The following is a 54,868-nucleotide window of genomic DNA, read 5'->3' as shown; positions in this document are numbered from 1 at the left end:
ACAGCGCGACAGACGAGGCGGCACATCACCCCGCCTCGGCGCCGCTTGCCTGCCACTGCCGCACGACGGATTTCACCCATGCGTCCGAGCCCTTCAACAGATAGGTGAGCGTGCCGTTGCGCGTTCCCGGCAAAAAACACAAGGTGATCGAACTCACCGCGTTGTCCCACACGTAGACCGGCAGCACGCCCGGCGACGACACGCTTTGCGTCACCAGACGCGGCGCGCCATAGCGGTCGGCAAGCGCGTCGCGCAAGTCCTCGGCGGTGATCTCGTCGATCACAAAAGAAATCTCGTACAAACGCAGTGGGCTCTGGCCATCGACACGCGCAAAACGCAGCACGTGCTCCAGCGCCGGTGCGCCGTCGACGACGGCTTGCGACACTGCCCAGCCGTCGTCAGCGCGATGCGCCCAACGGCATGCAACGGTCAGACTCTCCTGCGATTTGAGCCGCATGCCGAGCGCGCCGGCCTGCACGTCCGTCTCGCAGACTGGTACGCTGCCAACCGGCGTGGCACGCACGGTCGAGCCGGCGCGAAATTCGTCGAGCGTGATGCCGAGCGAGATGCCGCGAAACGCAAACGGCATGTCCTGCGAGCGCCGGCGCGCCTCAGGCAAAGCGCTCTTCGACGCAGCACCGGCTGCGTTCGCGTCGCGCGCGACCGGTTGCGCCTCGGCGGCCACCGAAAACAGGCCGCCCAGCAACGCGAACGCAAAGGCAATCCGTTTGAGTGTCATGATTCAGTCGATGGCGGATGCACACATGTCGAACGGTGTGGCCGCGGCATGGCCGACGACCGGAATGATTTTCAGCGTGGCCGACGTCAGCCGGCACGGCAGCGCGGCAACGGCGCAGCCGCCGAGTGGCAGCAGCGCCGCGCCGAGCATCAACCACGCAGCGACACGAACGATGCGCTCAGGAATGCTTGAGGTCGACACACGGGCCTCGATGCGTCAGGCGGTCGTGTTGACGTGATGCCCGACGAGCCCGGACGGCAGCGAGGGCGGCGACGGCTGCGCCTCGCTAACGGACTCCGGTGCCTGCGGCGTCGCCGCCGCGGTGTTTGAAGTTGCGGGCTTTTCCGCCGCCGACATGGGGGCGAGCGAAGAAAAGCGGGTTGAACCGAGATGGCTGTGAATGGTCATGATGAGCCTCGCGTGGCGCTAGGTTTCGATTTCACGCCGCTTGCCGTGGGCCCAAGGCGTTAGGCTGTTTTCGACATGCGACGCAACGTACTGCACGACGAATCATCTCGCTGCACAGGCGGTGGCGATGCACGAAGGAACACGCGCTTTCCGACGGTTCTTACGACCCGTTGCGACCCATTGCCGGCGGTAGCAATTGGGGGCGGATTTGATCCTGTGGAGCCATTCAAGCCATATAAAACGACTGCCACACCGAGTTACACCCGGTCGGGGCATTACTCACCCATTACGCGCGCATTGCCAAATATGTGGCCGTGAAACAGGCGGTGAGCCTTTGGTGGCGGGACTGACGCCGGAATCTGCAAAGACGCTGCGAGTTTAGGTAAGCATTGGTAAGAAAACAGTCGGGCGTGCGTCGCGCGGGCCGGTCTAGAATTTCGCCATGAATCCACAGGTCCTTATCGTCGACGACGATCCGGTCGTACGCGATCTGCTTTGCAAGTTTCTGCAGACGAACGGCTTCGACGCGTCCGTGCTGCACGACGGCACCCATTTACAACGCCGGCTCGAACGCGAACGGCCGTCGGTCGTCGTGCTCGACATCATGATGCCGAACACCGACGGCTTACGCGCGCTCACCGCACTGCGCGCCGCCGGCGACGACATCCCGGTGATCTTCGTCACGGCGCGCGGCACGGTGGCCGACCGCATCGTCGGGCTATCGCTCGGCGCGGACGACTATCTGACCAAGCCGTTCGACCCTCGTGAGCTGCTCGCGCGCATCCACACAGTGTTACGCCGCCGCGGGCCGTCCACCACCAGTGCGCCGGAAGCCCGCAAGCCGTATCGCTTTGGCCCGTTCGAACTCGACTTCGCCACCCGCTCGCTGTCACGCGACGACACGAAGCTGCCGCTGCGCGACAGTGAATTCGCGCTGCTAAAGATTTTCATCAACAATCCGTACAAGGTGCTGTCGCGCGTGCTGATTCACGATCTCGTGCATCGCGACAACCTCGCGTTCCGCGACCGCAGCCTCGACGTGCCGATCTGGCGTCTGCGCCGCGTGATCGAGGACGATCCGTCCAACCCCTGCTACGTACAGACGGTGCGCGGCAAAGGCTACGTGTTCGTACCCGACGCCGACGGCACCCCATTCGCCGACGAGGCTGCCTCAAGCGCATGAGAAACCCGCTGAACACACTGTTCGGCAGAATGGCGTTGCTGTCGACAGCGGTGTTGTTCGCGATTCAGGCCGGCTGGTTCGTGCTGGTGGTGATGCAGCCGCCGCGTCACGAAATCGACGGCTTCGCGCGCGGCATTCTGCTGGTGCTGCAAGCCATCAACGGCGAGCCGATGAAGGGCGCCGCGCTGGCGCCCGCCATGCGCGTGCATCTCGTGCCCACCTGGAACATGCCGTCGAGCGTCCATCTGCACGCGCCCTCCGCCCATCCGCTGGTCGAACTGAGCCGGCATTTGCGCGAGAACCTGCCGCCCGGCACGCAGATCGCCGTCGACGACCTGCGTCCGCCACAGTTATGGGTACTGCTCCCCGGCAAGTCCAACTGGGTTGTCGTGCCGGTCGACGTCCCGCCGCGCCCGCGCTTCCTGATCGAATCCATCTCGATGCTGGCGGCCGCGCTGATCCTTTCGCTGTTCGCGGTCTGGCAGATGCAGCGGCCGTTGTCGCGCGTGGCCGATGCGGCCCGTGCGTTCGGTTCGGGCGGACGGCCAGAACCCGTGACCGTGCAAGGCCCGCGCGAGTTGCGCGATCTGATCGGTTCCTTCAACGACATGATGCGGCGCCTGAATGAGGCCGGCGACGACCAGGCGGTCATGCTGGCCGGCGTCGCCCACGATCTGAAAGCACCGCTGACGCGATTGAAGTTGCGCGCGAGCGTGCTGGTCGCGGAAAACGAGCGGGCCGGCCTGATCCGTGACGTCGACTCGCTGACCAACATCGTCCAGCAGTTTCTGGAGTTTGCGGGCCAGTCCGCCGATGCGGGGCCGCCGGTCGAAGTCGACGAATTTCTGCGGGAACAGTTTTCCGCCAGCGACAGTGCCGAGACACCGTTGTTCACGCTCGATCTGCGCGCCGGTTCGTCGTTCGCGCTGCCGCGCACCCTGCTCGACCGGCTGGTCACGAATCTTGTCGACAACGCGCTCGAGCACGGCTCACCGCCGGTGGACATCGCCACGGCGCGCAACGACCGGCATTGGATCATCAGCGTGCGCGACCACGGCCCGGGCATTCCCGACGACCGTGTCGCGGCGGCGATGAAACCGTTTGTGCGGCTCGATGCCGCGCGCGGCGGCGAAGGTCATTGCGGCCTGGGTCTCGCGATCGTCGCACGGCTTGCGCACGATCGCGGCGGGCGCTGCCAGGTAGGCAATCATGCGCAAGGCGGGCTGGAAGTACGAATCGAATTGCCGGTTGCGCCGGCACAGTCATGAGGAAGGTGGGGAAGGGCTGAGCAGGGTTCACAGGCACGAGCGCTTACGCGTCCTTACTGAACGGGTTTGCGCGGGCATTGCGGCCTTATAGTCGCCCCCGGCAACCTCGATGCCGCCCTTCTCTGTCCGCCCGGTTACATGGGGCGGACTTTTTTTCGTCTGTCCCGCCGGCGTGTTCCGCGCGACACCTGGCGCGGCCAGCGCAAATCACACGACGAGGCGGGCGTGCAACATGTCGATCGTCGCTTGCGAGAGGCCAAGGCCTTGCGTCAGATAGCTCGCCATCGTGCCGTAGCTAGCCTGCACCTGATCGAACCCTGCTTGCAGATAATTTTCCTGGACATTGAAGAGCGGCGACTCGATCGCTGCGACAGTGTCGCCATCCTGCGCCTGCAACGTGGCCGTCCGCGCCTGGATCGATTGAGCCAGATAGACGTTGCTCAGCAGATAGTCCTGCATGATGACGTCGAGCGGCACGTTGGCGATGCTGAGCAGGAGCGCCGCAACCCAGCCGGCGCGATCCTTACCCGCGCTAGAATGGAACAGTTGCGCGCCGGCGCCATTGGCGAGCCGCGTGAGGAGTTCACCATAGCCGACGCGCTGGGCCGCGCCGGTGACATAGGCGCGCGCCTCGCCCTCCATGAACGCGACGGCGGCCGCCGCCGTATCGAACGTCGGCGTAACGAAATCATTGACGCCCAGCACATCGAGCGTCTCCGATATCGCGCCGCTCGGCAAGACATCCGCCGTGCGTGCAATTTCGCCGGGCGTGCGCAGATCGTAGACCGAAGCAATGCCGAGTTTGTTGAGCGTGGCGGCATCGGCAGTACTGAGAGTCAGCGCGTTCGCGCGATAGAAGGCGCCACGGCGCATCTGCTTGCCGTCGACCGTGGGGTAGCCGGCGGCTGCGCCCGCTACGTCGCGAAAGTTACTCACCGAGGCGAGGCGCGGCGTGGCCGGCTGGTCGGTGTCCAGATTTCCGCCCCCACAAGCCGATAGCAGGGTGCTCCCCATCCCGGAAAGCAGCAGCGCACTTGCCGAAGATCTCAGGAACGCGCGGCGCGAGTAATCTGCCCGCAAAGGCGTGCTCGCGGGGCGGCGGAACGGCGAGCAGTTTTTTGCGGTTGCGGGCATTGGCAGTGACGAGCGCGGACGTGAGGAGGGTAGTCGCAGCTCGAGCGCTGCCGGCGCAGTTTAACGGCGGCCGATTATTTTTGGGTTACATAGTAGTAGTTGGTAAGGAACCGGAATGGAGTTCCTTACCTGTCCCTTAGCCGTCCCTCAGCCGTCCCTCAGCCGTCCTTTAGCCGTCCTTTAGCCGGCTGCCATTTTTGACCACAACTGGCCGCACCCGCCCCATCACCTTAGAATACAAAAAACCCACGATCACGCCGCCGCAAGGCAAAAACCACTTGGAGACAACAAAAAAACATGCCCTCTCTCCAATGGTTCACCGAACTGACACAGCGCGAACGCCGCACCCTCTATGCCGGCTTCGGCGGCTACGCAGTCGACGCCTTTGATTTCATGATCTATTCATTCCTCATTCCGACGCTGATCGCGACGTGGGGCATGACCAAAAGCGAAGCCGGCATGATCGCGACCAGTTCGCTGATTTCGTCGGCGATCGGCGGCTGGCTCGCCGGGATTCTCGCCGATCGCTACGGACGCGTGCGGGTCCTCCAGTGGACCATTGCCACCTTCGCGATCTTTACCTGCCTGTCGGGCTTCACCCACTCGTTCTGGCAACTGCTGACCACCCGCACGCTGCAAGGCATTGGCTTTGGCGGCGAATGGTCGGTCGTGACGATCATGATGGCCGAAACCATCCGCTCACCTCAGCATCGCGCGAAAGCCGTGGGCACCGTGCAGAGCAGCTGGTCATTCGGCTGGGCCGCGGCTGCCATCATCTATTGGGCGTTCTTCGCGCTGCTGCCGGAACAGTATGCATGGCGCGCCTGCTTCTGGATCGGCCTGCTGCCCGCGCTGTGGATCATCTACATCCGCCGCAATGTCAGCGATCCGGAAATCTTTCTCGAAACCCGCCGGGCTCGAGATAGCGGTTTCGACACCTCGCACTTCCTGCAGATCTTCGCCTTCCCTCACCTCAGAACGACCATCCTGGGCAGCGTGCTCTGCACCGGCATGCTCGGCGGCTATTACGCGATCACCACCTGGCTGCCGACCTATCTGAAGACCGTGCGCCACCTGTCAGTCTTCAACACGAGCGGCTATCTGATCGTGCTGATCGTCGGCTCGTTCACTGGCTATATCGTCGGCGCGATTCTGTGCGACAAGATCGGCCGCCGCGCTTCGTTCGTGCTGTTCGCGATTGGCTCGTTCGTGCTCGGCATGGTCTACACGATGCTGCCGATCACCGACGGCATGATGCTCGCCCTCGGCTTCCCGCTGGGTATCGTCGTGCAAGGGATTTTCGCGGGCGTGGGCGCCTACCTGTCGGAGCTTTATCCGAATTCGATCCGCGGCTCGGGGCAAGGCTTCTGCTATAACCTGGGCCGCGGTCTCGGCTCGTTCTTTCCGATCCTGGTCGGTACACTGTCACAAACCATGACGCTGGTGAAGGCGATGGGCATCATCGCCGGGTCGGGCTATCTGCTGGTGATCGTTGCCGCGGTGTGTCTGCCGGAAACCAAGGGCAAAGTGCTCGGCGCGACTCGTCCGAGCGCCTGAAACCGCCGTACAACCACATGAAAACGATTGTTCTTGGCGGCGGCGTGATCGGCGTCGCCACCGCGTTTTATCTGCGCCAGCAAGGCTGCGATGTCACCGTGATCGAGCGCGAGCCGGACGTCGCGCTCTCAACCAGCTTCGGCAACGCCGGTGTCATCGCGCCGGGCTATGTGACGCCGTGGGCCGCGCCCGGCATGCCGGCCAAGATCTTCAAGTATCTGTTCAAGCCGGCCTCGCCGCTGATCTTCCGCCCTACTCTCGACCCGGCTCAATGGCGCTGGATCATGCGCTGGCTACGCGAATGCGATCTTGAACGCTTTCGCGTCAACAAGCAGCGCATGCAACGCATCGCCTATTACAGCCGGGAGTGTCTGCACGAATTCCGCGCCCGTCATCCGTTCGACTATGGCCGCAGTCAGGGCTATCTGCAGTTATTCCGCAGCGAATACGATGTGGAGCTAGCGCAGCCGGCGTTGGCGGTGCTGCGCGACGCGGGCATCGCGTACCGTGAAGTCAGCGCCGCGCAGTGTGTCGAGATCGAACCGGGTCTGCGCTGGGCCCGCCAGACGCCGCTCTCCGGCCTCTATCTCCCCAACGACGAAGCCGGCGATTGCGCCCGCTTCACCCGTGAACTGCGGGCGATCTGCGAGCGCAACGGCGTGCGGTTTCGCTTCGATACCCGCGTGAGTTCGCTCGACGTGCGAGGCGGTGCGGTGCATGCGGTCAATCTCGAAAGCGAGCGCGGCAGTGAGACATTGCAAGCGGATGCCGTGGTGGTGACGCTGGGGGTCGACAGCGCGACGTTGCTCGCGCCGCTCGGCGTGAAGGTGCCGCTCTACCCGGTGAAAGGCTACTCGGCCACGCTGCCCATCACCGACGAAGAAAAAGCCCCGCTGGCGGCGCTGATGGACGAATCGTTGAAAACGGCGATCACGCGTTTTGGCAACAACCTGCGCGTGGCCGGCACGGCTGAGCTTGGCAATCGCCAGACAACCCTGCGCGAGCAAGCCTTGCAGACGCTGATGAAGGTACTCAGCGACTGGTTTCCGCACGCGGCCAATCCGACCTCCGCGCACTTCTGGGTCGGCCGCCGGCCCATGACGCCCGATGGCGCGCCGTTGCTCGGGCCGTCCGGCGTGGACAATCTCTGGCTGAACGTCGGACATGGGTCGACGGGTTGGGCGATGTCGATGGGCTCGGGCCGGGTGGTCGCGGATTTGATCACGCAGCGCAAGCCGGAGATCGACCTGGACGGGCTCACTTTGAACCGCTACCGCAAATAAAAGCGCGTCGCGAAGACGGAAAAGCCGGGTCACCCTCTCAGATGCCCGGCTTTGTTTTTTACCGCTTTGGGGGTACCGCTTATGTACCGCTTTGTCGTCTCCACCTCGTCCTGCAAGCATTAGCCGGTTTCCGCGTTATCACGCGGAAACCGGCAGCAATCGAGTTGCATGGGACCAAAGCAAGTGCTGAAGCACTAACTCTGGTCACAGAGACGTTAGCGCGGCAGTTCCGAATGCCCCATCAGGAATGCATCGACCGAACGTGCGCACTGACGGCCTTCGCGAATCGCCCACACCACCAGCGACTGGCCACGACGCATATCGCCCGCGGTGAAGACCTTGTCCACCGAGGTGTAGTACGCCTTGTCACCCTCGGTCGACGCACGCACGTTGCCGCGCGCATCCTTGTCCACACCGAACGCCTCAAGCACCGGCGACACCGGTTGCGTGAAGCCCATGGCCAACAGCACCAGATCCGCCTTCATTTCGAATTCCGAGTTCGGCACTTCCTGCATCTTGCCGTCCTTCCATTCGACGCGCGCGGCGATCAGCTTTTCGACCTTGCCGTTCTTGCCTTCGAGACGCTTGGTGGCGACCGCCCAGTCACGCGAGCAGCCTTCGTCATGCGAGGACGAGGTGCGCAGCTTGATCGGCCAGTACGGCCATACGAGCGGCTTGTTCTCTTCTTCCGGCGGTTGCGGCAGCAGTTCGAATTGCGTGACGCTCTTCGCGCCATGACGATTCGACGTGCCGACGCAGTCCGAACCCGTATCGCCGCCACCGATCACGACCACATGCTTGCCCTTGGCGAGCAACTGGTTCGCGACCTTGTCGCCGGCATTGACCTTGTTCTGCTGCGGCAGGAATTCCATCGCGTAGTGGATGCCTTCCAGCTCGCGGCCCGGCACCGGCAGATCGCGCGGCGTTTCCGAACCGCCCGCGATCACCACGGCGTCGAACTGTTCTTTCAGTTCGGCCGGCGTGATGGTTTCCTTCGCCGTGTTGCCGATATGCGCCGGCAACGAATCCGCCTTGCCGACGAACACGTTGGCGCGGAACGTCACGCCTTCAGCTTCCATCTGACGCATGCGGCGGTCGATCAGCCACTTTTCGAGCTTGAAGTCGGGGATGCCGTAACGCAGCAGGCCGCCAATCCGGTCGTTCTTTTCGAACACCGTGACATCGTGCCCCGCGCGCGCGAGTTGCTGCGCGACCGCCAAACCAGCGGGGCCGGACCCGACCACAGCGACCTTCTTACCGGTCTTGTGCTTCGGCGGCTGCGGCGCGACCCAGCCTTCAGCCCAGGCCTTGTCGATGATCGCGTGTTCGATCGACTTGATGCCGACCGGGTCGTTGTTGATGCCGAGCGTGCAGGCCGCTTCGCACGGCGCCGGGCAGATGCGGCCCGTGAACTCCGGGAAGTTATTGGTGGAGTGCAGCACTTCAATCGCGTTCTTCCAGTCCTGATGGAACACCAGGTCGTTGAAGTCCGGGATGATGTTGTTCACCGGGCAGCCGTTGTTGCAGAACGGGATGCCGCAGTCCATGCAACGCGCGCCCTGAATCTTGGCTTCTTCGTCAGTCAATGCCGCGACGAATTCCTTGTAGTGCTTCACACGCGTGAGCGGAGCTTCATACGCCTCGTGGCGGCGCTCATACTCGAGAAAACCGGTTGCCTTGCCCATGTGGTTCTCTTCTCTATCTGTATCAGGTGGGGTGATCTACACCCGCCGCGCGGACCGGGATGCGGCCGGCGCGGCGGGTACGGCTAGTTGTGACTGTGACGTCTGCGGTGGCAGGATCAGGCGGCGAGCACTTCCTTGTTCGCCTTCTTCGCGGCCATCTCGCCCAGCGCGCGCTTGTATTCGGTCGGGAATACCTTCACGAACTGACGGCGCGACGCGTCCCAGTTTTCGAGCAGCGCCTTTGCACGCGGCGAACCCGTGAACTGGAAGTGACGTTCGATGAGCCCCTTGAGCAGCGCTTCGTCGGTCGTGCCGCTGTGCCACAGGCCCTTGTCGACCGTGCGTTCCTGTTCGGCCTGCTGCAAGACCGGATCGAGCGCGACCATCGACTTGTTGCACTTGCCCGCGAACGTGTTGTCCGGATCGAACACGTAGGCAATACCGCCCGACATACCGGCCGCGAAGTTACGGCCCGTTTCGCCGAGCACGACCACCGTGCCGCCCGTCATGTATTCGCAACCGTGGTCGCCCGTGCCTTCGACGATCGCCGTCGCACCCGAGTTGCGCACGCAGAAACGCTCGCCGGCAACGCCGCGGAAGAACGCTTCGCCTTCGATCGCGCCGTACATCACCGTGTTGCCGCAGATGATGTTTTCTTCCGACTTGCCGCGGAAATCGTTGGTCGGACGGATGATGATGCGGCCACCCGACAGGCCCTTGCCGACGTAGTCGTTACCGTCGCCGACCAGATCCAGCGTGACGCCTCGTGCGAGGAACGCGCCGAAGCTCTGACCCGCGGTGCCCTTCAACTGGATGTGAATCGTGTCGTCAGGCAGACCGTCGTGGCCGTACTTCTTCGCGATCGTGCCGGACAGCATCGCGCCGACCGTACGGTTCACGTTGCGCACCGGCTGGATGAACGAGACGTGCTCGCCCTTCTCGATCGCGGCCTTCGATTTTTCGATCAGCACGTGATCCAGAGCGCGGTCGAGACCGTGGTCCTGCACGTCGACGTGCTTGCGCGCCACGTCCGCTGCGACTTGCGGCTGATAGAACACGCGCGAGAAATCGAGACCCTTCGCCTTCCAGTGCTCGATGCCCTTCTTCATGTCCAGCAGTTCGGCGTGGCCGATCAGGTCGTCGAATTTACGGATGCCCAGTTGCGCCATGATTTCGCGCGCTTCTTCCGCAACGAAGAAGAAGAAGTTGACGACGTGCTCCGGCTGGCCCTGGAACTTCGCGCGCAGCACCGGATCTTGCGTTGCGACGCCGACCGGGCACGTGTTCAAGTGGCACTTGCGCATCATGATGCAGCCTTCGACGACGAGCGGCGCCGTCGCGAAGCCGAATTCGTCCGCGCCGAGCAGCGCGCCGATCACGACGTCGCGGCCGGTCTTCATCTGACCGTCGGCCTGCACGCGGATACGGCCGCGCAACTGGTTGAGCACCAGCGTTTGCTGCGTTTCCGCCAGACCCAGTTCCCACGGCGTGCCGGCATGCTTCACCGACGACAGCGGCGATGCACCCGTGCCACCGTCATGGCCGGCGATCACGACGTGATCGGCCTTCGCCTTGGCGACACCCGCGGCCACCGTGCCGACGCCCGATTCCGACACCAGCTTCACCGACACGCTGGCCGCCGAGTTGGCGTTCTTCAGATCGTGAATCAGTTGCGCCAGATCTTCGATCGAATAGATGTCATGGTGCGGCGGCGGCGAAATCAGGCCGACGCCCGGCACCGAGTAACGCAGCTTGCCGATATATTCCGACACCTTGTGGCCCGGCAACTGACCGCCTTCGCCCGGCTTCGCGCCTTGCGCCATCTTGATCTGGATCTGATCGGCCGACGCGAGGTATTCCGCCGTCACGCCGAAACGGCCCGACGCCACCTGCTTGATCTTCGAGCGCAGCGAATCGCCTTCCTTCAGCGGAATATCGACGATCACTTCGTCGCCGATCACCGACTTCATGGTGTCGCCGTTCTTGATCGGAATGCCGCGCAGTTCGTTGCGATAACGGTTCACGTCCTCGCCGCCTTCGCCGGTGTTCGACTTGCCGCCGATGCGGTTCATCGCAACCGCCAGCGTGGCGTGGGCTTCAGTCGAGATCGAGCCCAGCGACATCGCGCCGGTGGCGAAACGCTTGACGATTTCCTTCGCCGGTTCGACTTCGTCGAGCGGGATGGCCTTGGCCGGGTCGAGCTTGAACTCGAACAGGCCGCGGAACGTCATATGGCGCTTAGTCTGATCGTTGATCAGATGCGCGTATTCCTTGTACGTCTGATACGAATTGCTGCGCGCCGAGTGTTGCAGCTTGGCAATCGCATCCGGCGTCCACATATGTTCTTCGCCGCGCACGCGATACGCGTACTCGCCGCCCGCGTCGAGCATGTTCGCAAGGATCGGGTTGTCGCCGAACGCATCGCGATGCAGACGGATCGCTTCTTCCGCGACGTCGAACAGGCCGATCCCGCCGACCTTCGACGAGGTGCCCTTGAAGTACTTCGACACCAGATCTTCCGCCAGACCCACCGCTTCGAAAATCTGTGCGCCGGTGTACGACATGTAGGTCGAAATGCCCATCTTCGACATGACCTTCTGCAGGCCCTTGCCGACTGCCTTGGTGAAGTTGTAGACCGCCTTTTCCGCCGACAGGTCGCCCTTCAGGCCGCTTGCCAACTGGGCCAGCGTTTCCATTGCGAGGTACGGGTGCACGGCTTCCGCGCCGTAGCCCGCGAGCAGCGCGAAGTGGTGCGTCTCACGCGCCGAGCCGGTTTCCACGACCAGACCCGCGCTGGTGCGCAGACCGTGTTGCACGAGATGCGTGTGGATCGCGGCCGTGGCGAGCAGCGCCGGGATCGCGACGTTGTCGCGGTCGGTCTTGCGGTCCGACACGATCAGCATGTTGTAGCCGGACTTCACCGCGTCCACGGCTTCCGCGCACAGCGACGCCAGACGGGCCTCGATGCCTTCCTTGCCCCATGCCACCGGATAGCAGATGTTCAGTTCGTACGAGCTGAACTTGCCGCCTGTGTACTGATCGATCGCGCGGATCTTGGCGATGTCCTTGAAGTCGAGCACCGGCTGCGACACTTCGAGACGCATCGGCGGGTTGATGTTGTTCGTGTCCAGCAGGTTCGGCTTCGGACCGACGAACGACACCAGCGACATCACCATGTTTTCACGGATCGGGTCGATCGGCGGGTTCGTGACTTGCGCGAACAGTTGCTTGAAGTAGTGATAGAGCGTCTTGTTCTTGTTGGACATGACCGCGAGCGGCGAGTCGTTGCCCATCGAACCGACCGCTTCTTCGCCGGCTTGCGCCATCGGCGCCATCAGGAACTTGAGGTCTTCCTGCGTGTAGCCGAACGCCTGCTGGCGATCCAGCAGCGCCGCGGCTTCGCGGCGTTCCGTCTGGACGTCTTCGGCCTTCGCCTCGATTTCGTCGAGCTTGATGCGCACGGCGTCAATCCAGCTTTTGTAGGGCTTGGCGTTGGCGAGGTTGTCCTTCAGTTCCTTGTCGTCGATGATGCGGCCGTGTTCCATGTCGATCAGGAACATCTTGCCCGGCTGCAGACGCCACTTCTTGACGATCTTCGACTCGGGGATCGGCAACGTGCCGGCTTCCGACGCCATGATGACCAGGTCGTCATCCGTAACGATGTAGCGCGCCGGGCGCAGGCCGTTACGGTCGAGCGTGGCGCCGATCTGACGGCCGTCGGTGAAGGCGATCGCGGCGGGGCCGTCCCACGGTTCCATCATCGCGGCGTGGTATTCGTAGAACGCGCGGCGGTTGTCGTCCATCAGCGTGTGCTGTTCCCACGCTTCCGGGATCATCATCATCACTGCGTGGACGAGCGGGTAGCCGGCCATCACCAGCAGTTCGAGACAGTTGTCGAACGAGGCGGTGTCCGATTGGCCCGGATAGATCAGCGGCCACAGCTTCGGCAGATCGTCGCCGAGCACGTGCGAGGCGATCGCGCCGGTGCGGGCGTTCAGCCAGTTGACGTTGCCCTTCACCGTGTTGATTTCGCCGTTGTGGGCGATCATGCGGTACGGGTGAGCCAGTTCCCATGCCGGGAACGTGTTGGTCGAGAAGCGTTGGTGCACCAGTGCCAGCGCCGACACCGTGCGTTCGTCCTGCAGGTCGCGGTAGTACACGCCGACCTGGCCGGCCAGCAACAGGCCCTTGTAGACCACCGTGCGCGCCGAGCACGACGGCACGAAGTATTCCTTGCCGTGCTTGAGCTTGAGCGCCTGAATGCGGTGGCTCGCCGTCTTGCGGATCACGTACAGCTTCCGCTCGAGCGCGTCGGTCACCATGATGTCCTTGCCGCGGCCGATGAAGATCTGGCGGATCAGCGGCTCGCTCGCCTTGACGGTGGGCGAAATCGGCATGGTGTGGTCGACCGGCACATCACGCCAGCCGAGCACCACCTGACCTTCTGCCTTCACCGTGCGTTCCAGTTCCTGTTCGCAGGCCAGACGCGAAGCGTGTTCCTTCGGCAGGAAGACCATGCCGACGCCATATTCACCGTGCGGCGGCAGCACAACGCCCTGCTTGGCCATTTCTTCACGATAGAAACCGTCCGGAATCTGGATCAGGATGCCCGCGCCGTCGCCCATCAGCGGATCGGCGCCGACGGCGCCCCGATGGTCGAGGTTCTCGAGAATCTTCAGGCCCTGCTCGATGATCTCGTGGCTTTTCTTGCCCTTGATGTGAGCGACGAAGCCGACGCCACAGGCGTCATGTTCGTTTTGCGGGTCGTACAGACCCTGCGCGGCGGGAACCGGGTGAGTCGGTTGCTGGTGGTCGTTCATGGGGACACCGTCTGTGAGGGGCCGGACAGGCCGTTAAACCGTTTTTCTATTGCCGCAGTTCGCACCGCAACCACGTCGGCGACTTCGTACGCTTGATCCCGCGCGTCTCGGAAAGTGCCGGAATTCGGAATATACGCGACGAATCAATGGAATAGCAAATAAAACATGATGATTAGACCCCAATTATCAGATTGGTGCATTGCGGCTATTTTTTATTGGTGCCACATCAAAAAGGTGCAAAAGAAAACGGCATGCGAAGATGCCGTTTCGATACAGCCCTTTGATGCGAAACGCTTTATTGCGTCTGCGGCGTTTCGCGGACCTTGCGCGGCCGCCCGCGCGGCAGCGGCGAAACGCGCCGGTTGGCAGCCCGCGCCGCCCATTCGCGATAGGTATCGCTGCCCAGAACCCAACCTTTCAAGGTGGCCTGCTGAAGCTGGCTGGCTTCGCGCTCGTCGAGCGGCTGCTCGCACAACTCACGGTAGGCCCGCTGTCGTTCGAACGGCGTGTTGCCGAGCGACCAGTACAGCGGATGGTCCGTAATCAGGCTGTCGAGCGTCAGGCCGATGTGGTGGCGGTAACTCGACCAGCGATAGTCCTCGGGTGCGCTGACGAGCCCGGTACGCACTGGGCACATCTCGACGACCCGGCTCGCGAGCAGGAAGTAGCGCTCGCCTTCGATCACCGTGGCGCGATAGCGTCCTTCCCAAAGGGTGCCGCGCCGCGCGTAACGCCGGTTGAAGTGAGCCACATAGCGGCGCCCCACCGCCTGCATCGCCTTCGGCAGGCTCGACTCTTCAGTCGGCGTGACGAGCAGTTGCACAGCGCCGGGCATCAACGCATACGCGTGGATGGACAAGTGATGGTCGCGCGAAGCCGCTTTCAGGCAGTCGATGAAAAGCTCGTAGTCCTGGTCGTCGACAAATGCGGGCTGCTGATCGAGTCCACGGAGGATGACGTGCTGCGGCTGGTCAGGAACATAAAGACGTGCAAGCCGTGCCATGCTGGAGTATCCAATAGTCGCGTTGGTACATACCCGAAGGTCCAAACAACCGCGCGCGCCCGGGGTTCGGCGCAGCGCGGCTAAGCCGGAAACCGCGCGGAGCCTAGGGAGAAAGCTCTAGCCGCCGCGTATGGTTTGTTTCAAACGTTGTAGTCATAATGAGCGGGCCTTTTCTGGAGGAGCACATATGAAATTAAAACAGGCCGTAACGGGGATCGCGGCGCTCGCCTGCATGACGGCAGCACACGCGCAATCGGCCGGAAGCTTTTACGTTACGACAGGCTGGTTCCATCTTGCGCCTCAATCAAGTAGCCAACCGTTGAGAGTAACGAGCATAGGCGGCAGTCCAACCAACATCACAGAACCCAACACCGGCGCATCACTCAGTTCAGCCGACACGCTCGGCTTCACAGCCGGCTACTTCGTCACTGATCACATCGCAACCGAATTCGTGATCGGGGTCCCGCCTTCGTTCGACCTGAACGGCACGGGCAGCCTCGAACAATTCGGCAAGATCGGTCAGGCGAAACAGTGGAGCCCGACTCTGCTGTTCAAGTACTACTTCAATGCTCCAACCGCTTCGTTCCGCCCGTATCTCGGCATTGGTGTGAGCCGTATCTGGTTCACCGACGAGAAGATCACCAACGGCGCATTCGAAGCAGGTGTTCTGCATGGTCCGACCAGCGTCTCCACGGATAGTTCGTGGGAGCCGGTGTTTAATGCGGGTTTCACCTATGCGTTCAACCAGCACTGGTTCGCGGGCGTGTCGATCTCGTACCTGCCGCTCAGCACGACCGCCAAGCTGAACACCGCCGCAAACACCCCGGTCGGTACGCTGAACGTGCAGTCGCAAACCAAGATCAAGCTGAACCCGATCGTTTCCTACGTCAACATCGGTTACCGTTTCTAACGCGTCAAGAAATTGGGGCCGTTGAGTTAGGGTAGTCGAATTTTCGTGGCTTGGACAACGCCGTCAAATATCCATTGGATCCAATGACGGCGTTTTTCGTGTTTCTCGCGCGCCAGGAGGCCGCCCGCGGTCTTATCGTCCGCTCGGCCAGGGCACCCGGCGAGTAGGCGTAAGCGTTTGTAAATTTGACCCGCTGTCCAGCCGGCTCGTGCAATATCTGCTGAGGAATAGGAGTCTGCGTCACGGTGCCTTCGGGGCCGCAGGTTAGGCACCGAAGTTGCGTACCTGTGGTTTTCCCCACATGGCAGCAACGTGTAAGTGCCGTGACAGCGCGGAACCCTTTCACCCTCATCGACGGAGCGACCATGACAGCACTTCCGAACACACGAGACGCCCTCGGCGAATCCTGGACCACCACCAGTCGCCGTGCGCGACGTATCGCCCGCCATAGCCGCCATGCGGCTGAAGACATCGCAGGCGAACTGCGCACGCTGATGTCGGAACTCGAATCCACCCTGGCAGACGGTACTCAGGCCGACGCCGTGGCGCTGCGCAGCAAACTGCGCAAACAACTCGACGCCGCGCGCGCCCGCCTGAACGACACCCGTGAGGCCGTGCGCGAGCGCGCCGAGGTCGCGATGGCCGACGCCGACGACTACGTGCGCGAAAACCCGTGGCAGACGATTGCGATCGTAGGCGGCGTTGCGTTGATCGCAGGGGCCCTGCTGGCGTCGCGACTGCGCTAGGCGGCTAGCACACAGGCAGGTCGCGACAAGCGGTGAGATCGGCCCCGGCCGATCAGTTGTCGTCGATCACGAACAGCCGCTGATACTCCTTTACCGCGTACCGATCTGTCATCCCCGCGATGTAGTGGGCGATCAGGCGCGGCTGCCGAGACGCGTCCGCGGACTGATAGCCCGGCGGCAACAGCCGGGGATCGTCCGTGAACGCGTCGAACAGGCCGGTCACCACGCGGCGCGCCTTGTTGGCCATGCGCATGACGCGATAATGCCGGTACAGGTTTTTGAACAGGAAGCGCTTGAGCGCTGAAGCCTGCGCGGCGATTGCTTCGCTATGGGCGACCAGCGGCGGCGTTGCGCGCACCGCGTCCACCGAGTCGGGTGCGTACTTCGCAAGATTGAGCGAAGTCGTATCGATCAGATCGACGATCAGCGTATTGATAATGCGGCGCACAGTCTCGTGGATCAGCCTGCGCCCCTCGATCTGCGGGAAGTCGCCACGCGCCGCCACATAATGCGTTTGCCATAACTCCACTTCGGCAAGCTGCTCCACCGTGAGCAGGCCTGAGCGCAAGCCATCGTCGACATCGTGATTGTTGTAGGCGATTTCGTCGGCGACATTGGCGATCTGTGCCTCGATGGAAGGCTGCCGCCCTTCCAGAAAGCGCTCGCCCAGCGCGCCGAGCCGCCGAGCGTTCTCGCGGGAGCAGTGCTTGAGAATACCTTCCCGGGTTTCGAAGCAGAGGTTCAGCCCGTTGAACGCGCCGTAATGCTCCTCCAGATCGTCGACCACCGCGAGGCTTTGCAGGTTGTGCTCGAAGCCGCCATGTTCGCGCATGCATTCGTTCAGCGCATCCTGCCCTGCGTGGCCGAACGGCGTGTGGCCAAGATCGTGCGCCAACGAAATGGCTTCGACGAGGTCCTCGTTGACGCGCAGATTGCGGGCAACCGAACGGGCGATCTGCGCGACTTCGAGACTGTGCGTGAGGCGCGTGCGAAACAGATCGCCCTCGTGATTCACGAACACCTGGGTTTTGTACTCGAGCCGGCGGAATGCCGTCGAGTGGACAATGCGGTCGCGATCGCGCTGGAATTCGGTGCGCGCGCTCGGCGCGGCTTCGGGATAACGGCGCCCGCGCGACTGGGCGGAATGCGCCGCATACGGCGCGAGATGCGCTTCGAGTGCTTCTGGCGATGGCACGCCGCTCACGGGCGTGCCTGCCGGGTCATGCTTTACATCGTCGCTGCGCCTGTCTGTCACCGGATTCTCCGAAACATGGGCGGCGCCTCGTGACGCTGGTGCCTATTGCCTTGCCTTGCTACCAGGCCCTCGCCGGATCGGTCTAGACGGCGGCGGCCAGCGTGGCGTGCACCTCGGCGTCGGGCGCCTGGGTGATGAGCGTCTCACCGAAACGCTTCAGCAGAATGAATTTGATCGCACCGGCTTCCGCCTTCTTGTCGACCCGCATGAGTTCGACGTACCGCGCATCGCCCAGCGCAGGCGCCCGGGTGGGCAAATGCGCCGCAACGATCACGTCGACCAGGCGCTTGCGCGCGGCTTCGTCGAGATAGCCCATGCGTACCGACAGGTCCGCCGCCATCACCATCCCGCAGCCGACCGCTTCTCCGTGCAGCCATTCGCCGTAGCCGAGCCCGGCTTCGATCGCATGACCAAACGTGTGACCGAAATTGAGGATTGCGCGCAGGCCGCCTTCACGCTCGTCCTGCGCCACGACCGACGCCTTGATCTCGCACGAGCGCTTGACCGCCTCGGCCAGCGCTTCGGGTTCGCAACGATTGAGCGCCTCGACGTTCGCCTCGATCCAGGTGAAAAAGCCGGCGTCGGCAATCGCGCCGGTCTTGATCACTTCGGCGACGCCGGCTGCCAGCTCGCGCGCCGGCAGCGTGCGCAGCGCGCCGATGTCGGCGATCACGGCCTGCGGCTGGTAGAACGCACCGATCATGTTCTTGCCAAGCGGATGGTTGATGCCGGTCTTGCCGCCTACCGACGAATCGACTTGCGACAGCAAGGTGGTCGGCACCTGGATGAACGGCACGCCGCGCATATAGCAAGCCGCGGCAAACCCCGTCATATCGCCAATCACGCCGCCGCCGAGAGCGATCAGCGTGGTCTTGCGATCGGCGCGTGAGCCCAGCAGCGCGTCGAAAATCAGGTTCAGCGTTTCGAGGTTCTTGTACGCCTCGCCGTCCGGCAAAACGACCGTGGACACCTGCTTGCCGAGCGGCGCGAGTGCCGCGCGCAGCGTGTCGCCATAGAGCGGGTCGACTGTGGTGTTCGTGACGATCGTGACCGAACTGCCGCCGATATGCGGCGCGAACAACGCGGTCTGGCCGATCAGATCGGCACCGATATGGATGGGGTAGGCACGCTCGCCCAGTTCGACATTGACGGTAATCATACGATCCATTATGACGCAGGATGTTTGGCGACGCCGGCCATCTCGAGCTGCATCAGAACCATGTTGACGAGTCCGTTGACTGAAGGCCGGCCGGTTTCGATCACAAAGTGCGCGCATTCCCGGTATAGCGGATCGCGCACTTCGTAGAGCGCTTCGAGGCGCGCTTTGGGGTCTTCGGTCTGCAAAAGCGGGCGATTCTTGTCGCGCCGGGTGCGCAGCCACAAATCGTGCGGATTGGCGCGCAAATAGATCACTACGCCCCGATTTTGCAGCGCTTCGCGGTTTTCCGGCCGCAGCACCGCGCCGCCGCCCGTAGCCAGCACGATGTTGTCGCGCCCGGTCAGCTCGGAAATCACGTGCGCCTCGCGGTCGCGAAAGCCCGCTTCGCCTTCCAGCTCGAAGATCACGGGGATGCGCGCGCCCGTGCGCGCTTCGATTTCATGATCGGAATCGAAGAACGGGCGATCGAGACGGCGCGCAATGGCCCGGCCCACGGTGGTTTTGCCCGCCCCCATGAGCCCTACAAAAAATACATTGGCGTGTGCGTCCCGCGCTTGCAACGGTGTCCTCTGGCTAATCCGGTATGGTTCGTGCCGCAGCTTACTGGCAAAGCGGCTGCCTTGTCGAGCCTGCGGGCTGCCGCTAAACAGCGGCGCCAGCGTGCCCCTAATTTGTCTGAACGACGCGCGGCGTGATGAAAATTGCCAGTTCACTGCGCTGGTCCCGATGGGCCCGATGGCGAAAAAGCGCCCCTAAAACGGGTATTTTGCCCAGGACCGGCACCCGCGTCACATCGTCCCGGTCGTCGGTCGCGTAAATTCCGCCGATCGACACCGTACCACCATCTTCGACTTCGACGCGCGTTTGTACGTGTTTGGTGTTGATCGCGGGCCCGGCGTCGGTCTGCTCGCCAACGCTGTCTTTGGCGACATCGAGGTCCAGCACCACTCTGCCGTCCGGCATGATTTGCGGCTCGACCTCCAGTTTGAGCGTGGCGCGGCGAAACTGCACACCCGACACGCCCTGCCCCACTTTCGCCTGATAGGGCAGCTCGGTGCCCTGCTCGACGACCGCTTTCATCCGGTCTGCCGTCACGACCCGGGGACTCGAAACGATTTCGCCACGCCCTTCGGCCTCCAGCGCGCTAAGTTCGATGTTCAGGAGCCGCGTCGCCCCCGCCGCGAACAAGGTCAGCCCGGCGGTGGCGGCGTCAAAACCCGAAATGGGCCGCGCCGACAGATCGTAAACGGTGCCGTCCGCGCCACCTGTCAAGCCTCGGGCGGTACCGTCGGCGTTGGTGGTCGCCATGGAAAGCCGCACGCCGAGGTTACGCGAAAAGCCATGCTCGCCCTCGACGATGCGCGCCTCGATCAACACTTGACGCGTCGGCCGGTCAACGGACGCAAGCAACGCACTGATTTGCGCAAGACGGCCTTCGAGGTCGGTGACGAACAGCAGGTTGGTGCGCGGATCGGCGGTCGCGGCGCCGCGTTTGGATAGCACGCGTTGATTTCCGGCGCCGGTCAGCAGGCGCCGCACGTCTTCGGCACGCGCGTAATGCAGCTCGAACGTGCGGCTCGCGAGAGGCTCAAGATCGGCGGCTCTTGCGTGTGCTTCGAAACGCTGCCTTTCACGCGCGGCCAGCTCCGCGATCGGCGCGACCCAGATCACGTTGCCACGGCGCTCCATTGCCAGCCCGTTGACATCGAGCAAGGTGTCGAACGCGGTGCGCCATGGCACCTTGTCGAGTCGCAACGAGACGGCGCCGCGCACCCTCTCGCTCGCGACGATGTTCAGCCCTGTGAACTGGGCAAACGCGTTGAGCACCGCGCCGAGTTCGGCGCGCTGAAAGTTAAGCGAGATCGGTTTGCCGTCGGCTGCGAGTTGGGTATCCGCGGGCGTTTTGGGTGCATCGCTCAGGCGCGCAAGTGGAGGCAGCGGCACCGGCGGCCCTTCGAGCGCCGTGGCTGCGCCGCCATCGGCCGCCGGCGACCCTTCTTGCCGTTGCGAAGACGCCGTGGCATTCGCGGCTCCGGTGAGGTCGTTGACAGATTCGATTCCGGTGCTTGCCGTTGCTCGCGATACGCCACCTTCATCGACAGGCTCGTCGCGAAACGGGTTGGCCACTTCAGCGCCGACGCCGCGCGGCAGCGGCGGTATTCCGTATCGGGCATCGGACGGCGCGATGGTGTCGTCGATCGGCATGTAGCCGGGCAGCGGCGGGAGCGAAGCGTGCGCATTACCGGCGCCTATCGCCATGCCGGCGACGAGGATGGCAAAGAGGCGGCAAGCGAGGTTGCGAGCGAGGTTGCGAACCGGCTTGCCACGCGGACTACAAAACGCGCGTCCACGCACCGATGCTGGCAAACTCAAGCGCACGCCAGAGCCAGCATGCACATGAACCGCAGCGCGCGAAACCCTCAGGCCGGGCGACTTTGTCAGCCTCATCAAGACGCCTCCGTGAGTGCCAGCGTGCGCGTCGCGCCGCCATTAGCCAAAGTGACGCCAAACATGTCGAGGTGCGTAACGCGTTCGGCTCCGAGTTGCTGGCCGAACACGGCCGTGGTTGCGCCCTCCGGCGTATCGAGCAGAGCGAGTCCGCGAATGCGATCGTGCATCAAGCCGACCAGGCGCAGTTCAGAAGCATCGACTTGCGGTTCGCCGGACGCGAGCATCTGCGCGAGCGCGAATGGGTCGAAGAACACGATGTCTTCTTCGTCATCCGAATCGAGACTCTCGTCGACCAACGCGTCTGTAGCGGTAGTTGACGGCACGGGCCTCAGCGCACTGAAGACATGCAGCGTTGCCTTCACCGTTAGCGAAACCGCATCGCGGTTGACCGTCACGTCGACGGGAACAATCAGTACCGGCAGGTCCGACAGGCCGCGCAGAAATGCCATCAGGTGAACGAAATCAGTGTGCGCGGTGAGTTGTACAGGACGCATGCTTTCGGCACCCGAGCCGTTGGCCGCCCCGGGTTCCAGCGAGAGCAACGAGACGCCGTTCTGCAGCGCGAGTTCGGACACGATTCGAACCTCGTCCGCCGAGCTCCACGATGCGGGCAACCGTGCGCTCATGCCGGCCGCGGCTTCCCGGCGCAACGCGGGCAATTGCGCCTGCGCGCGGCGCGCATCCGCGAGTTGCCGGGTGGCCGCGCCCAATGCCGCACGACTCGCCTCGAGCCCACCAAGATCGGCCACGATCCAGCCGTGGGCTCCCAGTCCAAATACCACCGCGGCAATCAGCAACGCGACCGTCCAACGGCGCCGCCGGCTCCAGACAGCGAGCGGCAAACGCACGCGCTTGATCCAATGGGACAAGGAGAACCGCGCGCTTGCCGCGCCGCCGAACCCGACAAAAGTCGCACTCATTTCGCACCTCGTGATTGTTCAGACTTCATGGGACGTTGCGCCGCCGTACCGGCCTGTTGGGTTGTTTTCGTCGGCGGACTGCCCCAGCGCAGATGCGCTCCAAATTCGATCGGGCCGCTCACACCGCCCGCGGCGACCGCACCAGTGCGCGGCGTCGAGCGATGCAGGTCGTTCACCTCCGCACCTTGCACGCCGCGGATTGCGCTCAGGCGTTTGAGCCACTCGGCCGACGCGATATGCCCGCGTGAGGTCGCCAGCAGTTCGGTCTCATGCTCGCGCTGGCGCAACTGCTGCAGCACGACGCCGTCGCCGGGTTCGAAACTCAATGCATCCAGCAGATCGCGCAAATGCGTAAGCGGCTCGGACAGGCTTACCGCGCGCGCCACGCCTTTACGCTGTTCGTCTTGCTCCCGCAGCAATCTGGCGTGCTCCGCGAGCGGCGCAGCCAGTTGCGCGAGTGCTTGATCGGTCGACGCGCGCTGCGCAACGAGTCGCGCCCTTTCGAATGCCTGCCACCCAATCAACGCGAGCACAGCCGCAAGACCGGCAAACGCCGCGGCGGCCCCTTCGAGCAGACGGCGCCGGTATGCGAGCCGCGTATTGCGTTGCCTGTACGGCAGCAGATTGAAGCCTCCGAGCCACAGCTGCGCGAAGCGGGCGCCGCGCCTCGAAGCCTGCATGTTTGGGCCAGCCGCATCCAAGGCGGGGCGCCGCAGAGCGCGCATCATTCGAGCACCCCGCGCACTGCAAGCCCGAATGCGACGGCCGCGGCAGGCTCGTGCAACAACGGATCGTGCAGTTCACGTGCGAGCCCGCCAAGCGCCGCGCATTCGAACGGCAGCACAGTGCAGCCCAGTACGTCGGCAATATCCGCAAGCGAGAAACCCACACCGTCGAGCAAATCGACCTCTCCGCTCAACAGCGCGCAGTCGATTGCGGGACCTTGAACGAGATCGCGCAACGCGTCGGCGAGATCCGCGTGCTCGGGTGCGGGGTAACGCATTTCACCCGCCACGCAGTCGTCGACTATGCGCCAGCCGTAGACGCCGTCTGTACCGATCCACAGCGCGACATAGGGCTCGTGCGGCTCGAGTTCGTGGCTCGCCGCATAGCGCATTGCGCGCAAGGCTGCATGCGGCTCGCCGTCTATCGCGGTGAGCGAGATACCGGCGCTCGCCGCGCATTCGATACGTGCTTCGAGATGCTGGCGAGCGGTGGCGGCGATCGTCACGCAACGCACCGGCGAAGGCGTCTCGTCGACGAACCAGTCGACGGCCAGCGCATGCCGCTCGAGGCCGGCGATGCGCTCGACTTCGCTCATCACCGCCGGCTCGAGTTCGGCCAGTTCATGGCCGCCGTCCTGCGAGCAACCGGCGAGTTCGGCGAGCCGTGTGAGCGGCACAGTGGCGGTCAAGGTGGCAGAGGCAGGCAACGCCATCGCGCAGCGCAAAGCGTGCGGCGCACACGCGCGTGGCAGACCCGCGAACGCATCACGCAACGCACGCGCCACTGCAAGGCGGTCGGCGATCTCGGTACCGGCCATCGCGCCCGCACCGAGCGGCACGGTGCTCGCATATTCGATATGCAGCGCGGCACCTGTGCGCGAATGCCGGCTCACCACGATCAGACGCACCGCCTGTGAACCTAGATCGATTCCCGCAGCAAACCGCTGCGCCCCGAGTCGCACATCTTGAAGCCACGAATTTTTGAACGTCATCACGCCCTCCCTGACACTCACGCGACGAACTATTCGAACGCGGGTAACGAGAAGGAATTGTGCGCAGCCGCGCCGCCGCGCGACACTCAGCCAAATGGCTAACGTTGCGCGACGCGTGCCCCGCGTGCGATCAAAGCGTCTACAGTGAAGTCATTCCTGCGCGGCGCAGCGACTTGTCAAGAACTGTCAGTAAGCCTGCCGAAAGCTGAAAAGCGGGGCGGCTATAATCGCGGGACTGTTTTTTGGTATCCATATGCAATCCACGTCTCCTACGTCCCCGCCGCCCGCGCCGCAGAAGCGCAAACGCCCCTTGTGGCTCAAGCTCATCATGGGCTTTGTGGGTCTGATCGTCGCCGGCATCCTGTGCGTGCTGCTGGTGCTGGGTTACGCGCTGGTCGTGGCAACGCCGAACCTGCCGTCGCTCGACGCGCTAACCGACTACCGGCCGAAGGTGCCCTTGCGCATCTATACGGCCGATCATGTGCTGATCGGCGAATTCGGCGAAGAGCGGCGCGATATCGTCCACATCCAGGACGTGCCCGACAGTCTGAAGAAAGCGGTGCTGGCAATCGAAGACGCGCGCTTCTACGATCACGGCGGCGTCGACCTCACAGGCATCGCGCGAGCCGGCTTCGTCGCGCTGACCAACGGTCATGCCACGCAAGGCGCCAGCACGATCACCATGCAGGTGGCGCGCAACTTCTTTCTTTCGAGCGAGAAAACCTACACGCGCAAGATCTACGAGATGCTGCTTGCCTACAAGATCGAATCGAAGCTGACGAAAGATCAGATTCTTGAGGTGTACATGAATCAGATCTATCTCGGTCAGCGCGCGTATGGCTTCGCGAGCGCGGCGCGCGTGTACTTCGGCAAGGATCTGAAGGATCTGACACTGGCGGAATCCGCCATGCTGGCGGGCCTGCCGAAGGCGCCGTCGGCGTATAACCCGGTGGTCAATCCGAAGCGCGCGAAGATCCGCCAGGAGTACATCCTGCAGCGTATGTACGAATTGCACTACATCACCCAGGAACAGTACGACGAGGCCAGCAAGCAGCCGCTAGTCGTCAAGGGTGCGGGCAAGGAGTTCAGCGTGCACGCGGAGTACGTCGCGGAAATGGTGCGGCAGATGATGTACGCGCAATATCGCGAGGAAGCGTACACGCGCGGGCTGAATGTCGTGACCACCATCGACTCGGCCGATCAGGACGTGGCTTACCGGGCGCTGCGCAAGGGTCTCATGGACTACGAGCGGCGTCACGGCTATCGCGGCCCGGAAGCATTCATCGATCTGCCGTCCGATGCGGATGACCGCGAACAGGCTATCGACGACGCGCTGCTCGAGCATCCCGACAACGGCGAAATCATCGCCGCGGTGGTGACCTCGGCGAGCCCGAAGCAGGTGCAGGCCACTTTCATCGACGGCAACGTCGCGACCATTCAGGGCGATGGCCTGCGCTTCGCGCAGTTCGCGCTCGGCCCGCGTGCGCAGCCGAATCAGCGCGTGCGGCCCGGCGCAATTGTTCGCCTTGTGAAGGACGACGACGGCAACTGGTCGATTACCCAGTTGCCGCAAGTGGAAGGCGCGTTCGTTTCGGTGGTGCCGCAAGATGGCGCGATTCGCGCGCTGGTCGGCGGGTTCGACTTCAACAAGAACAAGTTCAACCACGTCACTCAGGCGTGGCGTCAGCCGGGTTCGAGTTTCAAGCCGTTCATCTACTCGGCCTCGCTCGAAAAGGGGCTCGGACCGGCCACGGTGATCAATGACGCGCCGCTCTTTTTCAGCGCCGCGGAAACGGGTGGCCAGGCGTGGGAACCGAAGAACTATGGCGGTGGCTTTGACGGTCCTATGACCATGCGCACCGCGCTGCAGAAGTCGAAGAACCTCGTATCGATTCGCATCCTGAACCAGATCGGCACGAAGTACGCACAGCAATACATCACGCGTTTCGGCTTCGATGCGGACCGTCACCCGGCCTATCTGCCAATGGCGCTCGGCGCGGGTCTAGTCACGCCCTTGCAGATGGCCGGCGCGTTCTCGGTATTCGCGAACGGCGGCTATCGCGTCAACCCCTATCTGATCGCTGAAGTCACCGATCAGCGCGGTATCGTCGTGGCGCACGCGCAACCGCTGGTCGCCGAGCAGAGTGCGCCGCACGCGATCGAGCCGCGCAATGCGTACGTGATGAACAGCCTGCTGCAAAGCGTCGCGCAACGTGGCACGGGCGCGAAAACCAATGTGCTCAAGCGTACCGATCTCGGCGGCAAGACCGGCACGACCAACGATTCGCGCGATGCATGGTTCGCCGGCTATCAGCACACGCTTACCGCCATCGCCTGGATCGGCTACGACAACCCGCGCAGCCTCGGCGATCGGGAAACGGGTGGCGGCCTCGCGTTGCCGGTGTGGATCGACTACATGGCGCGCGCGCTCAAAGGCGTGCCGGAATACAAGATGCCGATGCCCGACGGCGTGACCGAATTGGGTTCGGAACTGTATTTCGACGACTTCACGCCGGGCCACGGCTTCATCGCCACCGTCGGCATCAGTCAGGCGGCACTGGATGCCGACGCGAGCGGCGCGTCAGCGGCGGCGCCCGAGCAGGTCGGCGAGCAGGAAAAGCAGGACATCATGAATCTGTTCCGCGGCCACTAAACGCTTGAGTGGCCAGAAAAAGAAAACCGCCGCGCTCGATGCGCGGCGGTTTCATTTGGGCGATCTATTCAGCACTCTTTCCGACGTTTATTTCCGCGCCGGTTCAGGTCGCCATTTCGACGATCCTTCTCGCACAACGCTTACGCCTGGAAGTGAACTGGTTCGCCGGCCTGCTGCGTCGCGTACTCCGACAGCGCGGCGAAAAACTCCGTGCCGCTGCGCGTATCGCGCCACTCGCCGTCGACGAAACGGAAGTGGAATCCACCCGCCTTTGCGGCGATCCAGATCTCGCTCATCGGCGGCTGCAGATTGACGATGATCTTCGAGCGGTTCTCGAATTCGAGGGTCAGGACATTGCCGCTGCGCTCGAGTTCGATGTCGGCTTCCGTGTCGTCGAGCGCGCGTTCGATGGCGGCTAGCGCGGCTTCCGCGCGGGTCAGGTAATCACTATCGGACATGCTAAACTCCATCGATTATTTATACAGGGACAGTCATGCGAGTCGTATCTCGGATGCGCGCGGCGGCGCCCGGCCGCGCGATTGTAGCGGGTTTAGCCATTCTCGCAGGTTGTGCACTTGCCGGCTGCGGACAACGCGGTTCGCTCTATTTGCCCACCGTGCCGCCGCTACCGGCCAAGCCGATCGATCGCACGCAACTGCCGCCGGCAGCAACATCGGGTGAAGTGAAACCGGGTGCGCAAAGCGCCTCCCCGACGGGTGAGATACCTGATACCTCCGGTGCGCCGCTCTCGTTGTCGCCGGATACCGAACTTGCCGCGCCGCCCGCGTCTGCCGCCTCCGCTGCTATGCCTGCGCAACCTGCCTCTGCCGCCACTCCCGTTCAATAAGACTTTCGCATGACTCGATCCGCATTTGACTACGTCGACGGCGTGCTGCACGCCGAGGGCGTGTCCGCCGTCTCACTCGCCGAGCAGTTCGGCACGCCGCTGTACGTCTATTCGCGCGCCGCGCTCACCGAAGCGTGGAATGCCTATGCAGGCGCTTGCGCCGGTCGCCGCGCGACGGTGCACGTCGCCGTCAAGGCCAATAGCAATCTCGCGGTGCTGAATGTGTTCGCGCGCCTCGGCGCCGGCTTTGACATCGTGTCGGCCGGCGAACTGGCACGCGTGCTGGCCGCGGGCGGCAAAGCGGAAAACACCGTATTTTCCGGCGTCGGCAAGCACGCGGACGAGATGCGCCAAGCTCTCGCGGCAGGCGTCAAATGCTTCAACGTCGAGTCGATTCCCGAACTCGATCGCCTGAATGCAGTCGCCGCGGAAATGGGCAAAAAAGCACCCGTTTCGTTGCGGGTGAATCCTGACGTCGACGCGAAAACGCATCCGTATATCTCCACCGGCCTGAAGTCGAACAAGTTCGGCGTCGCGTTCGACGAAGCACGCGCTACCTATCAAGCCGCTGCCGCGATGACGCATCTCGAGGTGGTCGGCATCGACTGCCATATCGGCTCGCAGATCACCGAGGTCGCGCCCTATCTGGATGCGGTCGACAAGGTTCTCGAACTGGTCGAACAGATCGAGCAGGACGGCGTGAAGATTCGCCACATCGACGTAGGTGGTGGGCTCGGCATCACGTACGACGACGAAACCCCGCCGGAGATCGGCGAGTTCGTGCGCACCGTACTGGATCGCATCGAAGCGCGTGGCCACGGGCATCGCGAGGTGTACTTCGAGCCGGGCCGCTCGCTGGTCGGCAATGCAGGTGTGCTGCTGACACGCGTCGAGTTTCTGAAGCCAGGCGCGGAAAAGAATTTCGCCATCGTCGACGCGGCGATGACCGATCTTGCCCGCCCTGCGATGTACGAGGCCTATCACGCGATCGATGCCGTCGTTAAGCGCGACGTGCCTGCGCATGTGTACGACGTGGTCGGCCCGGTTTGCGAAAGCGGCGACTGGTTGGGCCGCGAGCGTCTGCTCGCAGTCGAACCGGGCGATCTGCTGGCGATTCGCTCGGCTGGCGCATATGGCTTCGTGATGAGCTCGAACTACAACACCCGTCCGCGTGCGGCCGAGGTGATGGTTGATGGTACACAGGCGTATGTTGTTCGTGCTCGCGAAGAGGTCAAGCAACTGTTTGCGGGTGAAACGATTCTGCCGGCGTAAACGTCTGAATTCGCCAGAACGCGTCAGAATTTAAACAGCAGCATGAAAAAAAGGCGATGCCGAAATGGCATCGCCTTTTTCATTGGCACGCTCGGCACTTGGCGACGTTGGTCAGCGCGCCTTTAACCTTCGCTCGCGCAGCCATAGGATCAAACGCCATCCCAACAACGCAACCATGATCGCGCCGTAAATCTTCGGCAAAACCAGGTCATGCTTGCCCGCCTTCATCCACCAGAAGTGCAGGATCGCCAGCGCTCCGATCACATAGATTGCGCGATGCAAGGCCTGCCAGCGGCGTCCAAGTTTGCGCACCATCGCGCGCGGCGACGTAACGGCCAACGCGATCAGCAGCACGAACGCGGCAAAGCCTACGGTGATGAATGGACGTTTGCCGATATCCTTCAGAATCGCGGCAACATCGAACCACTTGTCGAACCAGAGGTACGTAGTGAAATGGAGCGTCGCGTAGAAGAACGCGTACAGGCCCAGCATCCGGCGAAAACGGACCAAAGCAGGGATACCGGTCAGGCGGCGCAACGGCGTCACAGATAACGTGATGCACAGAAAGACGAGCGTCCACAATCCCGTCGAGCGCGTGATGAACTCGATCGGATTCGCACCCAGCCGATCGGTCATGCCGAACAGCACGATGCGCGCGAGCGGATACCACGCCGCGATAAACACCGCGATTTTGGCCGGCACGATCCAGCGCGCGCCACTGGCAGGGCGCTTTGCCGCGACCGTAGCCGACGCCGACGTCGACGTCGCTCGCCGGCTCCCACGTTCGGTTGATGGCGTAACAGGTTGTGTTTCAGAAGCCATGCTCACACCGCTCAAAAGTTCTTTTTCAGGTCCATGCCCTGATACAGCGATGCGACCTGATCGCCGTAGCCGTTGAACATCAACGTCTTGCGCTTGGGCGTAAAGAAACCGTCTTCGCCGATGCGCCGCTCGGTAGCCTGACTCCAGCGCGGATGATCCACGTTCGGATTCACGTTCGAATAGAAACCGTACTCGTTTGACGCATACGTATTCCAGCTGGTCGGCGGCTGCTTGTCGAGAAAACGGATCTTCACCAACGACTTCGCGCTCTTGAAGCCGTATTTCCACGGCACCACTACCCGGATCGGCGCGCCATTCTGATTCGGCAGCACCTGTCCGTAGAGGCCCATGGTCAGCAGCGTCAGCGGATTCATCGCCTCGTCCATCCGCAGACCTTCGGAGTACGGCCAGTCGAGCACCGGCGTCGACAGACCGGGCATTTGCGACGGATCGGCAAGCGTGATGAATTGCACATACTTCGCATTGCCGGTCGGCTGCACACGCTTGATCAGCTCCGAGAGCGGCACACCGATCCACGGAATCACCATCGACCAGCCTTCGACACAACGAAGCCGGTACACACGCTCCTCGAGCGGCGCGAGCTTCAGCAATTCGTCGATGTCGTACACCTTCGGGTTCTTGATTTCGCCCTCGACGCTCACCTTCCACGGACGCGGCCGCAACGTACCGGCGTTCTGCGCCGGATCCGACTTGTCGGTGCCGAACTCGTAGTAGTTGTTATACGTGGTGATGTCCTTGTACGGCGTGATCTTGTCGAGCGCGACGAATTTCGCGTTGGTCTTCGCCGCGAGCTTCTGCGCCTTCGGATCCGGTGACGAATATGCCGCCAGCGCTTCACCGTTCACGCCGATCAGGCTGCCGAGCGCTAATGCACCCGCCGCACCGGCCGTCTGCAAAATACGCCGCCGATTCTCGAAGACCCGTTGCGGCGTGATTTCACTACGCGCGATGTCATCGCCGATAAGTTGCGTTCTGTCGCTTCGCTTGATCCACATCGTGCTGCTCCTTGCCGGCCCATCGCTTGTCTATCTTACGGGGCCATATTGATGATCGGCTCGTTCGGCCATTCGCCAGCATTCCCAGGTACTGCTGTAACGAACACCCTGGATGCAGAGAATATTCCGTTGCACATAAAAAAACCGCCGGTGCGAAACACGCGGCGGTTCTTAGTCGCTCCAGAACGGCGGATATTACAGCTTGCCGTAGCTATGCAGCCCCGACAGGAACATATTGACGCCGAGGAACGCGAAGGTCGTCACCAGCAGGCCGGTCAGCGCCCACCATGCCGCCACCGCGCCGCGCAGGCCCTTCATCAGGCGCATATGCAGCCACGCCGCGTAGTTCAACCAGACGATCAGCGCCCACGTTTCCTTCGGGTCCCAGCTCCAGTAACCGCCCCATGCCTCTGCGGCCCACAGCGCGCCGAGGATCGTCGCGATCGTGAAGAACGCGAAGCCGACGGCAATCGACTTGTACATCAGATCGTCGAGCACATCGAGCGGCGGCAGGCGGTCTGCCAGCATACCGCGCTCCTTCGCCAGATACGCGACGCCGACCATGGCCGACAGCGCGAAGCTGCCGTAACCGATGAAGTTAGCCGGCACGTGAATCTTCATCCACCAGCTCTGCAGCGCCGGCACGAGCGGTTGAATCTGCTGTGCGTCACGAGCGACCGAGTACCACATCAGGAAACCGACCGCCGCGCTGATCACCAGCAGCACGAATGCACCGAGCGCACGCGTGTTGTAGTGCTGCTCGTAGTACAGGTAGAACAATGCCGTGATCAGGCTGAACAGCACGAATACTTCGTACAGGTTCGAGATTGGAATATGACCGACATCCGCGCCGATCAGATACGACTCGTACCAGCGCACCATCAGGCCGACGAAGCCCATCACCACGGCAGCCCACGTCATTTTCGAACCGATCGCCGCACCGGTCGGCGAACGCGACAGCAAGCCGATCCAGTAGAAAACGGTCGCGAACACGAAGAGCGCGCTCATCCACAGAATCGCGGACTGGCTCGACAGGAAATACTTGAGGAAGAACTCGTTATCCGCGCGGCTGAGATCGCCGTGGTAGATCTGGATCGCCAGCAACGAGAGCGCGGCGATGCCCACCATCAGCGGACGGACGGGCTTCCAGCGCCAGCCCAGCACGATGAACACCGGCACGGCGCAGCACAGCACCAGTTTGTCGTAGTAATTCATGAACGGGTAATAGCGCGCCAACGCGAAGCCCGCGCCCGCGACCATCAACGCGGCGAACAGCCAGTCGACGACACCGAGCCGTTTCAGAAACGGCCGCTCGTCATACTGCGCGACGTTGAGCGCCTCGCTCGCGAACGCTTTCTGCGGCCGCGAGGCTGAAGAGGAGGAAGAGGAAACCTGAGTCAAGTCCATGATCTTACCGAGTCGAATCTTGTGAGCGTGCGGACGGCGCGCCGGCATTGCCGGGTTTGTCGGAAGCGCCGGCGGCGTCGGATGTTTCAACGAGTTTGGCACCCAACGCGGCGCCGACAGCGTCGCGCGTCTGGACGAACTCCTTTTCGAAATCGAGCGTTTTGCGCGCGCTCGACATCGCCATCACGACATTCGTGCCGTGATCAGTATCTTTGAGCCAGAACCACAGACGCCGTTCGCGGACGTAGAACATCGAAAAGATGCCCAACACGAGGAGCAGGCTGCCAAGATACACGACTTTTTTGCCCGGCGCGCGCGTCAACTGAAATACCGAAGCTTGCACCTGCTTGAATGAGTCAAGCTGTAAATAGACCGGCGATCCATACAAAAAGCTGTCAGATATCGCGTTGATCGAGCTCTGGATGAAGCGGCTGGCGTCTGCATTGGCCACGGCGTCCGGCTCGCCCAGTTGCTCACGCGACAGTTGCCACAGGTCCCACGTCGCGCCTTCCAGCATGCGCAGCAGCAGGCCGGCGGCCTTTTCCTGCTCGCCCTTCGGCACCGAATGGTCGATGAACCCGGCGACCGCCTGGAAGCCGCCGACCGTCTGGCCGTTCGGCATCTTGATGCTGTTGTCCGCCCCCGCAAACAGGGTCAGGACACGTAGCGCGCTTTCTTCCAGATGCTGCTGCAGTTCGGTATTTGAACCCGGCACGGAACGCAGTGCGAAACGGTGAGCAGCAGCGGCGCGCATGGCCGGATTTTCGAGCGTGGCGCGCAGGTTCATCCATTCCTTGACGGTACCGCCGGTGTCGGCGGGAATGCGCAGGTAGCGGAATGGGTCGTCCGGATTCAGGCGCATGCCGGCGAGGAACATCTTTTCGCCCGCAACGTCGACCGGCAGCATGTAGTTGTTGTACTCGCGCGCCTGACCGTCCTTGTCACGCACCTTGTACTGCACCGACGGGCCTACGTTATGCAGATCGAGTGGCTTCGAGGTCTTGGCGCCGGAGCCGAGGCGTTCGTCGAACGCCTCCTTCAGCGTGCGATGCGCGGCAACGCCACGGGCGTCGGTCTGGCCGCTGCCGTTCGATACATTTTCGACGTTGATTGCACGGAAATCGGTGAATTCGACGGTTTGCCCGTCGGCCAGCGGCGTGGCCGCGCTCAACGGCGCATTGCCGCCGATCGTGCCGCCGAACGGCGCGGTTTTCGCGCTCGCGCCGGACATCGGGTAAGCGGTCATCTGCATCTGCGAGCCGCCATCCTGGAAGCTCGACTGGTAAATCGACACGCCGTCGTAAGTGAACGGCTTGTTCACCTCGACACGCGCCGGCACGCGCGCGCCCGTCTTGTGGTCGACCACGACAATATCGCTCGCGAACAGCTTCGGCATGCCGGTGGAGTAATAGTCGACGATGAACTTGTTCAGTTCGATCGAAAACGGCAGGTCTTGAATCAGGGAGCCGTTCGGCTGGTTCAGAATCGCCGTGGACACATGCTGGCCTTCCGGCACCCACGCGTAACCGCGGAACGTCGGGTTCGATTGCGATAGACGGTGTTCCGGCGGGATATCGTTGATCACCGTGTTGGCGTTGATCGGCGACTTGTTGAACAGCCACATTTGCAGCTTGATCGGCAGATTGCTATCGAGCAGACCGCCCAGGCAGATCACCACGATCGCGATATGCGCGGAGATGTAACCGAACTTGGTCAGCGCGCCGCGCTTGGCCGCGATCAGCGTGGCACCGTCCGATTCACGCGTGACGAACTTGTAGCCGAGCTTGCCCGAGAGGCTGGCGAGCACCGCGGCGGTCTGCGCGCGCGAGCCGTGCACCGCGAACTCGCCCTTGTGATGGAACGCGCGCAGGCTGCCTTCGCGGACCTTGTCCTTCCAGCTCTTCGCGTCTGCGACCATCTTTGGGGCATTGCGGATCACGCACAGCGACACCGATACCATCAGGAAACCGAGAATCAGCATGAACCACCACGAGCTGTACACCGTGTACAGGCTCAGCGAGCGGAAGATGTCCGCCCAGAATGGGCCGAACTGATTAACGTAGTTGGGATAGGGATCGTCCTGCGTGAGGACGGTACCGATGATGCTGGCGATCGACAGAATCACAAGCAGCGCAATCGCGAAACGCATCGAACTCAAGACCTCGATGATGCTGCGCGCGATGCGATTGCCCGACTTCGACTGCAAACCCGACGTGGTGACGCTCATTCATACTCCGACTGAACAGCAAAAAAGGGTGAACGGCTGTCGTAGACACGACGCCCTCACCCTTTTCTTGTTTTGTACCGGCCTCGTCGGGCCGGTTGCACTTGCGTGCGGACTTCCTAGTGCAAGCCCGCGATGTAATCGGCTACAGCCTTGATTTCGCTGTCCGACAGACGCGACGCGACTGCATGCATCGCCTCATTGTTGTTACGTGCGCCCGGACCTTGAGTGAACGCCATCAACTGCGCCACCGTGTATTCGGCCCATTGCCCCGACAGCCGCGGATACTGCGACGGAATCCCCTGACCGGTCGGCCCGTGACAGCTCGCGCAGGCCGGCACGCCCTTATCCGCTATGCCACCGCGATAAATCTTCTGACCGAGCGGAACGGTATCTTTGTTATGCGCGTAACCTGGCTTCGGGGTCTGCGTCGAAAAATAGGCAGCCACGTTGACCATGTCCTGATCGGACAGCGCTGCAGCCATGCCCGCCATGATTGCATTGTTGCGCGCGGGCTGCTTGGCGCCAGGTTGTGTTTTGAAATCCTTCAACTGCTTGACGAGATACTCGGGATGTTGGCCCGCCAGCTTGGGATACGCACCGCCAGCACTGTTGCCGTCTGCACCGTGGCATGACGCGCAAACCTGCACCGCGATTGCCTGCCCCCGATTGACGTCCGGCTTTGCCGGATCTGCTGCTCGTGCCTGAATTGCCAAACCTGAAAGACCCGCTGCTACTTGAAGCACCATCAGACTCTTGCACAGTCGATTCATTCGCACACCCTGTCTCGTCTTGTGGGATTTTAGAGGTTTTGCAAGATACGACAGCGACTGAGTGACCGCTAAGAGCCGCCAAGGCACGCTGGCTGGCCCCCTCAGGTTTTCAGTAAACCATCGTATTGTACAATAACTCGCTAATCGCTAAGACGCCAGTCGGGCTTGACCCGTCCCCACTCCGGGTTCCCCGGCGTCTCGAATCCTGGCCTGATCATGTCCTTCCTGCTCCACCAATCCCGCTTTTTCACGACCGTCAATCACTTACGTGACCTGCCGGCCACCGCGCAGCCCGAGATCTGCTTTGCGGGACGCTCAAATGCGGGCAAATCCACGGCCATCAATATTCTGTGCAATCAGAAGCGCCTCGCGTTCGCCAGTAAGACCCCTGGGCGCACCCAGCACATCAATTATTTCTCGGTGGGCAAGGCGGACGAGCCGATCGCACACCTGGTCGACCTGCCGGGCTACGGTTACGCGGAGGTGCCGGGCGCGGCCAAAGCCCACTGGGAGGCGCTGCTCTCCACCTACCTGCAATCGCGCTCGCAACTGCGCGGCATGATCCTGATGATGGATTCGCGCCGCCCGTTGACGGATCTGGACCGGCGCATGATCGAGTGGTTCGCGCCGACCGGCAAGCCGATCCACACATTGCTGACGAAGTGCGACAAATTGACGCGCCAAGAAAGCATCAACGCGTTGCGCGCGACGCAGAAAGGTTTGGCTGAATATCGTACCGCCGGCTACCAGGGCGAATTGACCGCGCAACTCTTCTCGGCCCTCAAACGCGTCGGCATCGACGAAGCGCACGAACTGATCGAAAGTTGGCTAATCCCCAACGCAAAAGGCGAAGCGGACGCACAACAGTAAGCGCAACGGCCGTCCCGGCGCGCGAAAACACGCCTTTTCGGCCGCCCATAAAAAAACCCGCCGCTTTAACGGCGGGTCAAACAGCCTAATCGAAAAACGACAGGCACCCGCTCAGGGAGGAGAAGCGGGGAGGTCAGCGCAGGGCGCCTTGCTCGATCGGTATGATATACCATTGTCTCGAAAAGTTTCCGGCAGCGGAGGCAGGCGCTACTTGTCCACTCCACACATCCACGTTTCTTCGATTCGTTTATGAGCTTCTACCCGCACTGCCGTCCGCGCCGCATGCGCCGTGACGACTTCTCGCGCCGTCTGATGCGAGAAAATATCCTGACCACGAACGATCTGATCTATCCCGTGTTTGTCGTCGAAGGCACCAACGTGCGGCAAGCCGTACCGTCGATGCCGGGCGTCGAGCGCGTGTCGGTGGATCTGCTGATGGGTGTCGCCGAGCAATGCGTCGAGTTGGGCGTACCGGTGCTGTCGCTCTTTCCGGCAATCGAGCCTTCCCTGAAGACGCCCGATGGCCGCGAAGCGACGAATCCCGCCGGTTTGATCCCGCGCGCGGTTCGCGAACTGAAAAAGAACTTCCCTGAGCTCGGCGTGCTGACCGACGTCGCGCTCGATCCGTATACGAGCCACGGCCAGGATGGCGTGCTCGACGAAGCCGGCTATGTGATCAACGACGAAACCGTCGAAATCCTCGTAGACCAGGCGCGTGCGCAAGCTGAAGCGGGTGTCGATATCGTTGCGCCCTCGGACATGATGGACGGGCGCATAGGCGCGATCCGCGAAATGCTCGAGAGCGAGGACTATATCCACACGCGCATCATGGCTTATGCGGCTAAATTCGCTTCGGCGTTTTACGGCCCGTTCCGCGATGCCGTCGGTTCCGCGGCGAACCTCGGTAAGGGCAACAAGATGACTTACCAGATTGACCCGGCCAACTCGAACGAAGCGCTGCGCGAAGTGCAGGCAGACATCGAGGAAGGCGCGGACATGGTGATGGTCAAGCCCGGCATGCCGTATCTGGACATCGTGCGTCGCGTGAAGGACGAATTCAAGTTCCCGACTTACGTGTACCAGGTCAGCGGCGAATACGCGATGTTGAAAGCCGCCGCGCAGAACGGCTGGCTCGATCACGACAAGGCGATGATGGAATCGCTGCTGGCGTTCAAGCGGGCTGGCGCGGATGGCGTGCTGACCTACTTCGCACTGGATGCCGCGCGAATTTTGCGCGCACAGAAGTAATCTGATTCGATGACACGCCGGTCTCGCGGGCGGCGCTAATCTGAACGCTTGATAAGAAACGGAGGCGGACTTTTCAGTCCAGCCTCCGTTTCCTTATGCAGACCCGCGCGGTTGAACCGCGCCGCGGCGGCTAGGCGCCGGACGCACTCACGCGATCGAGACTGCGCAAGAACTTGTCCGCAGACTCGTATCCGACGACGCGCAGCACTTCCTTGCCGCCCTGATCGAAGAAGATGATGCCCGGCGGCCCGAAAAGGCTGAAACGCTTGAGCAGCGTCTGATCGTCGGCGTTATTCGCGGTGACGTCGGCGCGCAGCAGATTCATCTGCTTCAACTTCGCCTGGACACGCGAATCGCTAAACGTCAACTTCTCCATCTCCTTGCAGCTCACGCACCAGTCTGCGTAAAAATCAAGCATAGCGGGCTGTGCAGCCGTTTTGACGGCCTCGTCGAGTTCGGCCGAGGAACGAACCGGAGCGAACGTCAGATCGCTCTGTGAGCCCGCATTCGGGGCACCGGACACGCCTGCGGTGTTGCCTTGCCCACCGCCGCGCGCGGCAAGAACGGCGAGCGGACGCAACGGATCGGCCGAACCTGCCGCGAGGCCAACCAGCAACACCGCCGCCCAGATTGCCAGCGCCGCACCGATACCCCGGCCGAGCCGGCGCCACACGGACGCCCCCGCTACGGGTGCCGAGAAAAGACCAAGTCCGGCTGCGGCGATCAGCAGCCACAGCGCGCTCAACAGCATCGTCGCAGTCGCGCCGAGTACCGGCCAGACGATCCACAAAGCCGCGGCAAGCAGGACCACGCCGAAAAACACTTTGACCCCGTTCATCCACGCGCCTGCGCGCGGCAGCAACGTGCCGGCACCGAGACCGATGATCAACAGGGGCACACCGAGCCCAAGTCCCATCGAGAACAGGGCCGCTCCGCCGAGCAAAGCGTCGCCCGTATGCGCGATGAAGGCCAGTACCGCGAATAGCGGCGCGGTCATGCAGGCGCCGACCACTAGCGCGGACAGCGCGCCCATTACGGCCACCGCTGCAAACTTGCCGCCAGAACGTCCGCTCGATGCGCGCGAGACGCCGTCCTGCCAGCGCTGCGGCAAGGCGATGTCGAAGCCCGCGATCAGGGTCAGCGCGAAGACTGTCAGCAATACGCCGAACGTACCGAGTACCCAGGGGTTCTGCAGCCAGGCACCGAGGCTCTGTCCAACCAGCGCGGCGGCAATGCCGAGCGCTGTGTACACGAGCGCCATGCCGATCACATATGCCAGCGACAAAGCAAAACCGCGCGCCCGCGTCACTCTTGCGCCTTCGCCGATGATGATCGCGGACAGGATTGGAATCATCGGATACGAGCACGGCAGCAAACTAAGCACGACGCCGGCCACGAAATAGAGCCCGATGATTGCGAAAAAACCGCCGCCTTGCAGCAGCGATTGTGCATAGTCAGCGCTGGTGGCGCGCTCATACCATGACGCGCCGGCTGCCGCGGACGGCTGCGGGGAGGCTGCCGCCGCGCCGCTCCCGGACGGCTGCAACGCCTCGCCGCTCACGTGATACACACGCTCCATCGGCGGGTAGCAGATACCGGCATCGGCGCAGCCCTGCGACGTGACAGCGAGGTCGAACGGCCCTGCCGCCTGTTTCACCGGGATACGGATCGTCAGTTCGTTTCGATAGGTTTCAACGTTCTTGTTGAAAGTCTCATCGAACTTGACGTGGCCAGCCGGCAATTGCGGTTCGCCGATCGTCGCCGCGCCATTGCGGGTCGCGAAGGCGAAGCGCTCGCGGTACATGTAGTAACCGTCCGCAATCTTATAGGTGACGTCGACTTCACCGGGCTTCTCGGTCGCGCTGAACTTGAAGGCGACGGCGGGATCGAGGAAATCGTCTGCGGCGTGGGCAAGCGTGCCGAACTGCGTGAATATCAGACAGCCAAGCAGAACAAGGAACGTGCGCAGCGCATTGCGCGCAACTCGGGCGGAACCGTTAAACATGGAGAGGACGTTGAGTTTCGGCGGTGAGCCACTGGCCGTAAGCGGCCGATGCCGTAGCTTGCCACGAGAGGATTTCCGGCGTGTCGTAGGGATGGTGCGCCTGAATGTACTGCTCGAGTTCCAGCGCGCGTGCGTTGCTCGTCTTGAACAGCAACTGAATCTCCTGCGCCGCTTCGATCGAGCCCTGCCAGTGGTAACTGGACTGAACCGTCCCCAACTGCGTGACGCACGCGCACAAGCGTGCGGCCAGCACATCCGCGGCGAGCTTCTGAGCAACGGTGGCATCGGGTACCGTCGTCAGAATCAAGGTTACATTCACGCTCACAAAGGCTCCGGACAGGCACGATTCAGGTGCCGATATCGTATCACCTAGCCTTGCGATCCCGCAGACGCTCCCGCCGCAGGTATGCGGCATTTGGCCGCCGCAATCTACGGTTTGTGATGAAATTCGTCGCCACAAACAAAAAAGCCAGGCTTGGCGCCTGGCTTTTTTTTGATGCCAAGAAAGCTTACTCAGCTTCTTGCACTTCAACTTCTTCGACTTCCGGACGGTCCAGCAATTCGACCAGTGCCATCGGTGCGTTGTCGCCGACGCGGAAGCCAAACTTCAGGACGCGCAGGTAGCCGCCCGGACGGGTAGCGTAACGCGGGCCGAGGACTTCGAACAGCTTCGTGACCGAGTCACGATCGCGCAGGCGGTTGAACGCCAGACGACGATTTGCCAGCGACGGCTTCTTGCCGAGCGTGATCAGCGGCTCGACGACTTTACGGAGTTCTTTCGCCTTCGGCAGCGTCGTCTTGATGACTTCGTGCTCGATCAACGAGTTGGACATATTACGGAGCATTGCCAGACGGTGGCTGCTCGTGCGGTTCAGTTTCCGCAGACCATGACGGTGACGCATGTTAATTCCTTTGATTCAAAGTTTTGGTCCAGCTCTTCTATCGCGCTCGGCGAACCGGGAGGTTTGCGAGTGCACGGGCCGGTAGTGAAAAAAGACAAGACGCGGATTTTAAAGGAAAATCCGCGTCTTTGCCAGTGCAGCGACGGGTTCTATCCCGGGATGACTTCTCGACTTACTTGTCCAAACCTGCCGGCGGCCAGTTTTCGAGTTTCATGCCCAGCGTCAAACCACGCGACGCCAGTACTTCCTTGATTTCGTTCAACGACTTGCGACCCAGATTCGGGGTCTTGAGCAACTCGTTTTCCGTGCGCTGGATCAGGTCGCCGATGTAGTAAATGTTCTCGGCCTTCAGGCAGTTCGCGGAACGAACCGTCAGTTCGAGATCATCAACCGGACGCAGCAGGATCGGATCGATCTGCGGCGCACGCGACGGCGCTTCAGCCGTTGCTTCGGTACCTTCCAGTGCAGCGAACACCGACAGTTGATCAACCAGAATACGCGCCGATTGACGGATCGCTTCTTCCGGCGAGATCACGCCGTTGGTCTCGATGTTCATCACGAGCTTGTCGAGGTCGGTACGCTGTTCGACGCGAGCGCTTTCAACGGCGTAGCTCACGCGGCGAACCGGCGAGAACGACGCGTCCAGCACGATACGGCCGATGATCTTGGCCGATTCTTCGCCGTAACGACGCACATTGCCCGGCACATAACCACGGCCTTTTTCGACCTTGATCTGCACGTCGAGCTTGCCGCCCTTCGACAGGTGCGCAATCACGTGATCCGGGTTAATCACTTCGCAATCGTGCGCGAGTTCGATGTCCCCAGCGGTGACAACGCCTTCGCCTTCCTTGCGCAGCGTAACCGTCACTTCGTCACGGTTATGCAGCTTGAACACTACGCCCTTCAGGTTCAACAACAGGTTGACCACATCCTCTTGCACACCGTCGAGCGTCGAATACTCATGTACGACGCCTGCGATCGTCACTTCGGTAGGCGCGTAACCCACCATCGACGACAACAGCACGCGCCGAAGCGCGTTACCCAAGGTGTGGCCATAACCGCGTTCAAACGGTTCCATGACCACTTTCGCGTGGCTCTCACCAAGCGATTCAACTGCGATGATCTTGGGCTTCAACAAACTGGTTTGCATAGGTTTTCCTTTTCAATACCCTCGGCTCGTTACACCGATAAGGCTGACCGGTAACAACCTGAAAATAAACAGCCGAGACGCCCCCTTGCGCAACGCAATCGGGGTGCCCCGGCCGTTAATCCGATTACCGCGAATACAATTCGACGATCAGGCTTTCGTTGATATCGCCAGCGATGTCGCTGCGTTCCGGCTTCGACTTGAACGTGCCTTCAAATTTCTTCGAATCGACAGCGACCCAGCTCGGCAGACCGCCTTGCTCAGCCAACGACAGCGCTTCGACAATACGCGCCTGCTTCTTCTTTTGTTCGCGCACTGCGACCACGTCGCCTGCCTTAACTTGCATCGACGGGATGTTCGACACAACGCCATTCACCGTGATCGCCTTGTGGCTCACGAGTTGACGTGCTTCAGCGCGCGTCGAACCGAAGCCCATGCGATACACCACGTTGTCGAGACGCGATTCGAGCAATTGCAACAGGTTTTCACCCGTGTTGCCCTTCAGGCGGTCGGCTTCAGCGAAGTAACGGCGGAATTGGCGCTCGAGAACACCATAGATACGCTTCACTTTTTGCTTTTCGCGCAGCTGCGTACCGTAGTCGGACGTACGTGCACCCGACGTGCGGCCATGTTGGCCAGGCTTGCTGTCAAGCTTGCACTTGTCAGCGAGCGAACGACGGGCGCTCTTCAGGAAGAGGTCAGTGCCTTCACGGCGGGACAGCTTGGCCTTAGGGCCGATATAACGTGCCACGTTGATTCCTTCTGTGATTAATCACGCAAACTTGCGTTCGCGCTAGTCCGAACCCTTTGGGCCGAACGGTGGGCTTAGTCAATTCAATAACGCAAGCAGCCCGTCGTCGCCGGCACATAACCCGGCGGCAACAGGCGCTAGCGAAACAAGCGTCTTAGATACGACGACGCTTCGGCGGACGGCAGCCGTTGTGCGGGACCGGGGTCACGTCGGAGATCGCGGTGATCTTGATGCCAAGACCATGCAACGCGCGCACCGCCGACTCACGGCCAGGACCGGGGCCCTTGATCCGCACTTCGAGGTTCTTCACGCCGTATTCCATCGCCACGCGGCCAGCCGATTCGGCTGCCACCTGAGCTGCAAACGGGGTCGATTTACGCGAACCCTTGAAGCCCTGACCACCCGACGTTGCCCAAGCAAGTGCATTGCCTTGACGATCGGTGATCGTGATGATGGTGTTGTTGAACGACGCGTGAACGTGAACCACGCCCTCGGCGACGTTCTTCTTGACCTTCTTGCGAACGCGTTGCGCCGCGGAGTTGTTCGAAGCCTTAGCCATTACGTTTTCCTGTAACTGTCAGTTCCGCTTACTTCTTCAGCGATTGCGCTGCACGACGCGGACCCTTGCGCGTACGGGCATTCGTACGCGTGCGTTGGCCACGCAGGGGCAAGCCCTTACGATGACGCACGCCACGGTAGCAGCCGAGATCCATCAGGCGCTTGATGTTCATCGTCGTTTCACGGCGAAGATCGCCTTCAACGATGAACTTGCCGACTTCTTCACGCAGCTTTTCGAGGTCTGCGTCGTTCAGGTCCTTGACCTTCTTCGAAAATGCCACACCAGCAGCGACGCAAATGTCGCGCGAGCGCGTGCGGCCGATACCGTAAATTGCCGTCAGGCCGATTTCGGTATGCTGGTGATTCGGGATGTTAACCCCTGCGATACGAGCCATTGTTTTTCCTCAAACAAAAAGCGCAGCAAAAAGCGCGGCGTTCAGCCTTGACGCTGTTTGTGGCGCGGATCAGAGCTGCAAATCACGCGCACAACGCCTTTGCGCTTAATGATCTTGCAATTGCGGCAAATGCGCTTAACCGATGCCATCACTTTCATGATATTACCCTTTTTTCAAATCACTTCGCCCGGAACACGATCCGCGCACGCGACAGATCGTAAGGCGTCAATTCAACCGTCACCTTGTCGCCCGGCAGGATTCGGATGTAGTGCATCCGCATCTTGCCGGATATGTGTCCCAATACGACATGGCCGTTTTCCAGCTTCACCCTAAAGGTAGCGTTAGGCAGGTTTTCGATGACTTCACCCTGCATCTGGATAACATCGTCTTTGGCCATAAGTCCTTTCAACGCATCGGGACGCCGCCGCCTTTGAAGTTAGCTTTCTTCAGCAGCGATTCATACTGTTGCGACATAACGTACGACTGCACCTGCGCCATGAAATCCATTGTGACGACGACAATGATCAGCAGCGACGTTCCACCAAAATAAAACGGCACGTTCCAGCGCAGTACCAAAAATTCAGGCAGCAGACAAACAAACACGATGTAGATCGCACCAGCCAGCGTAAGACGCGTCAGGATACGGTCGATATATCGCGCTGTTTGATCGCCCGGGCGGATGCCTGGGACGAAAGCGCCACTCTTTTTCAGGTTGTCGGCCGTTTCCCTGCTGTTGAACACCAGTGCGGTGTAGAAAAAGCAGAAGAAGACGATCGCCAACGCGTACAGCAACACGTACACGGGTTGACCGGGCTTAAGGGCTTCGGCCACGTTGTGCAACGTGTCTGCGAACCAGCTGGTACGCGACCCCGAACTAAACCAGTTCAGGATAGTTGCCGGGAAGAGAATGATCGACGATGCAAAGATCGGCGGAATCACGCCCGACATATTCAACTTCAGCGGCAGATGCGAAGACTGTCCGCCGTAAATCTTGTTACCGACTTGCCGCTTGGCGTAGTTCACAAGAATCTTGCGCTGGCCACGTTCGATGAACACAACCAGATACGTCACTGCAGCAATCAGCGCGACCACGATAATCGCCGAGATGATGCTCATCGAGCCGGTTCGCACCAATTCGAAAAGACCACCGATTGCGTTCGGGAAGCCGGCCGCAATACCGCCGAAAATGATGATCGAAATACCGTTACCAAGCCCGCGTTCCGTGATCTGCTCACCCAGCCACATCAGGAACATCGTGCCGGTTACCAGCGTCACGACCGTCGTCAACCGAAACACCATCCCCGGATCAATCACCAGGCCCGGCTGATTTTCCAGTGCGACGGCAATGCCGAACGCCTGGAACGTCGCCAGCAGAACCGTAAAGACACGCGTGTACTGCGTAATCTTCCGTTGTCCAGCCTGCCCTTCCTTTTTCAGCGCTTCCAGCTGCGGCGAGACAATCGCTAGCAACTGCATGATGATCGACGCCGAAATGTACGGCATGATCCCCAGCGCAAAAATCGTGAACCGCGAAAGTGCACCACCCGAGAACATGTTGAACATGCCAAGGATGCCGCCCGACTGGCTTTGGAACAGCTTTGCCAGTTGGTCCGGGTCAATACCCGGCACCGGAATGTGCGCGCCGATACGGTAGACGATCAACGCCAGCAGCAGGAACACTGCACGCCGACGCAGATCGCCAAACTTCGCCGCGCTGCGACCGGGTTTTGCGAGACTCGGACTGTTAGCCAAGTACCTTCTCCGATGCAAATGCTAGTGACGGCAAATAACTTGCGCGTTACTCGGCAAAAGAGCCGCCGGCTGCTTCAATAGCAGCGCGCGCACCCTTCGTCGCACCCAGACCCTTCACAACGATCTTGCGCTTCAGCTCGCCCGTCGCGATGATCTTGGCGCTCTTGATCAGGTCACCAACCAGGCCGGCCTGCTTCAAAGCCAACAGATCGATTTCATCGACCGGCAGCTTTTCCAGATCAGAGAGACGCACTTCACCGACGAATTCCTTCGTCAGCGAGGTGAAGCCACGCTTCGGCAGGCGACGTTGCAGCGGCATTTGACCGCCTTCGAAGCCAACCTTGTGAAAGCCGCCCGAACGCGACTTCTGACCCTTGTGACCACGGCCAGCAGTCTTGCCCAGACCGGAGCCGATACCACGGCCGACGCGACGCTTAGCGTGCTTCGAGCCTTCAGCCGGCTTCAGGTTATTCAATTCCATTATCAACTCCTTGAGTCCTGGTCAGCCGCTTAGCCGATGACCTTAACGAGGTACGAAACCTTGTTGATCATGCCGCGCACAGCCGGCGTGTCCTGCAACTCGCTAACCGAATTGAGTCGGCGCAGACCCAGGCCACGCACCGTTGCACGGTGCGTTTCACGGGTGCCGATCAGGCTCTTGACGAGCTGGACCTTGACAGTTTTATCAGACATGGTGTCCACCTTAGCCCAGAATATCTTCGACGGACTTGCCGCGCTTCGCCGCGATATCACCCGGCGTCGACTGCTTGCGCAGACCGTCGAGCGTTGCACGAACGAGGTTGTACGGGTTCGTCGAACCGTGGCTCTTGGCCACAACGTTCTGCACGCCCATCACGTCGAACACTGCGCGCATCGGGCCGCCAGCGATCACACCGGTACCGTCCTTGGCCGGAGCCAGGAGGACCATCGATGCGCCGTGCTTACCGTGCACTTCGTGTTGCAGGGTACCGTTCTTAAGCGGCACCTTGAACATGTTGCGGCGAGCCTGTTCCATCGCCTTCTGAACAGCGACCGGCACTTCCTTCGCCTTGCCCTTGCCCATACCGACGCGGCCATCACCGTCGCCAACCACGGTCAGTGCGGCAAAACCGAGAATCCGGCCGCCCTTCACAACCTTGGTCACGCGGTTGACCGAAATCATCTTTTCGCGCAGGCCGTCGTCGCGTTCGTCAGCCTGAACTTTCGCTTGCATCTTTGCCATGACGAATTCTTCCCTTAGAACTTGAGTCCGGCTTCGCGCGCCGCATCAGCCAGCGCTTTCACGCGGCCGTGGTAACGGAAACCCGAACGGTCGAAGGCGACGGATTCGATGCCGGCAGCCTTAGCCTTTTCTGCGATGCGCTTACCGATCAGGGTCGCAGCAGCGACGTTGCCGCCCTTGCCCGTCTGATCAGCCAGTTGCGCACGCACTTCGGCTTCGAGCGTCGACGCGCTGGCGAGCACCTTGGTGCCGCACGGCGAGAACACTTGCGCATAGATGTGCGTGTTCGTGCGATGCACGGCGAGACGCGCGACCTGCAGCTCAGCGATCTTGATACGCGTCTGACGAGCGCGGCGCAGGCGAGATTGAGTCTTATCCATGATTGCGCACCCTTACTTCTTCTTCGTTTCTTTGAGGATCACAACCTCATTGGCGTAACGCACACCCTTGCCCTTGTAGGGCTCCGGCGGGCGATAGCCGCGCACTTCTGCAGCGACCTGGCCAACTTGTTGTTTATTGATCCCCTTGATCACGATTTCGGTTTGCGTCGGGGTTTCAGCCTTGACGCCTTCCGGCATCTGGTGCACCACGGGGTGCGAGAAACCCAGCGACAGGTTCAGCTTGTCGCCTTGCGCCTGTGCGCGATAACCAACGCCAACCAGCGTCAGCTTGCGCTCGAAACCCTTCGTCACGCCGTTCACCATGTTCGCAACCAGTGCGCGCATCGTGCCCGACATCGCATTCGCTTCGCGGCTTTCGTCCACCGGCTCGAACTTCAGCGTGCCGTTGTCGTTCACCACCTTCACAAGGCTGTTTGCAGCCTGCGAAATCGTACCCAGCGGGCCCTTGACGGTAATGCGTTCGTCGCTCAGGGCCACTTCTGCGCCTTGCAGCGCGATCGGGCTTTTACCTACTCGAGACATGTTTCTCTCCTTTCGGCCTTAAGCGACGTAGCAGATGACTTCGCCGCCAACGCCCGTTGCACGCGCCTTGCGGTCCGTCATCACGCCCTTCGGCGTCGACACGATTGCCACGCCGAGGCCATTCATGACCACGGGGATGTCGTTACGGCCGCGGTACACACGCAGACCAGGCTTCGAAACGCGTTCAATGCGCTCGATCACCGGACGGCCAGCGTAGTACTTCAACACGATGTTCAATTCAGACTTCGCACCTTCGGACTTCACTGCGAAATCATCGATATAGCCTTCGTCCTTCAGGACCTGCGCAATCGCAACCTTGACTTTCGACGAGGGCATTGTCACCGAAACCTTCTCAACCATCTGCGCATTGCGGATGCGAGTCAGCATATCGGCGATAGGATCACTCATGCTCATTTACGTTTCTCCTATTACCAGCTCGCCTTGGTCAGGCCAGGGATCTCGCCGCGGAACGCGATTTCGCGAATCTTGTTACGCGCCAGCCCGAATTTACGGAACGTGCCACGCGGGCGACCGGTAATTGCGCAACGATTGCGCTTACGGGTCGGGTTAGAGTTGCGCGGCAGTTGTTGCAGTTCCAGACGTGCTGCGTAATGCTCTTCGTCCGACTTGCTCATATCGCCGATGATCGCTTTCAGCTCAGCACGCTTGGGAGCGTACTTAGCGGCCAGGCGAGCACGCTTCTTTTCACGTTCGATCAGTGCCAGTTTAGCCACGGTAACCTCAGTTTCTGAACGGGAACTTGAAGCTGGCGAGCAGAGCCTTTGCTTCGTCGTCGGTCTTCGCAGTCGTCGTGATGCTGATGTTCAGCCCACGCAGTGCGTCGATCTTGTCGTAGTCGATTTCGGGGAAAATGATCTGCTCTTTCACACCGATGTTGTAGTTGCCGCGACCATCGAACGCACGACCCGACACGCCACGGAAGTCGCGCACACGGGGGAGCGCAACCGTCACGAAACGGTCCAGAAATTCGTACATTGCCTGACCACGCAACGTGACCATTGCACCGATCGGATAGCCCTGACGGATCTTGAAGCCAGCGATTGCCTTGCGTGCCTTCGTGATCACCGGCTTCTGGCCTGCGATCTTCGTGAGGTCGCCAACGGCGTTTTCGATGATCTTCTTGTCAGCAACCGCTTCGCCAAGGCCCATGTTCAGGGTGATCTTGGTGATACGCGGCACTTCCATCACGGACTTGTAACCGAACTTCTCGATGAGGCCGGGTACAACCTTCTCTTTGTAAAACTCTTGCAAACGAGCCATTTTTTTACTCCGCAGCGTCAGGCGCTCAGCACGGCACCGGTCGTCTTAAGGAAACGGACTTTCTTGTCTCCCTCGACCTTGATGCCTACACGCGACGCCTTGCCATTCGCGTCGACCAATGCGACGTTCGAAATTTGCAGCGGCATCGTCTTGGCTTCCACGCCACCCGTCGTACCCTTCATCGGGTTCGGCTTGACGTGCTTCTTGACGAGGTTGATACCCTCGACAATTACTTTGTCTTCGCCAACGGACAGCACGACGCCGCGCTTGCCTTTATCTTTGCCGGTGATGACGATAACTTCGTCACCTTTGCGAATCTTGTTCATCGCGACTCCTTACAGCACTTCAGGTGCCAGCGAAACGATCTTCATGAATCGCTCGCTGCGCAACTCGCGCGTAACAGGCCCGAAAATACGGGTGCCAATAGGTTCGAGCTTGGCATTCAACAGCACTGCTGCATTGCCGTCGAACTTGATCAGCGAGCCGTCTTGACGACGTACGCCCTTGGCGGTGCGAACCACCACGGCGTTGTAAATTTCGCCTTTCTTCACGCGCCCGCGCGGCGTTGCTTCTTTGACGGTCACCTTGATGATGTCGCCAATGCTGGCATAACGACGCTTCGAGCCGCCGAGAACCTTGATGCACATGACTTCACGCGCACCGGTGTTGTCGGCCACTTCAAGCCGAGTTTCGGTCTGGATCATGGTTTATCTTTCCCAACTTAATCCGGTCACACCACCATGGCGTACCCGGTCAGTCTTGGTCCCGTCAGCCAATCGGCTGCTTGGGTATGAACAGCAGCGACGGCAAACGAAACCCGCCATCGCAATCCGGTGAATCCTTCGGAACAGACTGGCGCCCGAACCGCTTCCCCCACCAACTTCGCCCGCGACGGGGCTCCCATAAAAGAGGGAAGACCGAGATTATAACAAATAATCTCGGTCTTGCAAGCGAAACTTACTGCGATTTCAATTACTTCTACAACTTCGCGGCGTCAGATGACGCGAGCAGCCTCGACCAGGCGAGCCACAACCCAAGCTTTCGTCTTCGAAATCGGACGCGTTTCCTGGATTTCAACGAGGTCACCCTCGTTGTACGTGTTCGCATCGTCGTGCGCGTGGTACTTCTTCGAACGCACAACGTACTTGCCGTAGATCGGGTGCTTCACGCGGTGCTCAACCAGCACGGTGACCGTCTTGTCCATCTTGTTGCTGACGACCTTGCCGACCAGCGTCCGCTTGAGCGAGGTTTTTACGCTATCGTTCATTTCTGGTTCGCCTTCTCAGTCAGGACGGTCCGCACACGTGCAATGTCGCGACGGACCTTCTTCAGCTGGCTCGTGTTCGTGAGCTGCTGGGTCGCGAGTTGCATGCGCAGGCCGAATTGCGCCTTCAACAGGTCCGACAGCTCCTTGTTGAGCGCGGCCTGATCTTTCTGGTGAAGTTCGGAAGCCTTCATCATTTGCTCCTTAGGCGCCGAGCTGACGCACGATAAACGTCGTCTTGAGCGGCAGCTTAGCTGCAGCCAGACGGAACGCTTCGCGTGCCAGCTCTTCGGTTACGCCGTCCATTTCGTACAGCATCTTGCCCGGTTGAATCTCTGCGACGTAGTACTCAGGGTTACCCTTACCGTTACCCATCCGTACTTCAGCCGGCTTATGCGAGATCGGCTTGTCCGGGAAAATGCGGATCCAGATGCGGCCACCACGCTTGATGTGACGCGTCATTGCACGACGTGCCGCTTCAATCTGGCGCGCGGTCAAACGACCACGACCGATAGCCTTCAGGCCGAACTCACCGAACGACACCGCGTTGCCGCGGGTAGCGATACCGGTGTTACGACCCTTCTGCTCTTTGCGATACTTTCTGCGTTTCGGTTGCAGCATCGTTATTCTCCAGTCTTCCCGTCGCCGCCGGCACCGCCAGCACGACGAGGAGCGCCACGGCGTGCACCTGCCGGGCCACCACCTTCACCATCACGACGCGGACGGCGATCGCCACCCGGACGTGCGTTGCGGCGCGGACGCTTTTCTTCGGCGACTTCTTCAACCACCGGTGCGTCATTGCGGCCAAGCGTGTCGCCCTTGTAGACCCACACCTTCACGCCGATGATGCCGTACGTCGTCTTCGCTTCCGAAGTTGCGTAGTCGATATCAGCACGCAGCGTATGAAGCGGCACGCGACCTTCGCGATACCATTCCGTACGAGCGATTTCGATACCGTTCAGGCGGCCAGCGCTCATGATCTTGATGCCTTGAGCACCCAGACGCATTGCGTTTTGCATCGCACGCTTCATCGCGCGGCGGAACATAATCCGGCGCTCGAGCTGTTGCGTGATCGAATCCGCGATCAGTTGCGCATCGGTTTCCGGCTTGCGGATTTCTTCGATGTTGACGTGGACCGGAACGCCCATGCGGCGTTGCAGTTCCGACTTCAGCAACTCGATATCCTCGCCCTTCTTACCGATGACCACACCCGGACGCGAGCTATAAATCGTGATGCGCGCGTTTTTTGCCGGACGCTCGATAACGACGCGACCAACCGAAGCGTTTTTCAGCTTCTTCTTCAGGTATTCACGAACACCGATGTCTTCCTGCAACATCGCCGCGAAATTGTTGTTGTTCGCGTACCAACGCGACGCCCAATTGCGGCTGACGGCCAAACGGAAGCCAGTCGGATGAATTTTCTGTCCCATCGTATGACCCCTTAATTCCCGACCGTCACAGTGATGTGACAGGATTGCTTCTCGATGCGGTTACCGCGGCCTTTAGCGCGCGCGGTGAAACGCTTGAGCGACGCAGCCTTGTCGATGTAGATGCTCGTGATCTTGAGCTCATCGATATCGGCGCCTTCGTTATGCTCCGCATTCGCGATCGCCGACAGCACGACCTTTTTCACGATTCCCGCAGCCTTCTTCGGCGAGAACGTCAGAACGTTCAGCGCCTTGTCGACCGGCAAACCGCGGATCTGGTCAGCCACAAGGCGCGTTTTCTGCGCCGAGATGCGGGCACCGCGATGAATTGCTTTCACTTCCATCATGAGCCCCTTATTTCTTAGCCTTCTTGTCGGCTGCGTGACCCTTGAACGTCCGGGTCAATGCAAACTCGCCAAGCTTGTGGCCGACCATGTTTTCCGAGATATACACCGGGACGTGTTGACGGCCGTTATGCACAGCAATCGTCAGACCGATGAAATCCGGCAGAATCGTCGAACGGCGCGACCAGGTTTTGATCGGCTTCTTATCCCGCGAAGCTGCAGCCGCCTCAACTTTCTTCAGCAAATGGGCGTCGCAGAACGGACCTTTTTTTACAGAACGTGCCATTGCCTACTCCTTAACGCTTGTGACGGCGCTGGACGATCATGCTCGTCGTGCGCTTGTTGCTGCGGGTGCGATAACCCTTAGCAGGCGTGCCCCACGGGCTCACCGGATCGCGACCTGCAGCCGTCTTGCCTTCACCACCACCGTGCGGGTGATCGACCGGGTTCATTGCAACGCCACGCACCGTCGGGCGGATACCGCGCCAGCGGTTTGCGCCAGCCTTACCGATTTGACGGAGGCTGTGCTCTTCGTTGCCAACTTCACCAATCGTCGCGCGGCATTCAACGTGAACGCGGCGGATTTCACCCGAGCGCAGGCGGACCTGTGCGTAGATGCCTTCACGAGCCAGCAGCATCGCCGACGTACCAGCCGAACGCGCCATTTGCGCGCCCTTGCCCGGCAGCATTTCGATGCAGTGAATCGTCGTACCGACCGGAATGTTGCGGATCGGCAGCGTGTTGCCTGCGCGGATCGGAGCTTCCGAACCCGACATCAGTTGCTGACCAACCGTCACACCCTTCGGAGCGATGATGTACTTGCGCTCGCCGTCTGCGTACAGAACCAGCGCGATGTTCGCGCTACGGTTCGGATCGTACTCAAGACGTTCGACCTTCGCCGGAATGCCGTCCTTGTTACGACGGAAATCGACGACGCGGTAATGATGCTTGTGACCACCACCCTTATGACGCGTAGTGATGTGGCCGTTGTTGTTACGGCCGGCGGTCGAGGATTGCGAGTCGAGCAGCGGTGCGTACGGCTTGCCCTTATGCAGATCCTTGTTGACCACCTTGACCATCGCACGGCGACCCGGCGAAGTCGGCTTAACTTTAACGATTGCCATGATTACTTGGCCTCCGCTTCAAAGTTGATTTCCTGGCCGGGCTTCAGGCAGACGTACGCCTTCTTCACGTCTTTACGCTTGCCCATGAAACGGCCAAAGCGCTTTGCTTTACCCTTCTGGACCAGCACGTTGACGGAATTGACTTCCACCTTGAACAGCAGCTCGACTGCAGCTTTCACTTCCTGCTTCGTGGCATCGGGCGCGACTTCGAACACAACTTGCTCGTTCTTGTCGGCCACCAGCGTCGCCTTTTCGGAGATCACCGGCGCGAGCAGGACCTGCATCAAACGATGATCGTTCTTGCGAATCTCGCTCATGACAGCAACTCCTCGATCTGGGCGACCGCAGCCTTCGTGATCAGGATCTTCTTGAAGTAGATCAGCGACAGCGGGTCGGCGTAACGCGGCTCGACAACCGCCACATGGGCGAGGTTGCGCGACGCGAGGTACAGGTTTTCGTCAACCGTGTCGGTAATCACCAGCACGGAGTCGAGACCCATCGCCTTGAATTTTTCGGCCAGCAGCTTCGTCTTCGGCGCTTCGAGCGTCAGCTCGTCGACCACCGAGATGCGGCCTTCGCGAGCCAGCTGCGAGAAGATCGAGCAGAGACCTGCGCGATGCATCTTCTTGTTGACCTTGTGCGAAAAGTTTTCTTCCGGCGAATTCGGGAAGATCCGGCCACCGCCGCGCCACAACGGGCTCGACGACATACCGGCACGGGCGCGGCCCGTACCCTTCTGGCGCCACGGCTTCTTGGTCGTGTGCTTGACTTGCTCACGGTCCTTCTGCGCGCGGTTACCGCTACGGGCATTCGCTTGATACGCCACCACGACCTGGTGAATCAGGGCTTCGTTGTAATCGCGACCGAACACTACGTCCGACGCGCTAACGCCTGCACCTTCCTGACCATTGGCATTCAGGAGCTTAAGTTCCATTATTTCGCTCCTTTCACGGCACGCGTCTTCACGGCCGGCGTAACGAATACCTTGCCACCCTTCGCACCCGGAACGGCGCCCTTGACCAGCAACAGCTTGCGGTCAGCGTCGATACGAGCGATTTCGAGGTTTTGCACGGTTACCGTATCGTCACCCATGTGACCGGTCATGCGCTTACCCGGGAAAACACGACCCGGATCCTGCGCCATACCGATCGAACCCGGCACGTTGTGCGAGCGCGAGTTACCGTGCGATGCACGGCCGGATGCGAAGTTGTAACGCTTGATGGTACCGGCGTAGCCCTTACCGATCGACACGCCTTGCACGTCGACCTTCTGGCCTACTTCGAACAGGTCGGGACCGACCACGGTGCCGTTCGACAACTCGGCAGCCTTGGCAGCATCGATCTGGAATTCTTTGAGGATTTCACCGGCTTGAACACCGGCTTTGGCGAGATGACCGGCCAACGGCTTCGTCACACGCGATGCACGGCGCGTACCGAATGCAACCTGCACGGCGGTATAGCCGTCGGTTTCAACAGTCTTGATCTGCGTCACGCGGTTGTCGGACACGTCCAGCACGGTAACGGGAATCGAATCCCCTTCTGCCGTGAAGATACGGGTCATGCCAACCTTGCGACCTACGAGTCCAAGGCTCATCGTTTTCTCCATTCCCGACTGCGATTGGTCGGGGCTAATTTACAAAATGCCGGTGCCGTTTCGGGCATGAATCCATGCTGCAGCACACCGACTTTTTTGCGCAAATGCGCGAAAAGCCCACTATTATAGCGAGGCTCTTCGTTTTCCGCAAGCAATCAATGACTTAGCGTTGCCCGGCATGCCAGGCAAGCGTTAGAAGCCTTATTGCAGCTTGATTTCCACGTCCACGCCAGCCGGAAGGTCCAGCTTCATCAGTGCGTCAACGGTCTTGTCCGTCGGATCGACGATGTCCATCAGACGCTGGTGCGTACGGATTTCGAGCTGATCGCGCGACGTCTTGTTGACGTGCGGCGAACGCAGGATGTCGAAACGTTGAATGCGGGTCGGCAGGGGCACCGGACCACGAACGATAGCGCCAGTCCGCTTTGCCGTGTCGACGATTTCAGCTGCCGATTGATCGATCAGGCGATAGTCGAAAGCCTTCAGGCGAATGCGGATTTTCTGGTTCTGCATGACAATTCCTTGGAAAGAGCGAGGCGGTATTGCGCCGCCAGATAGTAAAAGAACGTAGAGCCGGGCACCTGCTAAGGTGCTGGCGCCCGGCTCCGGGCACCACTTACTGCAAGTTCAATCCGCGATTTTACTCGAGAATCTTGGCAACCACACCAGCGCCGACCGTACGGCCGCCCTCGCGGATTGCGAAGCGCAGACCTTCTTCCATCGCGATCGGGTTGATCAGCTTCACCGTGATCGACACGTTGTCGCCCGGCATGACCATTTCTTTGTCCTTCGGCAACTCGATCGAGCCCG

Annotated in this window: 63 protein-coding genes; 11 read left to right on the top strand and 52 right to left on the bottom strand. The window is 61.2% G+C overall.

The genetic code is table 11. From position 1 onward, the window contains the following. Positions 1–25: 25 nt before the first annotated feature. The 3 genes from AC57B6_RS07250 to AC57B6_RS07240 are packed head-to-tail and all read right to left on the bottom strand — an operon-like array spanning position 26 to position 1,147. On the bottom strand, positions 26–739 hold the full coding sequence (locus AC57B6_RS07250; RefSeq protein WP_496420922.1) for a hypothetical protein: 714 nt from the start codon (positions 737–739) through the stop codon (positions 26–28). A 3-nt stretch (positions 740–742) separates the two neighbouring features. Then, positions 743–940, bottom strand: a complete 198-nt coding sequence (locus AC57B6_RS07245) for a DUF6726 family protein (RefSeq protein ID WP_028199618.1) — start codon at positions 938–940, stop codon at positions 743–745. A gap of 15 nt (positions 941–955) precedes the next feature. Beyond that, positions 956–1,147: a hypothetical protein gene (locus tag AC57B6_RS07240; protein ID WP_028199617.1), complete on the bottom strand. Its 192-nt coding sequence runs from the start codon at positions 1,145–1,147 to the stop codon at positions 956–958. 442 nt (positions 1,148–1,589) lie between these two features. Between AC57B6_RS07240 and AC57B6_RS07235 the strand changes: the two genes are divergently transcribed. Together AC57B6_RS07235 and AC57B6_RS07230 are read left to right on the top strand one after the other, a co-directional pair. Then, positions 1,590–2,330, top strand: coding sequence for a response regulator (locus AC57B6_RS07235; protein ID WP_028199616.1), 741 nt, complete (start codon positions 1,590–1,592; stop codon positions 2,328–2,330). After that, positions 2,327–3,598, top strand: a complete 1,272-nt coding sequence (locus AC57B6_RS07230; protein WP_028199615.1) for an ATP-binding protein — start codon at positions 2,327–2,329, stop codon at positions 3,596–3,598. The genes AC57B6_RS07235 and AC57B6_RS07230 overlap by 4 nt, the downstream gene beginning before the upstream one ends. A 207-nt stretch (positions 3,599–3,805) precedes the next feature. On the opposite strand, the gene AC57B6_RS07225 is transcribed toward AC57B6_RS07230, so the two are convergent. Beyond that, positions 3,806–4,732, bottom strand: a complete 927-nt coding sequence (locus AC57B6_RS07225) for a tyrosine-protein phosphatase (RefSeq protein ID WP_183803353.1) — start codon at positions 4,730–4,732, stop codon at positions 3,806–3,808. 297 nt (positions 4,733–5,029) lie between these two features. Here AC57B6_RS07225 and AC57B6_RS07220 point away from each other — a divergent pair, with 297 nt between their 5' ends. Then, complete coding sequence (locus AC57B6_RS07220) at positions 5,030–6,289, top strand: MFS transporter (protein WP_496420921.1); 1,260 nt, start codon at positions 5,030–5,032, stop codon at positions 6,287–6,289. Positions 6,290–6,306: 17 nt separating this feature from the next. Then, positions 6,307–7,572, top strand: a complete 1,266-nt coding sequence (locus AC57B6_RS07215) for a D-amino acid dehydrogenase (RefSeq protein WP_496420920.1) — start codon at positions 6,307–6,309, stop codon at positions 7,570–7,572. A gap of 215 nt (positions 7,573–7,787) precedes the next feature. Here AC57B6_RS07215 and AC57B6_RS07210 read toward each other — a convergent pair whose 3' ends face one another. The 3 genes from AC57B6_RS07210 to AC57B6_RS07200 form a co-directional block, all read right to left on the bottom strand. Then, positions 7,788–9,257, bottom strand: coding sequence for a glutamate synthase subunit beta (locus AC57B6_RS07210; RefSeq protein WP_028199611.1), 1,470 nt, complete (start codon positions 9,255–9,257; stop codon positions 7,788–7,790). A gap of 116 nt (positions 9,258–9,373) precedes the next feature. Beyond that, positions 9,374–14,077, bottom strand: a complete 4,704-nt coding sequence (locus AC57B6_RS07205) for a glutamate synthase-related protein (RefSeq protein ID WP_028199610.1) — start codon at positions 14,075–14,077, stop codon at positions 9,374–9,376. A 295-nt stretch (positions 14,078–14,372) separates the two neighbouring features. Further along, complete coding sequence (locus tag AC57B6_RS07200) at positions 14,373–15,080, bottom strand: transposase (protein WP_028199609.1); 708 nt, start codon at positions 15,078–15,080, stop codon at positions 14,373–14,375. A 187-nt stretch (positions 15,081–15,267) separates the two neighbouring features. On the opposite strand from AC57B6_RS07200, the gene AC57B6_RS07195 reads away from it, so the two are divergent. After that, positions 15,268–15,990 (top strand): OmpW/AlkL family protein, encoded by a 723-nt coding sequence (locus tag AC57B6_RS07195; RefSeq protein WP_028199608.1) that lies wholly within the window; start codon positions 15,268–15,270, stop codon positions 15,988–15,990. A 365-nt stretch (positions 15,991–16,355) separates the two neighbouring features. Continuing rightward, positions 16,356–16,736, top strand: coding sequence for an ElaB/YgaM/YqjD family protein (locus AC57B6_RS07190; protein WP_028199607.1), 381 nt, complete (start codon positions 16,356–16,358; stop codon positions 16,734–16,736). A 52-nt stretch (positions 16,737–16,788) separates the two neighbouring features. Here AC57B6_RS07190 and AC57B6_RS07185 read toward each other — a convergent pair whose 3' ends face one another. The 7 genes from AC57B6_RS07185 to pilM form a co-directional block, all read right to left on the bottom strand. Beyond that, complete coding sequence (locus AC57B6_RS07185; protein WP_030100659.1) at positions 16,789–17,991, bottom strand: deoxyguanosinetriphosphate triphosphohydrolase; 1,203 nt, start codon at positions 17,989–17,991, stop codon at positions 16,789–16,791. Between the two features lie 82 nt (positions 17,992–18,073). Beyond that, positions 18,074–19,150, bottom strand: a complete 1,077-nt coding sequence (gene aroB / locus AC57B6_RS07180) for a 3-dehydroquinate synthase (RefSeq protein ID WP_042276723.1) — start codon at positions 19,148–19,150, stop codon at positions 18,074–18,076. An 8-nt stretch (positions 19,151–19,158) separates the two neighbouring features. Continuing rightward, positions 19,159–19,710 carry a shikimate kinase gene (locus AC57B6_RS07175; protein WP_028199604.1) on the bottom strand — a complete coding sequence of 184 codons (552 nt, stop codon included), beginning with the start codon at positions 19,708–19,710 and terminating at the stop codon, positions 19,159–19,161. 106 nt (positions 19,711–19,816) lie between these two features. Beyond that, a complete protein-coding gene (locus AC57B6_RS07170) occupies positions 19,817–21,409 on the bottom strand; it encodes a type IV pilus secretin PilQ (protein ID WP_496420937.1) in 1,593 nt (530 codons plus the stop codon). A gap of 188 nt (positions 21,410–21,597) precedes the next feature. After that, positions 21,598–22,521 (bottom strand): hypothetical protein, encoded by a 924-nt coding sequence (locus tag AC57B6_RS07165; protein WP_496420919.1) that lies wholly within the window; start codon positions 22,519–22,521, stop codon positions 21,598–21,600. Beyond that, entirely contained in the window at positions 22,518–23,201 is a 684-nt protein-coding gene (locus tag AC57B6_RS07160; protein WP_046570101.1) for a hypothetical protein, read from the bottom strand. Before AC57B6_RS07160 ends, AC57B6_RS07165 begins: the two co-directional genes overlap by 4 nt. Before the next feature lie 44 nt (positions 23,202–23,245). Beyond that, a complete protein-coding gene (gene pilM / locus AC57B6_RS07155; protein WP_046567579.1) occupies positions 23,246–24,238 on the bottom strand; it encodes a type IV pilus biogenesis protein PilM in 993 nt (330 codons plus the stop codon). 253 nt (positions 24,239–24,491) lie between these two features. Here pilM and AC57B6_RS07150 point away from each other — a divergent pair, with 253 nt between their 5' ends. After that, positions 24,492–26,891: a penicillin-binding protein 1A gene (locus AC57B6_RS07150; RefSeq protein ID WP_028199599.1), complete on the top strand. Its 2,400-nt coding sequence runs from the start codon at positions 24,492–24,494 to the stop codon at positions 26,889–26,891. Between the two features lie 140 nt (positions 26,892–27,031). On the opposite strand, the gene cyaY is transcribed toward AC57B6_RS07150, so the two are convergent. Then, complete coding sequence (gene cyaY, locus AC57B6_RS07145; RefSeq protein ID WP_028199598.1) at positions 27,032–27,349, bottom strand: iron donor protein CyaY; 318 nt, start codon at positions 27,347–27,349, stop codon at positions 27,032–27,034. Positions 27,350–27,384: 35 nt separating this feature from the next. On the opposite strand from cyaY, the gene lptM reads away from it, so the two are divergent. Both lptM and lysA read left to right on the top strand, forming a co-directional pair. Then, positions 27,385–27,738, top strand: coding sequence for an LPS translocon maturation chaperone LptM (gene lptM, locus AC57B6_RS07140; protein ID WP_144193629.1), 354 nt, complete (start codon positions 27,385–27,387; stop codon positions 27,736–27,738). Between the two features lie 9 nt (positions 27,739–27,747). Further along, complete coding sequence (lysA, locus tag AC57B6_RS07135; RefSeq protein ID WP_030100651.1) at positions 27,748–29,010, top strand: diaminopimelate decarboxylase; 1,263 nt, start codon at positions 27,748–27,750, stop codon at positions 29,008–29,010. Positions 29,011–29,121: 111 nt separating this feature from the next. Here the strand turns inward: lysA and msrQ are convergent, their stop codons facing one another. The 5 genes from msrQ to AC57B6_RS07110 all read right to left on the bottom strand — a co-directional run bounded on the left by msrQ (position 29,122) and on the right by AC57B6_RS07110 (position 35,252). Then, positions 29,122–29,832, bottom strand: a complete 711-nt coding sequence (msrQ, locus tag AC57B6_RS07130) for a protein-methionine-sulfoxide reductase heme-binding subunit MsrQ (protein ID WP_028199595.1) — start codon at positions 29,830–29,832, stop codon at positions 29,122–29,124. Between the two features lie 11 nt (positions 29,833–29,843). Further along, on the bottom strand, positions 29,844–30,848 hold the full coding sequence (gene msrP / locus AC57B6_RS07125; RefSeq protein WP_216751906.1) for a protein-methionine-sulfoxide reductase catalytic subunit MsrP: 1,005 nt from the start codon (positions 30,846–30,848) through the stop codon (positions 29,844–29,846). Between the two features lie 195 nt (positions 30,849–31,043). Continuing rightward, positions 31,044–32,255, bottom strand: a complete 1,212-nt coding sequence (ccsB, locus tag AC57B6_RS07120; protein ID WP_028199593.1) for a c-type cytochrome biogenesis protein CcsB — start codon at positions 32,253–32,255, stop codon at positions 31,044–31,046. A gap of 4 nt (positions 32,256–32,259) precedes the next feature. Then, the gene (locus AC57B6_RS07115; RefSeq protein ID WP_496420918.1) at positions 32,260–34,482 is read right to left on the bottom strand and encodes a cytochrome c biogenesis protein ResB; all 2,223 of its coding nucleotides are present in this window, start codon (positions 34,480–34,482) and stop codon (positions 32,260–32,262) included. A 116-nt stretch (positions 34,483–34,598) separates the two neighbouring features. After that, on the bottom strand, positions 34,599–35,252 hold the full coding sequence (locus AC57B6_RS07110) for a c-type cytochrome (protein WP_028199580.1): 654 nt from the start codon (positions 35,250–35,252) through the stop codon (positions 34,599–34,601). Positions 35,253–35,468: 216 nt separating this feature from the next. On the opposite strand from AC57B6_RS07110, the gene yihA reads away from it, so the two are divergent. Together yihA and hemB are read left to right on the top strand one after the other, a co-directional pair. Continuing rightward, on the top strand, positions 35,469–36,122 hold the full coding sequence (gene yihA / locus AC57B6_RS07105) for a ribosome biogenesis GTP-binding protein YihA/YsxC (protein WP_496420917.1): 654 nt from the start codon (positions 35,469–35,471) through the stop codon (positions 36,120–36,122). Positions 36,123–36,371: 249 nt separating this feature from the next. Further along, positions 36,372–37,370, top strand: coding sequence for a porphobilinogen synthase (gene hemB / locus AC57B6_RS07100; RefSeq protein ID WP_496420916.1), 999 nt, complete (start codon positions 36,372–36,374; stop codon positions 37,368–37,370). A gap of 130 nt (positions 37,371–37,500) precedes the next feature. Here the strand turns inward: hemB and dsbD are convergent, their stop codons facing one another. The 32 genes from dsbD to AC57B6_RS06940 all read right to left on the bottom strand — a co-directional run. After that, positions 37,501–39,375: a protein-disulfide reductase DsbD gene (gene dsbD / locus AC57B6_RS07095; RefSeq protein ID WP_144193632.1), complete on the bottom strand. Its 1,875-nt coding sequence runs from the start codon at positions 39,373–39,375 to the stop codon at positions 37,501–37,503. Beyond that, complete coding sequence (gene cutA, locus AC57B6_RS07090; RefSeq protein ID WP_028199576.1) at positions 39,368–39,700, bottom strand: divalent-cation tolerance protein CutA; 333 nt, start codon at positions 39,698–39,700, stop codon at positions 39,368–39,370. Before cutA ends, dsbD begins: the two co-directional genes overlap by 8 nt. A gap of 184 nt (positions 39,701–39,884) precedes the next feature. Beyond that, positions 39,885–40,277 (bottom strand): 50S ribosomal protein L17, encoded by a 393-nt coding sequence (gene rplQ / locus AC57B6_RS07085; RefSeq protein ID WP_006052227.1) that lies wholly within the window; start codon positions 40,275–40,277, stop codon positions 39,885–39,887. Positions 40,278–40,449: 172 nt separating this feature from the next. Continuing rightward, a complete protein-coding gene (locus tag AC57B6_RS07080; RefSeq protein ID WP_028199575.1) occupies positions 40,450–41,427 on the bottom strand; it encodes a DNA-directed RNA polymerase subunit alpha in 978 nt (325 codons plus the stop codon). Positions 41,428–41,551: 124 nt separating this feature from the next. Then, complete coding sequence (gene rpsD / locus AC57B6_RS07075; RefSeq protein WP_028199574.1) at positions 41,552–42,175, bottom strand: 30S ribosomal protein S4; 624 nt, start codon at positions 42,173–42,175, stop codon at positions 41,552–41,554. 154 nt (positions 42,176–42,329) lie between these two features. Continuing rightward, complete coding sequence (gene rpsK / locus AC57B6_RS07070; RefSeq protein WP_006052224.1) at positions 42,330–42,734, bottom strand: 30S ribosomal protein S11; 405 nt, start codon at positions 42,732–42,734, stop codon at positions 42,330–42,332. 28 nt (positions 42,735–42,762) lie between these two features. Further along, the gene (gene rpsM / locus AC57B6_RS07065) at positions 42,763–43,128 is read right to left on the bottom strand and encodes a 30S ribosomal protein S13 (RefSeq protein ID WP_006052223.1); all 366 of its coding nucleotides are present in this window, start codon (positions 43,126–43,128) and stop codon (positions 42,763–42,765) included. Between the two features lie 41 nt (positions 43,129–43,169). Beyond that, positions 43,170–43,286 (bottom strand): 50S ribosomal protein L36, encoded by a 117-nt coding sequence (gene rpmJ, locus AC57B6_RS07060; protein ID WP_004199844.1) that lies wholly within the window; start codon positions 43,284–43,286, stop codon positions 43,170–43,172. A gap of 20 nt (positions 43,287–43,306) precedes the next feature. Continuing rightward, a complete protein-coding gene (gene infA / locus AC57B6_RS07055) occupies positions 43,307–43,525 on the bottom strand; it encodes a translation initiation factor IF-1 (RefSeq protein ID WP_004521905.1) in 219 nt (72 codons plus the stop codon). Between the two features lie 8 nt (positions 43,526–43,533). After that, positions 43,534–44,880, bottom strand: a complete 1,347-nt coding sequence (gene secY / locus AC57B6_RS07050; RefSeq protein ID WP_028199573.1) for a preprotein translocase subunit SecY — start codon at positions 44,878–44,880, stop codon at positions 43,534–43,536. 46 nt (positions 44,881–44,926) lie between these two features. Beyond that, complete coding sequence (gene rplO / locus AC57B6_RS07045; protein WP_028199572.1) at positions 44,927–45,361, bottom strand: 50S ribosomal protein L15; 435 nt, start codon at positions 45,359–45,361, stop codon at positions 44,927–44,929. Between the two features lie 29 nt (positions 45,362–45,390). Then, entirely contained in the window at positions 45,391–45,573 is a 183-nt protein-coding gene (gene rpmD, locus AC57B6_RS07040; RefSeq protein WP_028199571.1) for a 50S ribosomal protein L30, read from the bottom strand. A gap of 10 nt (positions 45,574–45,583) precedes the next feature. Further along, complete coding sequence (rpsE, locus tag AC57B6_RS07035) at positions 45,584–46,102, bottom strand: 30S ribosomal protein S5 (protein WP_006052219.1); 519 nt, start codon at positions 46,100–46,102, stop codon at positions 45,584–45,586. A 14-nt stretch (positions 46,103–46,116) separates the two neighbouring features. Next, on the bottom strand, positions 46,117–46,482 hold the full coding sequence (rplR, locus tag AC57B6_RS07030) for a 50S ribosomal protein L18 (protein WP_006052218.1): 366 nt from the start codon (positions 46,480–46,482) through the stop codon (positions 46,117–46,119). Between the two features lie 12 nt (positions 46,483–46,494). After that, entirely contained in the window at positions 46,495–47,025 is a 531-nt protein-coding gene (rplF, locus tag AC57B6_RS07025; RefSeq protein ID WP_028199570.1) for a 50S ribosomal protein L6, read from the bottom strand. Between the two features lie 18 nt (positions 47,026–47,043). Then, on the bottom strand, positions 47,044–47,439 hold the full coding sequence (rpsH, locus tag AC57B6_RS07020; protein ID WP_006052216.1) for a 30S ribosomal protein S8: 396 nt from the start codon (positions 47,437–47,439) through the stop codon (positions 47,044–47,046). A gap of 14 nt (positions 47,440–47,453) precedes the next feature. Beyond that, complete coding sequence (gene rpsN / locus AC57B6_RS07015; protein ID WP_006052215.1) at positions 47,454–47,759, bottom strand: 30S ribosomal protein S14; 306 nt, start codon at positions 47,757–47,759, stop codon at positions 47,454–47,456. 7 nt (positions 47,760–47,766) lie between these two features. Beyond that, complete coding sequence (gene rplE, locus AC57B6_RS07010; RefSeq protein WP_006052214.1) at positions 47,767–48,306, bottom strand: 50S ribosomal protein L5; 540 nt, start codon at positions 48,304–48,306, stop codon at positions 47,767–47,769. 17 nt (positions 48,307–48,323) lie between these two features. Next, complete coding sequence (gene rplX / locus AC57B6_RS07005; RefSeq protein WP_028199569.1) at positions 48,324–48,632, bottom strand: 50S ribosomal protein L24; 309 nt, start codon at positions 48,630–48,632, stop codon at positions 48,324–48,326. Between the two features lie 9 nt (positions 48,633–48,641). Then, on the bottom strand, positions 48,642–49,010 hold the full coding sequence (rplN, locus tag AC57B6_RS07000) for a 50S ribosomal protein L14 (RefSeq protein WP_006052212.1): 369 nt from the start codon (positions 49,008–49,010) through the stop codon (positions 48,642–48,644). 290 nt (positions 49,011–49,300) lie between these two features. Continuing rightward, on the bottom strand, positions 49,301–49,573 hold the full coding sequence (gene rpsQ, locus AC57B6_RS06995) for a 30S ribosomal protein S17 (RefSeq protein ID WP_007180129.1): 273 nt from the start codon (positions 49,571–49,573) through the stop codon (positions 49,301–49,303). Continuing rightward, on the bottom strand, positions 49,570–49,764 hold the full coding sequence (gene rpmC / locus AC57B6_RS06990; RefSeq protein WP_007180130.1) for a 50S ribosomal protein L29: 195 nt from the start codon (positions 49,762–49,764) through the stop codon (positions 49,570–49,572). The genes rpsQ and rpmC overlap by 4 nt, the downstream gene beginning before the upstream one ends. Before the next feature lie 10 nt (positions 49,765–49,774). After that, entirely contained in the window at positions 49,775–50,191 is a 417-nt protein-coding gene (gene rplP / locus AC57B6_RS06985) for a 50S ribosomal protein L16 (RefSeq protein ID WP_007180131.1), read from the bottom strand. A gap of 2 nt (positions 50,192–50,193) precedes the next feature. Then, positions 50,194–51,000 carry a 30S ribosomal protein S3 gene (gene rpsC, locus AC57B6_RS06980; protein WP_020070582.1) on the bottom strand — a complete coding sequence of 269 codons (807 nt, stop codon included), beginning with the start codon at positions 50,998–51,000 and terminating at the stop codon, positions 50,194–50,196. 11 nt (positions 51,001–51,011) lie between these two features. After that, positions 51,012–51,344 carry a 50S ribosomal protein L22 gene (gene rplV, locus AC57B6_RS06975; RefSeq protein WP_007180133.1) on the bottom strand — a complete coding sequence of 111 codons (333 nt, stop codon included), beginning with the start codon at positions 51,342–51,344 and terminating at the stop codon, positions 51,012–51,014. A 7-nt stretch (positions 51,345–51,351) separates the two neighbouring features. Further along, entirely contained in the window at positions 51,352–51,627 is a 276-nt protein-coding gene (rpsS, locus tag AC57B6_RS06970) for a 30S ribosomal protein S19 (RefSeq protein ID WP_004199273.1), read from the bottom strand. 10 nt (positions 51,628–51,637) lie between these two features. Beyond that, positions 51,638–52,465, bottom strand: a complete 828-nt coding sequence (rplB, locus tag AC57B6_RS06965; RefSeq protein ID WP_028199568.1) for a 50S ribosomal protein L2 — start codon at positions 52,463–52,465, stop codon at positions 51,638–51,640. Between the two features lie 2 nt (positions 52,466–52,467). After that, positions 52,468–52,782 carry a 50S ribosomal protein L23 gene (gene rplW / locus AC57B6_RS06960; protein WP_028199567.1) on the bottom strand — a complete coding sequence of 105 codons (315 nt, stop codon included), beginning with the start codon at positions 52,780–52,782 and terminating at the stop codon, positions 52,468–52,470. Then, on the bottom strand, positions 52,779–53,399 hold the full coding sequence (gene rplD, locus AC57B6_RS06955; RefSeq protein ID WP_007180136.1) for a 50S ribosomal protein L4: 621 nt from the start codon (positions 53,397–53,399) through the stop codon (positions 52,779–52,781). The genes rplW and rplD overlap by 4 nt, the downstream gene beginning before the upstream one ends. Beyond that, the gene (rplC, locus tag AC57B6_RS06950) at positions 53,399–54,058 is read right to left on the bottom strand and encodes a 50S ribosomal protein L3 (protein ID WP_007180137.1); all 660 of its coding nucleotides are present in this window, start codon (positions 54,056–54,058) and stop codon (positions 53,399–53,401) included. Before rplC ends, rplD begins: the two co-directional genes overlap by 1 nt. A 201-nt stretch (positions 54,059–54,259) precedes the next feature. Beyond that, a complete protein-coding gene (rpsJ, locus tag AC57B6_RS06945; RefSeq protein WP_006998489.1) occupies positions 54,260–54,571 on the bottom strand; it encodes a 30S ribosomal protein S10 in 312 nt (103 codons plus the stop codon). Positions 54,572–54,698: 127 nt separating this feature from the next. Continuing rightward, the coding region (locus tag AC57B6_RS06940; protein WP_462931644.1) for an EF-Tu C-terminal domain-related protein at positions 54,699–54,868 on the bottom strand (170 nt) is incomplete at its 5' end.

The sequence above is a fragment of the Paraburkholderia sp. BGA-UO-ETr-F12 genome, assembly GCF_059567945.1.
This window is presented reverse-complemented; position numbering and strand designations above follow the sequence as displayed.

What these genes read in the sequence shown, in the direction of transcription:
- AC57B6_RS07250 (WP_496420922.1), bottom strand. Translation starts at nt 739, where the DNA reads ATGACACTCAAACGGATTGCCTTTGCGTTCGCGTTGCTGGGCGGCCTG.
- AC57B6_RS07240 (WP_028199617.1), bottom strand. Translation starts at nt 1,147, where the DNA reads ATGACCATTCACAGCCATCTCGGTTCAACCCGCTTTTCTTCGCTCGCC.
- AC57B6_RS07235 (WP_028199616.1), top strand. Translation starts at nt 1,590, where the DNA reads ATGAATCCACAGGTCCTTATCGTCGACGACGATCCGGTCGTACGCGAT.
- AC57B6_RS07230 (WP_028199615.1), top strand. Translation starts at nt 2,327, where the DNA reads ATGAGAAACCCGCTGAACACACTGTTCGGCAGAATGGCGTTGCTGTCG.
- AC57B6_RS07225 (WP_183803353.1), bottom strand. Translation starts at nt 4,732, where the DNA reads ATGCCCGCAACCGCAAAAAACTGCTCGCCGTTCCGCCGCCCCGCGAGC.
- AC57B6_RS07220 (WP_496420921.1), top strand. Translation starts at nt 5,030, where the DNA reads ATGCCCTCTCTCCAATGGTTCACCGAACTGACACAGCGCGAACGCCGC.
- AC57B6_RS07215 (WP_496420920.1), top strand. Translation starts at nt 6,307, where the DNA reads ATGAAAACGATTGTTCTTGGCGGCGGCGTGATCGGCGTCGCCACCGCG.
- AC57B6_RS07210 (WP_028199611.1), bottom strand. Translation starts at nt 9,257, where the DNA reads ATGGGCAAGGCAACCGGTTTTCTCGAGTATGAGCGCCGCCACGAGGCG.
- AC57B6_RS07205 (WP_028199610.1), bottom strand. Translation starts at nt 14,077, where the DNA reads ATGAACGACCACCAGCAACCGACTCACCCGGTTCCCGCCGCGCAGGGT.
- AC57B6_RS07200 (WP_028199609.1), bottom strand. Translation starts at nt 15,080, where the DNA reads ATGGCACGGCTTGCACGTCTTTATGTTCCTGACCAGCCGCAGCACGTC.
- AC57B6_RS07195 (WP_028199608.1), top strand. Translation starts at nt 15,268, where the DNA reads ATGAAATTAAAACAGGCCGTAACGGGGATCGCGGCGCTCGCCTGCATG.
- AC57B6_RS07190 (WP_028199607.1), top strand. Translation starts at nt 16,356, where the DNA reads ATGACAGCACTTCCGAACACACGAGACGCCCTCGGCGAATCCTGGACC.
- aroB (WP_042276723.1), bottom strand. Translation starts at nt 19,150, where the DNA reads ATGATTACCGTCAATGTCGAACTGGGCGAGCGTGCCTACCCCATCCAT.
- AC57B6_RS07170 (WP_496420937.1), bottom strand. Translation starts at nt 21,409, where the DNA reads ATGGCGATAGGCGCCGGTAATGCGCACGCTTCGCTCCCGCCGCTGCCC.
- AC57B6_RS07165 (WP_496420919.1), bottom strand. Translation starts at nt 22,521, where the DNA reads ATGAGTGCGACTTTTGTCGGGTTCGGCGGCGCGGCAAGCGCGCGGTTC.
- AC57B6_RS07160 (WP_046570101.1), bottom strand. Translation starts at nt 23,201, where the DNA reads ATGCAGGCTTCGAGGCGCGGCGCCCGCTTCGCGCAGCTGTGGCTCGGA.
- pilM (WP_046567579.1), bottom strand. Translation starts at nt 24,238, where the DNA reads ATGACGTTCAAAAATTCGTGGCTTCAAGATGTGCGACTCGGGGCGCAG.
- AC57B6_RS07150 (WP_028199599.1), top strand. Translation starts at nt 24,492, where the DNA reads ATGCAATCCACGTCTCCTACGTCCCCGCCGCCCGCGCCGCAGAAGCGC.
- cyaY (WP_028199598.1), bottom strand. Translation starts at nt 27,349, where the DNA reads ATGTCCGATAGTGATTACCTGACCCGCGCGGAAGCCGCGCTAGCCGCC.
- lptM (WP_144193629.1), top strand. Translation starts at nt 27,385, where the DNA reads ATGCGAGTCGTATCTCGGATGCGCGCGGCGGCGCCCGGCCGCGCGATT.
- lysA (WP_030100651.1), top strand. Translation starts at nt 27,748, where the DNA reads ATGACTCGATCCGCATTTGACTACGTCGACGGCGTGCTGCACGCCGAG.
- msrQ (WP_028199595.1), bottom strand. Translation starts at nt 29,832, where the DNA reads ATGGCTTCTGAAACACAACCTGTTACGCCATCAACCGAACGTGGGAGC.
- msrP (WP_216751906.1), bottom strand. Translation starts at nt 30,848, where the DNA reads ATGTGGATCAAGCGAAGCGACAGAACGCAACTTATCGGCGATGACATC.
- ccsB (WP_028199593.1), bottom strand. Translation starts at nt 32,255, where the DNA reads ATGGACTTGACTCAGGTTTCCTCTTCCTCCTCTTCAGCCTCGCGGCCG.
- AC57B6_RS07115 (WP_496420918.1), bottom strand. Translation starts at nt 34,482, where the DNA reads ATGAGCGTCACCACGTCGGGTTTGCAGTCGAAGTCGGGCAATCGCATC.
- AC57B6_RS07110 (WP_028199580.1), bottom strand. Translation starts at nt 35,252, where the DNA reads ATGAATCGACTGTGCAAGAGTCTGATGGTGCTTCAAGTAGCAGCGGGT.
- yihA (WP_496420917.1), top strand. Translation starts at nt 35,469, where the DNA reads ATGTCCTTCCTGCTCCACCAATCCCGCTTTTTCACGACCGTCAATCAC.
- hemB (WP_496420916.1), top strand. Translation starts at nt 36,372, where the DNA reads ATGAGCTTCTACCCGCACTGCCGTCCGCGCCGCATGCGCCGTGACGAC.
- dsbD (WP_144193632.1), bottom strand. Translation starts at nt 39,375, where the DNA reads ATGTTTAACGGTTCCGCCCGAGTTGCGCGCAATGCGCTGCGCACGTTC.
- rplQ (WP_006052227.1), bottom strand. Translation starts at nt 40,277, where the DNA reads ATGCGTCACCGTCATGGTCTGCGGAAACTGAACCGCACGAGCAGCCAC.
- AC57B6_RS07080 (WP_028199575.1), bottom strand. Translation starts at nt 41,427, where the DNA reads ATGCAAACCAGTTTGTTGAAGCCCAAGATCATCGCAGTTGAATCGCTT.
- rpsK (WP_006052224.1), bottom strand. Translation starts at nt 42,734, where the DNA reads ATGGCTAAGGCTTCGAACAACTCCGCGGCGCAACGCGTTCGCAAGAAG.
- rpsM (WP_006052223.1), bottom strand. Translation starts at nt 43,128, where the DNA reads ATGGCTCGTATCGCAGGGGTTAACATCCCGAATCACCAGCATACCGAA.
- rpmJ (WP_004199844.1), bottom strand. Translation starts at nt 43,286, where the DNA reads ATGAAAGTGATGGCATCGGTTAAGCGCATTTGCCGCAATTGCAAGATC.
- infA (WP_004521905.1), bottom strand. Translation starts at nt 43,525, where the DNA reads ATGGCCAAAGACGATGTTATCCAGATGCAGGGTGAAGTCATCGAAAAC.
- rplO (WP_028199572.1), bottom strand. Translation starts at nt 45,361, where the DNA reads ATGGAATTGAATAACCTGAAGCCGGCTGAAGGCTCGAAGCACGCTAAG.
- rpmD (WP_028199571.1), bottom strand. Translation starts at nt 45,573, where the DNA reads ATGTCTGATAAAACTGTCAAGGTCCAGCTCGTCAAGAGCCTGATCGGC.
- rpsE (WP_006052219.1), bottom strand. Translation starts at nt 46,102, where the DNA reads ATGGCAAAGATGCAAGCGAAAGTTCAGGCTGACGAACGCGACGACGGC.
- rplR (WP_006052218.1), bottom strand. Translation starts at nt 46,482, where the DNA reads ATGGATAAGACTCAATCTCGCCTGCGCCGCGCTCGTCAGACGCGTATC.
- rplF (WP_028199570.1), bottom strand. Translation starts at nt 47,025, where the DNA reads ATGTCTCGAGTAGGTAAAAGCCCGATCGCGCTGCAAGGCGCAGAAGTG.
- rpsH (WP_006052216.1), bottom strand. Translation starts at nt 47,439, where the DNA reads ATGAGCATGAGTGATCCTATCGCCGATATGCTGACTCGCATCCGCAAT.
- rplE (WP_006052214.1), bottom strand. Translation starts at nt 48,306, where the DNA reads ATGGCTCGTTTGCAAGAGTTTTACAAAGAGAAGGTTGTACCCGGCCTC.
- rplX (WP_028199569.1), bottom strand. Translation starts at nt 48,632, where the DNA reads ATGAACAAGATTCGCAAAGGTGACGAAGTTATCGTCATCACCGGCAAA.
- rplN (WP_006052212.1), bottom strand. Translation starts at nt 49,010, where the DNA reads ATGATCCAGACCGAAACTCGGCTTGAAGTGGCCGACAACACCGGTGCG.
- rpsQ (WP_007180129.1), bottom strand. Translation starts at nt 49,573, where the DNA reads ATGAACGATAGCGTAAAAACCTCGCTCAAGCGGACGCTGGTCGGCAAG.
- rpmC (WP_007180130.1), bottom strand. Translation starts at nt 49,764, where the DNA reads ATGAAGGCTTCCGAACTTCACCAGAAAGATCAGGCCGCGCTCAACAAG.
- rplP (WP_007180131.1), bottom strand. Translation starts at nt 50,191, where the DNA reads ATGCTGCAACCGAAACGCAGAAAGTATCGCAAAGAGCAGAAGGGTCGT.
- rpsC (WP_020070582.1), bottom strand. Translation starts at nt 51,000, where the DNA reads ATGGGACAGAAAATTCATCCGACTGGCTTCCGTTTGGCCGTCAGCCGC.
- rplV (WP_007180133.1), bottom strand. Translation starts at nt 51,344, where the DNA reads ATGATGGAAGTGAAAGCAATTCATCGCGGTGCCCGCATCTCGGCGCAG.
- rpsS (WP_004199273.1), bottom strand. Translation starts at nt 51,627, where the DNA reads ATGGCACGTTCTGTAAAAAAAGGTCCGTTCTGCGACGCCCATTTGCTG.
- rplB (WP_028199568.1), bottom strand. Translation starts at nt 52,465, where the DNA reads ATGGCAATCGTTAAAGTTAAGCCGACTTCGCCGGGTCGCCGTGCGATG.
- rplW (WP_028199567.1), bottom strand. Translation starts at nt 52,782, where the DNA reads ATGAGCGAGATTCGCAAGAACGATCATCGTTTGATGCAGGTCCTGCTC.
- rplD (WP_007180136.1), bottom strand. Translation starts at nt 53,399, where the DNA reads ATGGAACTTAAGCTCCTGAATGCCAATGGTCAGGAAGGTGCAGGCGTT.
- rplC (WP_007180137.1), bottom strand. Translation starts at nt 54,058, where the DNA reads ATGAGCCTTGGACTCGTAGGTCGCAAGGTTGGCATGACCCGTATCTTC.
- rpsJ (WP_006998489.1), bottom strand. Translation starts at nt 54,571, where the DNA reads ATGCAGAACCAGAAAATCCGCATTCGCCTGAAGGCTTTCGACTATCGC.